Below are 57,671 nucleotides of genomic sequence, written 5' to 3'. Positions count from 1 at the left end.
GACCTCGGCAGGTATCGTGGTGTCGGGCGGCCGTGGCGTGGGCTCGGAAGCGGACTTCAAACTGATCGAAGCCCTGGCCGACAAGCTGGGTGCGGCGGTTGGCGCATCCCGCGCGGCGGTCGACTCGGGCTATGCGCCGAACGACTGGCAGGTGGGCCAGACCGGCAAGGTCGTCGCGCCGCAGCTTTACGTCGCGGTTGGCATCTCGGGCGCGATCCAGCACCTGGCCGGCATGAAGGACTCCAAGATCATCGTCGCCATCAACAAGGACGAAGAAGCGCCGATCTTCCAGGTTGCTGATTTCGGCCTCGTCGCTGACCTGTTCCAGGCCGTGCCGGAACTGACCGAAAAGCTCGGCTGAGGCCGGGGACAAGATTTTTCGACGAAAAATCTCGCAAGGCCCGCCCGTTGGCGGGCCTTTTACGTATCGATTTCCTGAAGCGCGCGATAGATGCGATCGGCTATGACCCGGTGCATGACCGGCCCGATGGTATGCTCTGCCGCCGGTTCCTGAAGCATGCCAAAGATCATGTCGTCCAATTCATCGGACTGCCCCGCCATCTGTACTGGCACCTCGACCGTCGAGCGGACCCGTGGCGCCAGGGCAGCAACCATATCGGGCGAGACCATCAGCGGCTCAGGGCCCAGAGCCTCGGCGGGATCGTCAGGCCGCTGGTGGAGATAGCGCAGCCAGAGCAGGACCACGCCGTCCCCCAACGCATCTATGGCGCTGCGCATCCGCGCTTGCCACGCTTGCTGAAGTTCGGCACGGACAACCCCGAACCGCTCCTCCGAGATCTCGTTAAGACGCCCCAGCATGTGCTTGTTGAAGTGGAATTCGGTAAAATCCACCTCGTCATACAGCGCAGTCAACATGGGCGAGGCTTCGAGAAACCGGTCGTTGCGACGAGGATGCACCCGGTAGAGGCGGTTTGACAGATTCTGCGCGCCGGGCACCTGCAGTATGCAGAACTCGGCCGCCCGGGCCAGACGCGCCAGCTCCGGGTCTAACAGGATCGCGTCGAGTCCGCTGTTGATGCTGCCGAGATTGACACAGGTTTCTCCCAGCCGCCGTTCCAGAAGCGCGGGATAGGGATCGGACACGAAACGTCCGAATGTTTCGGTGCTGCCGATACAGGCCACATAGGGTGCGTTCAGGTCCCGCTCGGGACCGCGAAAGCGCAGTTTCGACACGCCATAACGACAGGTTGCGGCATCGGACGCCCTCGCGCCCGGCAATTCATAACTCATGGCTCCCACCATTTTCGATTTTCACCCAATGGTCACTTTGCCGCCGCAACCGTTGCGATTCGCCTAATGCGCGGATTTGAAGCGAATTGTCCCGGTCAGCCCCTCTTGCCGCGCCCCCCGCCCTGCCGATAAGGTCGCGACAACCTCACATGAAGGGCAGATACGGTAATGGATATTCAGAAGGTCGGAGTGATCGGCGCAGGTCAGATGGGCAACGGGATCGCTCATGTGATGGCGCTGGCGGGGTATGACGTGCTGCTCACCGATATCAGCCAGCAGGCACTGGACGCCGCGCTCTCTACCGTGCGTGGCAACCTGGCCCGGCAGGCCGGGCGCGGCAAGATCAGCGAAGCCGATATGGAAGCGGCGATGGCGCGCATCTCGACCACGCTGACGCTGGGCGATCTGGGACAGACCGACCTGGTGATCGAAGCCGCGACCGAACGCGAGGCGGTGAAACAGGCGATCTTTGAGGATTTGCAGCCGCACCTGTTGCCGCACACGATCCTGACCTCGAACACCTCGTCGATTTCGATCACCCGCCTGGCCAGCCGCACCGACCGGCCCGAGCGTTTCATGGGGTTTCATTTCATGAACCCGGTGCCGGTGATGCAGCTGGTGGAACTGATCCGGGGTATCGCCACCGACGAGGAGACCTTTGCCGCCTGCAAGGCGGTGGTCGACAAACTGGGCAAGACCGCTGCAAGCGCCGAGGATTTCCCCGCCTTCATCGTGAACCGCATCCTGATGCCGATGATCAATGAGGCAGTCTATACCCTTTACGAAGGGGTGGGCAATGTCCGCTCCATCGACGAGTCGATGAAACTGGGCGCCAATCACCCGATGGGGCCTCTGGAACTGGCCGATTTCATCGGGCTGGACACCTGCCTGGCGATCATGAATGTGCTGCATGACGGGCTGGCCGACACCAAGTATCGCCCCTGCCCCTTGCTGACCAAATATGTCGAGGCCGGGTGGCTGGGCCGCAAGACCCAGCGCGGGTTCTACGACTATCGCGGCGAGATACCGGTTCCCACACGCTGAAGCGGGAAAGAGTCAAGGGGGCGCTGCACCCGCCGCCCGTTTCGGGCGACTCCCCCGGAGTATTTGAAACAAAGTGAAAGAAGGGCCGCGTGCTATCCCTTGAGCGATAGCGTGTGCTGGCGCAGCCAGGCCATGAAACCGCGCGGGTCACGGCCCAGCATCTCCATGTCCTGATCCGGGATTGGCGCGCCAATCACCGGCGCCTGCGGTTTCTTGCAGGAGCGGACGATTTCATGCAACAGGAGACCCTGCCGCAGGATCGGCGAGACCTGACAGGCAATCTGATAGGCGCGCGAGTTGCGACCTGGGAAATAGATCGGCACCACGCGCGCGCCGGATCGGCGGATCATCTGGGCGGTGAACACGTTCCATTCCCGCTCGACCGGCGGCCCCCACCAGCTGTCCGAGGACATCACCACGCCAGAGGGGAACAGGGCCACCACGCCTCCGGCCTTGAGATGTGCCATCGCATTGGCCCGCATCTCGACCATCTTGCGCTGGGCCTCGGGGTCATGGGGGAACGGCACCGGGATCATGAAGCTGGTTGCCGCCTCGTCGAGCCCGGTCAGGACCGAGCGGGTGAGGATGCGGTAATCCTGCCGGACCCGGCCGATCAGTTCGGCCAGGATCATGCCATCGACCATCCCGTGCGGATGGTTTGCGACCACCACGACCGGTCCCTCCCTGGGAATGCGGGCGATCTGTTCGGCAGGCGTCAGCAGATCGATGCCCATCGTCTTGAGCGCGCCGCCCCAGAACTTTTGGCCGCGATATTGTTCGTTGGTCTTTTCGAACCGGTTGACCATGCGCAGGATGGTCAGCTTGCCCGTCATCCACTCGATCGTCCGAATCCAGGTCGAGGTCCAGCGGTCATCAAAGGAATTGGCATAGGTCAGGGTGCGGCGGTCATAGACCTCGCCCGGCGGGGTGGACGGTTGCACCACCGATCCTGACTTGCTGTTCTGCGCGGTTTCCACCACTTGGTCTTGTTCCGTTCTTCAGGTCGCGCACGACTGGGTCAGAAACCCTCGCCGAACTTGTCGTTCACCAGTGCCTCGAGCGCATCCGCCAGGGCATCCGCGTCCGGGCCTGAGGTCTCGACGTCAATAGTGGTTCCGCGCGCGGCTGCCAACATCAAAAGCCCCATGATACTGTCCCCCGAGGCGGACAGACCGTCGCGCGACACTTCGGCGGTCGCGTCGAAGCCTTCGACCACCTCGACCAGCTTGGCCGATGCCCGGGCATGCAGGCCCTTTTCGTTGATGATCTTCAATGTACGTTGCGCCATTCAGTTCCGTCCAGGCTCAATCCAGTGTCACGTTCTGTGTGTTGATATACTTGCGCCCTGCCTCCATCGCCGCCCGTACTGCGTCCCCCACCGGCAAGTGCCGGCTTTTTGCAAGTTTGATCAGCATCGGCAGGTTGGCGCCATATAGAATACGCCGATCGGCGGGCGCGCAAGCGCGCAAGCTGAGATTGGAGGGCGAGCCGCCAAAAAGATCAGTCACGACCACGACGCCATCCCCGGCATCGACAGCATTTGCGGCTGCAAGAATTTCCTGCTGCTTCTCGTCCCGGTCATGATCTGCCTCGATCGCGATCGCGATCAGGCCTGGCTGATGCCCGACCACATGTTCGACGGCAGCCAGATATTCCCGGGCCAACCCCCCATGTGCAACGATCACTATTCCGATCAATCCGGCCTCACATCCGGCTTGCGCCGTTCCATTTCGCGATGCCTAATTGACACCTGCTCGCCCGCATCCGCAAGGGCCTTTGCCACTGCCTCGGCCAGTGCAACCGACCTGTGTTGCCCCCCGGTACACCCGAATCCGACGCTCAGATGCGTCTTTCCTTCGTGCCGAAAGGCGGGCAGCAGGGATCGCAGCAACTCGGTGACCCGTTCGAAAAACGGCAGATACTGAGGATCGGCATGTACGAAAGAGGCCACGGCCGGGTCGCGTCCATTCGACGCTCGCAACGTCGGTTGCCAATAGGGGTTGGCCAGAAACCGGCAGTCGAACACCATGTCCAAGCCCCGCGGCAGACCCCGCTTGAACGAAAAACTTTCGATCGAGATGGCCAGCATGCTGCCGTCCGACGGGGCGAACCACCGTTCGACCTCTCTGCGCAGCTGGTGGACATTCAGGGCTGTCGTGTCGATCAGCGTATCGGCCGCCTCACGAATGGGCCGCAACAGTTCCAGCTCACGCTCGACCCCTGCCAAAGGGCTGGAACCCGGGGACATCGGATGGCGGCGCCGCGTTTCCGAGAACCGGCGCAGCAGGACGTCGGCGCTGCAATCCAGATAGAGGGTGGTCACCTGAAAACCGTCAAGGCCGCTTAACCTCTTGGAAAGATCGAGAAATCCCTCGGTAGAGAAATCCCGGTTGCGCGCGTCGAGTCCCAGCGCCAGCGGACGACGCAATGCCGGCCCGTCGAGCAGGCGCATCAATAGGCCCATGGGCAGGTTATCGATCGCCTCAAAGCCGAGATCCTCTAGCACGTTGATCGCCGTGGAACGCCCCGCGCCGGACGGCCCTGTCACAAAAACGACCTGAGATGTCTCACTCATGGAAATAGCGCTTCGGGGGCTGCTCGCCCCGCCTTGAGAAGTTGGATCAACGATGCTGCTAAATGGGGGACATCCGGTCGAAAAAGCAAGGGAAGCGAATGCCTCAACAGGAATATTTCGCGAAATTCGGGCAATCTCTGCGGTTCAGGCCGGTCCAGATCCAGCACATGGGTAAGTCGGACCGGGCCGACCGTCTCGGCCCGCAAAAGGCCAAGTCCGCGCGCCTCGATCAAGCCCCGTATGGTATCGGGCGCATCGGCCAGTATCCCTTGTCGTGTGGCGCCGAGCGAGACCCGGTCATCCGAAACAAGGCACGCGCCCAGCGCCATCATCTCAAGCGCCAGCGCTGATTTTCCCGCACCCGAAGCGCCCGTGATCAGCAGCCCACACCCGGCGACCGCGACACAGCTGGCATGGATCACAGCCTGCTCACGATCCTTCAGGCCTAGGAGGGCAGCGGGTTCCACGGGCTCAGATCGGCAAACCCACGACAAAGCGGGCACCGAGCGGATCCGAGGTGACATCCGCCTCGGTCGGGCGGATGTTCTCGGCCCAGATCACGCCGCCATGCGCCTCGACAATCTGTTTCGAGATCGCAAGCCCAAGGCCGGAATTGTTGCCGAAATGCTCTTCGGGGCGCTGTGAATAGAACCGTTTGAATATCTTCGACAGCGCCTCGTCCGGGATGCCCGGGCCGGTATCCTCGACCACGATCAGCACGCGATTGGCGCGGTGTCGCGCCCAGACGCGGATCGCGTCCCCGTCCTCGCAAAAGGAAATCGCATTGGTGATCAGGTTGACGAAAACCTGCGCCAGCCGCGCCTCGAGCCCCTGGATCATGATCGGGTCGGGCGGCATGTCGGTGATATAGTCGATGCCTTTGGAACGCGCGTCCTCGCCCAGATACTGGTTGAGATTGTCGAGCATGTTCAGAAGGTTGAAAGATTGTTCCTCTTCCTTGACCAGTTCAGCGTCCAGCCGCGAGGCATTCGAGATGTCGCTGACCAGCCGGTCCAGCCGGCGCACGTCGTGTTCGATGACCGACAACAGCTTGTCGCGTTGATCCTCGCGCCGGATCATGCGCAGGGTTCCCACCGCCGATTGCAGGCTGGCAAGCGGGTTCTTGATCTCGTGCGCCACGTCGGCGGCGAACTGTTCATTGCCCTCGATCCGGTTATACAGCGCCGAGACCATGCCGCGCAGCGCCCGGCTGAGCCTGCCGATCTCGTCGGGGCGTGCCGACAGATCGGGGATGCGAATGCGACCGGGGTTCATCCGCCGAGAGTTGCGGTCGCGCCCCAGTTCGGCGGCCTCGGCCAGATCGGCCAGCGGGTTTGCAATCGTCGAGGCGAGAACAAGGCTCAACCCCACCGAGACCAGCAGCGCGACCACGAACATCTGCAGCACCCGCTCTCGGTCGCGACGGGCCAGCGCGTCGATCTCACCCGCCGGGCTCGCCATCGCGACGGCCCCGATGGGTGTTCCAGCCTGCAAGATCGGTGTCGCCGCCGCGATCACGGTTCCGCCTGCGGTGTTCAGAACCGTTTCGACACGGGTCTCTCCCTCAAGTGCGCCGGGCAGGAGCAGTGCAATCTGCGTCTCGAGCGACGGCGCCGTGCTGTTGGGTGCACCGGCAAAGACCGAGGACACCCCCCGCCACAAACCGCTGAGCGCGTCGGTTATAATGGTGCTGCCGGCCTTGTCTTCGAACAAGGCTTGCAGGCCGGGATTGACGTCGACACCCTTGCCTTGCCCGACCATGTTGCGCGCCGCGTCGAACACGAAGACCTCGGCGCCGCGGCGCAGGCTAAGACCCTCGAGCGTCGCGGCCACATCCACCCGTCCCCGGTAGCCAGGTTCACCGGGGCGCTTCCGGTTATCTGCGCCTCGAACACATCGGCGACGAGCTGCGTCTCGCCGACCAGCGCACCGGCGCGCTGCACCACCAGCCCGTCACGCGCATCATTGAGATAGAGAATTCCAGCAACCAGAATGATCAGTGCGATCAGGTTGAAGGTGATGATCTTGCGTGTCAGCGGCGAGCCACGCAGCGAAAACAAGCTGCGCCGGGCCCGCTTGACCCGCAACTCTCTGGACACGGTGCTTTGCGGGGCGACCCAGTCGTCGCCCAGCACAACGTCACCGCTGCGATCGCTTTCTGAGGTGCCGGTGTCGCGCACGCGCTCCCCCTCGAGGCGCCCGATCCCGGGCGGTTATTCTTCGTTATATCTGTAACCGATCCCGTACAGCGTCTCAATCGCTGCAAAATCCGGGTCGGCGCTGCGCATCTTCTTGCGCAGGCGTTTGATATGGCTGTCGATGGTCCGGTCGTCCACATAGACCTGATCGTCATAGGCCACGTCCATCAACTGGTCGCGGCTCTTGACGAAGCCGGGACGCTGGGCCAGCGCCTGCAGCAGCAGGAACTCGGTGACGGTCAGCGACACATCCACCCCTTTCCAACTGACCGCATGACGCAGCGGGTCCATCCGCAGATGGCCCCTTTCCATCACCTTGGTCTCGCTTGTGGTGGTGCCTGCGGCATCTCCCGCGACCGCTTCCTGCCGCCGCAACAGCGCGCGAATCCGCTCTACCAGCAGGCGCTGCGAGAACGGTTTCTTGACGTAGTCGTCTGCGCCCATGCGCAAGCCCAGAACCTCGTCGATCTCGTCATCCTTCGAGGTCAAGAAGATCACCGGCATCTGGGTTTTCTGGCGCAACCGCTGCAACAAATCCATCCCGTCCATGCGCGGCATCTTGATATCGAGCACGGCCATGTCCGGCAATTTCTTGTTGAACGCGTCAAGGGCGGCTTGACCATCGTTATAGGTTTCGACTTCGAATCCCTCGGCCTCGAGAGTCATCGAAACGGATGTCAGGATGTTCCTGTCATCATCAACCAAAGCAATCTTTGACATTATTGAGTGCCCCTATACTGCTCGCTTCTGCCTTATTTTTTCCTCATTCATCGCTCTTTTAGCTTTGCGAATCAATCTGAAACTGCGAATCGCCGGTTCGCTGTCCACAATTGGTGCAAAAAAATCCTAACGCGATCTGAATTATCGCCCCGAAAAATGGCGCGAATTTCATGGTTGCGCTAAACTAAGCCTTGGTTGCGCTAACTGCGCCAAAGCGTCCTGTTCATGTCCCAAAGCGTCATGTTAAGACCCCGCTCACCGGCCGATTTGCCGGGTCCAAGCCCCAAGGGCGTAAGCAGGCCCACGCGGTTCGCGCGCCGACACACGGAGAAAAACGCATGACATCTGGACGGGTTAACCCGCAATTCCGCCTCGAAGATCAGGGCATCGAGGGTCTGGGCAATGTCTATTACAACTTCATGGAACCGGCGCTGATCGAAGCGGCGCTGAAGCGGGGTGAGGGAACGCTGGGCAATGGCGGCGCCTTCCTTGTCACCACCGGCAAGTTCACCGGTCGCTCGCCCAAGGACAAGCACGTGGTCAAGACCGCCAGCGTTGCCGACAGCATCTGGTGGGAAAACAATGCCGAGATGACCCCCGAAGGGTTCGACGCGCTTTATGACGACATGCTGGCCCATATGAAGGGCAAGGACTATTTCGTTCAGGATCTGGTCGGCGGCGCCGACCCGGCCTATTCGATCAACGTGCGCATGGTCACCGAACTGGCCTGGCACAACCTGTTCATCCGCCATCTGCTGCGCCGTCCGGCGCGCGAGGATCTGAACGAGTTCGTGGCCGATTTCACCGTCATCAACTGCCCCAGCTTCCAGGCCGATCCGGCCAAGCATGGCTGCCGCAGCGAGACCGTGATCGCGATGAATTTCGACCGCAAGCTGATCCTGATCGGCGGCACCGAATATGCGGGCGAGAACAAGAAATCGGTGTTCACGCTGCTGAACTACATGCTGCCGGAAAAAGGCGTGATGCCGATGCACTGCTCGGCCAACCATGCGGTCGGCAACCCGGTCGACACCGCGGTGTTCTTTGGCCTCAGCGGCACCGGCAAGACCACGCTGTCGGCCGATCCGGCGCGCGTGCTGATCGGCGATGACGAGCACGGTTGGTCGGATCGCGGCACCTTCAACTTCGAAGGTGGCTGCTATGCCAAGACCATCAACCTCAACCCCGAGGCCGAGCCGGAAATCTACGCCACCACCACCAAGTTTGGCACCGTCATCGAGAACATGGTGTTCGATGAAGAGACCAAGGAACTGGATTTCGACGATGACAGCCTGACGGCCAACATGCGTTGCGCCTATCCGCTGGAATACATCTCGAACGCCTCGGCCTCGGCCCTGGGCGGGCATCCCAAGAACATCATCATGCTGACCTGCGACGCCTTTGGCGTGCTGCCGCCGATCGCGCGGCTGACCCCGGCGCAGGCGATGTATCACTTCCTGTCGGGCTTCACCTCGAAGGTTGCCGGAACCGAGCGGGGCGTGACCGAGCCGCAGCCGACGTTCTCGACCTGCTTTGGCGCGCCCTTCATGCCGCGCCGCCCCGAGGTCTATGGCAATCTGCTGCGTGACAAGATCGCCCGTCACGGCGCGACCTGCTGGCTGGTCAACACCGGCTGGACCGGCGGCGCCTATGGTGTTGGCAGCCGGATGCCGATCAAGGCCACCCGCGCCCTGCTGACCGCCGCGCTCAACGGCTCGCTCAACAATGCCGAATTCCGCAAGGACGCCAATTTCGGCTTTGACGTGCCGGTATCGGTGCCGGGCGTAGCCGAGGTTCTGCTGGACCCGCGCCGCACCTGGGACGATCAGGGCGCCTTTGACAAGCAGGCGGCCAAGCTGGTGCAGATGTTCGCCGACAATTTCGAACAGTATGTCCCCTATATCGACGAGGACGTGAAGGCCGTCGCCATCGGCTGATCGGTTCGAAACCAGATCAAGGGCCCCGCCACCCGGCGGGGCCTTTTTCGTTCAGTGGTGCCGCCCGCCCTGACGCTCCAGTTCCTTCTGGATCAGCAGCGGGTCGATTTCGTCCAGCGGGCGGTTCGATTTCACCGATAGCGCCGCCGCAATCCCCGCGCCCTGCCCGGTCACCGCGCAGCAGGCCATGTTGCGGGTGGCGGCGTGGCTGATCCGGTCGCCGCCGGTGATGCGGCCCGCGACCAGCAGGTTTTTCACCTTGCGGGGCAGCAGGTTGCGATAGGGCATCTGGAAATAGCGTCCGGTGGTGGGCAGGATCAGGATGCCGTAGCCGTCAATGAACTCGGGGAAGATGCCGATAGAATCCTCGAACCGACCCTGTTCGCGCACATCCGTCTCGGTCATGTTGTAGAGACAGTCGACCTTGCGGGTATCGCGGATACCGATCGACATGCCGAAATTGCGCAGGCGAATATTCTCGCATCCGGGCGTATAGCGGCGCAGCGCCTCGATGGCCAGCATGGTCTGGCGGCGGCCCTCGATCTCGTAGGTGGTCAGGCTGTCGGGATCTGTACCGTCGCAGCCATCTAGATGGATGAGGTTCATGTAGGTAAGTTCGCCGGTGTCATGCACCGCCCCCCATGTGCCCGAGATCGTGTTCAGATGTGGCGGGATCAACCCGTCCCGGATCGCCTGCTGGAACGGCTTCTTGAGGAATGGAGAGAACATGTCATCCTCTTTCCCAGAAGTCTCGATATTCCACTCGCCGCCGCCCCAGTCCTTGTAGGTCTGCGGATCGGCCTTGATCCCATCCATGAACCGCTGCTTGTCCACTCCGGCCAGATGAAACATGACAGAGGCAGCCATCATCTGTTCCGCAGGCGTCTTGTGAACGGGCGCTCCGGCGCGGGCCACTACATCGGCATCGCCCGTGGCATCAATCACTCGCTTGGCCAGGATCGCCTCGCGCCCCGACTTCGACTCGGTAACGATGCCGATGATGGTATCGCCCTCCATCAGGGGGGCCACAAAGAAGCGGTGCAGCATGGGGCGGATATTGGGCTCGTCCAGCACCATCCGGTCGGCGACCAGCTTGAACCCCTCGCTGTCGATCTCGTGGCTCAGCGACTGGCTTTCTGGTACGGCGGCACCCATTTCCTTGGCCTTCTCCTCGAACTCGCGGGCGATGCCATTCGATTCGATGGTCTGTTCGTGGCGATACCAGTGCATCCCCTCGACCCCGACCACGGTCAGGTTGCCTCCGAAACAGCCGAACCGTTCAACCAGCGTGACCTCGGCGCCAGCCCGCGCCGCAGCCAGGGCCGCGGGCAGGCCACCCGGCCCCGAGCCCACCACCAGCACATCGGTTTCATGTACGATGTCGATTTCGCGCGCCGGTTCGGAGATGCGTCTGGCCATATGTGCCCCTTGTCGAGAATCTGTTGAAAGCTCGCCGCAGCTTTCGCCCAACTGAGACAGGTTCTCGTCGCCCGCGCGACCGATTCTCTTCCATTTGCGACGTTTTCTGTACCCGGCCGGGCGAACTGCCTGAAAAAAACTTTCAGGGTTAACAGAAATAACACCCGTAAGTCATACGCCTGTTACACGTGTTTGTTTTTTGTGGATTAATGACGGCATTTGTGTGTTTCATTCCCCATGTCCGATGCAGACCCCAAACTCCCCCATCGGGGCCACGAACTTCTCGACGTTCTCGCCCGCCTTGGCGGGTCCGCGCGCAACGCCCAGATCGCGCAGGTGATGGACGTCTCAGAAGAGACGGTCCGCCGCCTGGTCAAAACCCTGGCCAAGCAGAGCAAGGTCGAACGGGTGCATGGCGGCACCTACCTACGTGGCTCGCAGGACGCACCGATGTATTCCGGGGCGCTGGAGCAACAGCCCAAGGAAAAGACCCGCATCGCCAAGGGTGTACTCGAGCTGATCCGAGACGGTATGACACTGTTCATCAATGTCGGCTCGACAACCACATATGTCGCCGAACAACTGCGCGAACGGCGCGACCTGACCGTGGTCACCAATTCGATCTCGACCGTCGCGTCGCTGGCAGAACACAATGGTAGCCGCGTGTTTCTTGCCGGGGGCGAGGTGTCGCGCTCGGAACGGGGGTGTTTTGGCCGCGCCACCGAGGAGTTTGCCCGCCAATTCGCCTTTGACGCTTTGGTGATCGGCGCCGATGCGCTATCGCCGGAACTGGGCGTGCTTGCCGCCAATCCGCGCGAGGCCGATCTGACCCGCGCGCTATTGGGCAATGCCAGCCGTGTGATCGTGGCCGCCGATTTCCGCAAGTTCACCGCCCTTGCCCCCTGTATCGCCGCACCGATAGAGGCCGTTACCGACCTGGTGACCGACGCCGCACCGCCGGATGCGCTGCAAGACGCTCTCGACCGTTGCGGGGTGGCTACGCACCTCGCAACAAAATCGGGCCGTATCACGACCCGGACACCGCCGCCCCGGGACAAGGGGCACTCAAACACAAACCACAAAACGCTAACCATTCCGACGGAGGTCTCATGAAACGCATACTTCTCTCCGGCGTCGCCGCCCTGGCCCTGCCCGGCGCCGCGCTTGCCGCCTGTCCCGCCGTGACCGTTGCCGACCCGATGGGGGTCGCCTCGGGCACCTTTCCGCAGCAATACGACCTGGCCGAGTTCCAGTCTGCTGCCGGCTGCACCATGGATTTTGCCGAAAACCCGGCGATTGGTGATCTGAACGCCCGCATCAAGGGCAACCCGGCCCTGCCGCCCCTGGCCGAGCGTCTACCGTCCGAACCGCTGGTCGTCGCCCCCTATGACGGGATCGGCCAGTATGGCGGCCAGTTCGACGCCCTGTCGAACGCCACCGAATCCGGCACCTCGGATTTCCTTTCGGTGCGTCACGTGAACCTGTTCCGCTATTCCGACGACCTGCAAACCGTGGTGCCGAATGTCGCCAAGTCCTGGGAATGGAACGAGGATTTCACCCAGCTGACGGTGCATCTGCGCGCGGGTCACAAATGGTCGGATGGCGCGCCCTTTACCGCCGCCGACGTGGTGTTCTGGTATGACAACCTGATGATGGACACCAATGTCATGGCCGAGCCCAAGGATTACGCCCTGGCCGGTGGCAAGCCTATGAAGGTCGAAGCCGTCGACGACACCACCGTCCGGTTCACGCTGGAAGCGCCCAAGCCGGGCCTGATCGAGACATTCTCGTTCACCTATGTGCAGCCGTTCCAGCCCAAGCATTTCTTTGACCAGTTCCATCCGGCGCTGGATTCCAACGCGGATGCAAATGCGCAAGCTCTGGGCTATGAAAACGGCTATGAGCTGATCAAGGCCTATTACGGCAACTCGGACTGGATGGACACGCCCTCGCCCATGCTGACCGCGGGCGACAAGCTGGCCGGGCTGCCCAAGGACACCATGCCGACGCTGGAAAGCCATATACTGGTGAAGGAAACCACCGAGGGCCGGCACTATGTCGCCAACCCCTATTTCTTCCAGGTGGACACCGCCGGCAACCAGCTGCCCTATATCTCGGAGATGGACGAGACCTATGTGGGTGATGAGGAAGTACGCACGCTGAAACTGTTGAACGGCGAGGTGGATTACAAGTCGCAGGCGGTCAACCTGACCCAGGCGCCGGTGCTGCTGGAAGGCCAGGAAAAGGGCAACTACACCGTCGACGTGAAACCGGGCATCGCCAGCGCGACGCTGACCTTCAACGTCACCTCCGAAGACATGGGCAAGCGCGCGATCTTCAACGATGTGCGGTTCCGTACCGCCATGTCGGTGGCCATCGACCGCGATCAGCTGAACGAAGTCGTGGCATTTGGCCTGGGCACGCCCAACCAGTATATCGGCTTCTCGCCGCGTCCCGATTTCATCGACGAGAAATGGTCGAACCACGAAATCGCGTTCGACCCCGACCGCGCCCGCGCCCTGCTGGACGAGATCGGCGTTGTCGACAAGGACGGAGACGGTGACCGCGATCTGCCCAATGGCGATCCGTTCGTCCTGGACTGGCAGTTCTCGACCCAAGCCAGCTCCTCGCAGTTGGTGGAACTGATCGCCCAGAACTGGACCGATGTGGGTGTCACCACCACCATCAAAGAGGTCACCTCGGACGAATACCGCTCGTCGCAATCGGCCAACACGCTGGACGTGATGATGTGGGGCAAGGGCCAGCCCGCCGGTTCGATCCTGGGCGATGGCGAGATCTGGGTGCCGCCCTTTGACGGCTATTTCGACGTACGCACCGGCATGCTCTGGGCCGAGTGGATCAGCTCGAACGGCTCTGCCGGGGTGGAACCGCCCGCTTGGGTCGCCGAACTGAAAGGCGCGCTGGACACCTACCAGTCGAGCGCTCCGGGCACCGAAACCTCGATTGCCGCCGCGCAGAAGATGGTCGAGATCATGACCGGCGAGCTTCTGTTCATCGGTACCATCAACGCCCCGGCGCCGGTCTATCACTCGAACAAGCTCAAGAACTTCCCCGAGTTCAAGACGCAGTCCTACGAGTTCTACCGGACCTATCCCTATCGCCCCGCCCAGTGGTGGCTGAGCGAATAAGGACATCCCGGAAACGGGCGGCGCGGCTGCCCGTTTCTCCTTCCCTTCAACGAGGTCTCGATGCTTCATTTCGCGCGATTTGCCGCCACGCGGGCGGTTATGGCATTGATCACGCTGGTGATCGTGTCGCTGATCGTCTTCTCGCTAATGGAGCTGGTTCCCGGCGACTGTGCCGAGCGCTATCTGGCCTACAAGAACACCCAAGGCTCCGCCATCACGCTGGCCGATATCGCGGCCGAGCGCGCCCGGCTGGGGCTGGATCAACCCTTCCTGACCCGCTGGACCAGTTGGCTGGCGGGCGCGTTCCAGGGCGATTTCGGCGATAGCTGCATCCTGCGTGTCGATATCGCGCAACTCTTGGGCGACAAGTTCTGGATTTCTCTCTGGATCTGTCTGGGCGCGCTGTTCGTGGCCTATATGATCGCCATTCCGGTCGGCATCATCTCGGCCGCCTCGCGCAATCCCTACCTGAACAACTCGCTGCGCGTGGTCAGCTATCTGGGGCTGGCGATGCCCAATTTCCTGCTGGCGCTGATGGTGATGCTGATCTCGACCGTCTATTTCGGCGAGACGCTGACGGGCCTGTTTTCGCCCGAATACAAGGAGGCGCCCTGGTCGGTCGACCGGGTGCTGGACCTGTTGAAACATGCCTGGCTGCCTGTGTTTATCCTGGGCTGGTCGGCCACTGCTTTTGCCCTGCAAACCGTGCGCGCGCTGATGTCGGACGAGATCGGCAAGCTATACGTCACCGCCGCCGCCGCGCGCGGGCTTTATGGCCGGCGCCTGCTGTGGCGCTATCCGGCGCGGCATGCGCTGGGGCCGATCGTCAATTCGCTGGGTTTCGACCTCAACCGTATCTTCAACGAACTGCCCATCGTGGCGCTGATCCTGACCCTGACCGAGGCCGGATCGCTGCTGCTCGAAGCCCTGGCGCGCTCGAACGACCAGCAACTGGCGGGCGCCATCATTTTCCTTCTGACCGCCTCGATCGTGACGTTGAACTTTGCCACCGACATCCTGCTGGCGGTTATCGACCCGCGCGTGCGCAAGAGCATCCTGAGGTGATCCGATGACAGCCCCAAGCCAGACCGCCAAGGAAGCCTATTTCACCGCCTCGCAGCGGCAGTTGATCTGGGCACGGTTCAAGAAACAGCGCGCCGCCATGGTGGCGGCCACCGTGCTCGTGGTGCTGATCCTGTCGGGCCTCTTTGCCCCCTTCCTGTCGCCCTATGACCCCACCGTCGCGGGGCGGGACAAGGATTACCTGAACGGCGCGCCGCAGATCCCTAAATTCTGCGACAAGAACGGCTGTTCCCTGCGCCCCTTCCTGCACACGGTCACCCGTGAACGCTCGCTTGCCACCAATTTTCGCTGGGTGGAAAAGGTGAACGAGGATGAACGGCGCTATGTGCAGTTCTTCGTTCAGGGCGACAGTTACAAGCTGTTCGGCTTCATCCCCGGCAACATCCACCTGTTCGGCATGGATCAGGGCTATGTCCACCTGTTCGGCACCGATAGTGCAGGCAAGGATATCTTCAGCCGCACCCTGCATGCGGTCTGGACCTCGCTGCAGGTCGGAACGCTTGGGGTTCTGATCTCTTTCGTGCTGGCGCTCGCCATCGGGGGGATCGCGGGCTATTATGGCGGCATGATCGACAGCGTGATCCAGATGGTGACGGACGCGGTGCGCACCATACCCTCGATCCCGCTTTTCATGGCCATCGCCGCCTTTATCCCGCCGGAATGGTCGGCCGAGACGCGGTTCTTTGTCATTACCCTGATCCTGGGGCTGGTCGGCTGGCCGACGCTGGCGCGCCGGGTGCGCACGCACCTGCTGACCGAGCGCAATCAGGAATACGTGCTGGCCGCGCAGCTATGCGGCGCCTCGCCCAGCCACATCATCCGCCGCCACCTGCTGCCCAGTTTCACCAGCTATATCATCGTCGATCTGGTGATCTCGTTTCCCTATGTCGTGCTCAGCGAAACCGCGCTCAGCTTTATCGGGCTTGGCCTCAAGGACCCGGTCAACAGCCTGGGCGTGATGTTGCAGAACGTGACCAAGGCCGACGTGCTGCTGAACTATCAGTGGTACTTCATCCCGGTCTTGTTCTTCATCGCGCTGGTCATGGCCTTTGTCTTTGTCGGCGATGGTCTGCGCGACGCGGCCGATCCCTATTCGGAGAGCCGCAAATGAGCCTGATCGACGTCGAGAACCTGACGCTGCAATTCCGCACCGACGAGGGGCTTATCACCGCGGTCGAGGATGTGTCGTTCTCGCTCGCCCCAGGCGAGGTGATGGGGCTGGTGGGCGAAAGCGGTTCGGGCAAGTCGGTGACCGCCAAGGCGCTGATGAAGCTGAACGCCGCCAATGCCGTTTACGACCCCGCTACCCGGATCACCCTGCACCTGGACGGCGGGCCGGTGGATGTGATGTCGCTGAAACGCCCGCGCGACATGGAGATCGTGCGTGGCGGCGCTGTCAGCATGATCTTTCAGGAGCCGATGGCCAGTTTCGCGCCAGCAATGACCATCGGCAGCCAGATGGTGGAACAGCTGCTGATCCACACCGATCTGAGCAAACGCGCCGCGCGCGACCTGTCTATCGAGATGCTCGACCGGGTCGGCATCTCTGATGCGGCCAGCCGGTTCAACCAATACGCGTTCGAACTGTCCGGCGGCATGCGCCAGCGCGCGATGATCGCCATGGCACTGTCGACGCGGCCCAAGCTCCTGATCGCCGACGAGCCGACCACGGCGCTGGATGTGACCATCCAGGCGCAGGTGATCGACCTGATGAAGGATCTGGTGGCCGAGTTCGGCATGGGCATCATCTTTATCACCCATGACCTGGGCGTGGTGGCACAGACCGCCGACAAGGTGGCGGTGATGTATCTGGGCCGCATGGTCGAGCAGGGTCCTGTACGCGAGGTGATACGAAACCCGCGTCACCCCTATACCCGTGGCCTGATCGACGCGCTGCCGCAGCTGGACGATCTGGACAAACCCTTGCAGCCGGTACCGGGCGACATCCCCTCGCCGCTGGAACGGCCCGACGGCTGCGTGTTCCACACCCGCTGTACCCGGATCATCGGCGATATCTGCCGTACAGCGGTGCCGGGCTGGGCCGATACCGGCCCGGATCACCGCACCGCCTGCCATCTCTGCCATCAGGACACCGCCGCATGACCGAGGAACTGCTGATCGAGACGCGCGACCTGACGGTGGGCTTTCCCGTGGGCGGGCGTCTCTTCAACAAGAAGACGCTCAAGGCGGTGGACGGGATTTCCATCGGTATCCCGCGCGGGTCGTTCTTTGGCGTGGTGGGCGAAAGCGGCTCGGGCAAGACCACGCTGGGCCGGGCGCTGCTCAACGCGGTGCCGATCACCGGCGGCCATGCAACCTATGACGATGGCGAGGTGCGTTACGACCTCGCCACCCTGTCCGGCGCCGAGTTGAAGGATTATCGCAAGCGCGCGCAACTGATCTTTCAGGATCCCTATGCCGCGCTCAGCCCGCGCATGACCGTGCGCGACATCATCGCCGAACCGCTCGAGGTGATGGGGCTGACCGCCTCGCGCGAGGAAACCGATGCCCGCGTGCGCGAGATCGCGGCGAAATGCCGGTTGAACCTGGAACATCTGCGCCGCTTTCCGCATGCCTTCTCGGGCGGACAGCGGCAGCGGATCTCGATCGCGCGCGCGCTGGTCTCGGGGCCGCGTTTCGTGGTGGCCGACGAATCCGTCGCCGCGCTGGATGTGTCGATCCAGGCCGATATCCTGAACCTGCTGAAGAACCTCCAGTCCGAGCTGGGCCTGACCTATATGTTCATCAGCCACGACCTGAGCGTGGTGGCCCATAGCTGTGACCATGTGGCGGTGATGTATCTGGGCCGGATCGTGGAAAGCGCGCCGACCCGCAAGCTGTTCGCAGCACCGCGCCACCCCTATACCAAGGCGCTGTTTTCAGCGATCCCGTCGCTCGACCCCGATGACCGGGACCGTGCGCAAAGGCTTGAGGGTGAGATCCCCTCTCCCACCAACCAGCCCCCTGGGTGCAAGTTCCACACCCGCTGCCCGCATGCGACGGACCTGTGCAAAACACGCGAACCCGTGTTGCAAACAGAGGGCGGCCACGCGGTTGCCTGCCACCGCTGGCAAGAGCTTCTTTAGACTGCGGTTTTTACGAGGGTTGCGCTGCAGGATCGCCTGAACGGGTCAGGCGCCTCCTTCACCTGTCCCAGAAAGCGATTGCTTTTTTGATTTGTTAGCGCTAACAAATTCTCAACTGAGCCAACCGGGCACATCGATGGAGGACGGCATGACACTGAAAGTGGCAATCAACGGCTTTGGCCGCATCGGTCGCGGGGTGCTGCGGGCGCTGGTCGAAAGCGGCGCCGAGGATATCGAGGTGGTGGCGATCAACGACCTTGCCAGCCCCGAGACCCTGGCGCATCTGCTGAAATACGACAGCGTGCATGGCCGTCTGCGGGCGCGGGTACTGGTCGAGGGCGACCGCATGATCGTGGGCCGCAACAGCATCCGCCTGACAGCGATCCGCAACCCCGAGGATCTGCCCTGGTCCGATGTGGATATCGCTTATGAATGCACCGGGCTGTTCACTGCGCGCGAACAGGCCGCGCGGCATCTGGAGAACGGGTCGAAACGGGTGCTGATCTCGGCCCCCGGCAAGGAAGCGGACCGTACCGTGGTCTTTGGCGTCAACGACAATACGCTGACCGCTGACGATCTGATCGTGTCCAATGCCTCGTGCACCACCAATTGCCTGGCACCGGTGGCGATGGTGCTGGACCGCGCCTTTGGCATCAAGACCGGCTACATGACCACGATCCACGCCTATACCGGCGACCAGCCGACCCATGACACCGCGCATCGCGATCTCTATCGCGCGCGGGCGGCCTCGGTCTCGATGATCCCCACCTCGACCGGCGCGGCGCGCGCCATTTCCGAGGTGCTGCCGCATCTCAAGGGCCGGCTCGAAGGCTCGGCGATCCGGGTGCCCACGCCCAATGTCTCGCTGGTCGATCTGAGTTTCGTGCCCGAGCGTCCGGCCACCCGCGAGGCGGTGAACGCCGCCATCCGCGCCGCCGCCGAGGGGCCGCTGGCCGGTATCCTCGCTTATGAAGAGGATCCGCTGGTCTCGGTCGATTTCAACCATGACAGCCATTCCTCGTGCTTTGCGGCCGCCCAGACCAGCGTCACCGCGGACGGGCTGGTGCGGGTGGTCAGCTGGTATGACAACGAATGGGGCTTTTCAAACCGGATGTTGGATACCGGGCGCCGGATCGGCGCGTTGCTGCTTGCCCCCCAGCGGTTGGCGGGTTGAGCCATCAGGCCGGGCCCTTTTCCCCTCCTCGGGGCCGGCCTCTCTTGCCCCCGCGCACATGACGCGCCAGACTCGGGCCATGTGCGACACACGCCCGCCCCCCGTCTACAAACTGCGCCTCGTTTTTGGCGAAACCGGCATGATTGGTCCGGGCAAGGCGGCGTTGCTGGACCATATCGCGCAAACCGGTTCGATCGCGGCGGCTGGGCGCGCGATGGGAATGAGTTACAAGCGGGCCTGGCAATTGGTCGAGACGATGAACGCCATGTTCCGTGACCCGGTGGTGACGCGTGCTCGAGGCGGTGCCCAAGGTGGCAGCGCCACCCTGACCCCGACCGGGCAAGAGGTTCTGGCCGCCTACCGCCGGTTCGAAACCGCCTGCCACAGCGCGGGCGCCCCACATGCGGAACATCTGCAATCCCTGCTACGAAAGGACGAGACCGGCAGTTAGCCCTTGCACCTGCCCGCGCCCATAGCGATATTTCCATCCAGACATATCGCTTGCCGGAGCCGTCGTTGACCCTTTCCCTGTTCCTTCGTGCGCTCACTTGCGCCCTGCTGCTGGCCGGACCTGCGCACGCGGAACAGATCACCGTCTTTGCCGCGGCCAGCCTGAAAACCGCGCTGGACGAGATCGCCACCGGGTTCGAGGCAGCGACAGGAAACAGCGTTGCTCTATCTTTTGCCGGATCCTCGGTTCTGGCGCGTCAGATCGGGCTGGGCGCACCAGCTCAGGTATTTGTCTCGGCCAATCCCGGCTGGATGGACTGGCTGGCTGATCAGGGCCGAATCGACCCTGCCAGCCGGCGCGACCTGGTGTCAAACCGGCTGGTTCTGATCGCCCCGGCGGGACACGCGCCTAACGGAACCCCGGCTGATCTGACCTCCAGCACCGGACGGATCGCCATGGCGCTCGTCGAAGCGGTGCCAGCGGGAATTTATGGCAAGGCAGCGCTGACTCATCTGAGCCTGTGGGACCAACTCGCACCGCGCGTGGTCCAGACCGACAATGCCCGCGCCGCGCTGGCGCTGGTGGCCACCGGCGCCGTGCCCTTTGGCATCGTCTATGCCACCGATGCGCGCGCCGACCCGCGCGTCACTCAGCTGATGACCTTTGCCACCGACAGCCATCCGCCGATCCTGTATCCAGCCGCATTGGTCGCGGGACAAGAGAATGCCGCGGCGCGTTCCTTCCTTGTGCATCTGTTTGGCACCGAGGCGCAGGCGGTCTTTGTCCGGCATGGTTTCCTGCCGGTGGAGGATTGACCCATGGCGTGGCTCGGCCCTGATGAATGGCAGGCGGTGGCCCTGTCGCTGAAGGTCTCGGCCTGGGCGACGGCGCTGTCGCTGCCGCTTGCGCTTCTCGTGGCGCATGCGCTGGCACGCGGGCGGTTTCCTGGCAAGACGCTGCTCAACGGGCTGGTGCACCTACCGCTGATCCTGCCCCCGGTGGTCACCGGCTATCTGCTGCTGCTCAGTTTCGGCCCCACCGGCACGCTGGGTCAGGCGCTGGCCTCGCTTGGTCTGACACTGGCCTTTCACTGGACCGGGGCGGCGCTGGCGGCTGCAGTGATGGGTTTTCCGCTGATGGTCCGCGCCATCCGCCTGTCTATCGAGGCGGTTGACCCGAAACTGGAACAGGCCGCCGCCACGCTGGGTGCCTCGCGCATCTGGGTATTTGCCACCGTCACCCTGCCCTTGATCCTGCCTGGCCTGATCGCCGGGGCGATCCTTGGCTTTGCCAAGGCGATGGGAGAGTTCGGGGCGACGATCACCTTTGTTTCGAACATACCCGGCCAGACGCAAACTGTGCCCTCGGCCATCTATGCCTTCTTGCAGGTGCCGGGCGGGGAGAGCGCCGCGGCGCGGCTGGTGTTGATCTCAGTCGTGCTGGCGCTGGGGGCGCTTCTGGCCTCAGAGGTACTGGCCCGGCGCGCTGCCAGACGGGTGGCGGGCATATGAAGCTTGAAGTTGAACTGCGCCATCCGATGCAGGGTTTCACACTGGACGTGGCCTTTGCAGCGCCGCCTGGTCTGACCGTACTGTTCGGGCGCTCGGGCAGCGGCAAGACCACGGTGATCAACGCGGTGGCCGGTCTCTTGCGCCCCGAACGGGGGCGTGTCGCGCTGGGGGACCAGTTTCTACAGGATAGCGCCAGTCGAATCTGGCTGCCGCCGCATCGTCGGCGCATGGGTTATGTGTTTCAGGACGCGCGCCTGTTCCCGCATCTGACCGTGCGGCAAAATCTGGGCTATGGTCGCTGGTTCTCAGGCCGGGCCGGCCCTACCTCGCCTGCACAGGTGATCGAGATGCTGGGGATAGGCTCTTTGCTAGACCGCCGCCCCGGTGCCCTGTCGGGAGGTGAGCGTCAGCGGGTCGCGATCGGCCGCGCGCTCCTGTCCAATCCGCGTACGATCCTGGCGGACGAACCGCTCGCCGCCCTGGACGAGGCGCGCAAGGCCGAGATCCTGCCCTATCTGGAAAGGCTGCGTGACGAGACCCGGATCCCGATCCTCTATGTCAGCCATTCCGCCGCCGAGGTCGCCCGGCTGGCCACGACCGTCATCGTGCTACAGGACGGTCGCGTGATCCGGCAGGGCAGCGCCGCCGAGGTGTTGGCCGACCCCGCCGTCACTCCGCTGGGCGCCCGCGCCGCGGGCGCGATCCTGACAGCGCGGGTGATTGCCCATCACACCGACGGCCTGACCGAACTTGAGGCCGGAGGCGAACGCCTGTTCCTGCCGCGCATAGCACAGCCCGAGGGCACGGCGCTGCGCCTGCGCATCCCCGCGCAAGAGGTGATCCTGTCACGCCAGCGCCCCGAGGGGCTTTCGGCGCTTAATATCCTGTCCGGTCATGTAGCGCAGATCCGCAGCGGTGACGGGCCGGGTGCCTTGGTCTCGGTATCCACCCGCGCGGGCACCGTGCTGGCCCGCATCACGCGCCGATCGGCCGCTGCTCTGGAACTGACCACGGGCGCGCCCTGCCACGCTGTCATCAAGTCGGTCGCCATCGCACCCGAGGATATCGGACGCTAACATCACGCGAACGACGAATGCCCCTTGCGCATGTTCCGCCGCTTGGCTAAACCCGCTCGGCACGGGTGATTAGCTCAGTTGGTAGAGCGCTTCGTTTACACCGAAGATGTCGGGAGTTCGAGTCTCTCATCACCCACCATCCCCGCATGAGACACACGCGTTCGCCGGCCTCGGAACGCCACATAGAATCAAAAAAAGCCCGATGCCTTGCGGCACCGGGCGTATGTCTTGAAAGAGCCTTTTGGCTGCCACCACTCACTCTAATCGCAGCCCTATTAGGCGCTCTACTCTAAAGAAATCCAGATTTGTGTCAATATGATACCCCTCGAAAACTTGGCAGCTAGCCTGTTGTGCTATAAAACTGTGCAAAAAGCCGCTCAGAAAAATCAGGACCACTTCCCCGAATGCAGACCCTCTCGAAGCTGGCGGAACTGCGCCGATTGTTGCACAGCATGGAACGTACACTTGGCCTGCAAGACCTGAGTCCGGTCGAGCGAGACATCTACTACGCGGCCAGCGAGTTGTCAGAAGATGACAGCCGGGTCCGTACCGTCGGGTTGATAGAACACGCACTTCTTGAAACGGTATCGCGGCCGACTTTCTTTCGGGCGCTGAAATCTCTGGTAAACAAGGGATACCTTACGCAATGCAGCACCATGAACCGGGGCTGCTATGTCGTCCGCTCTCCAGATAACTGAGCCCGCACATGGGCACTAAAGAGGGCAGTTTAGGCCAGCTGGGCGTCGAAACAGCCGTGGTTTCGGGCGCATATTTTGCCACGATCCTGATAACTTTCGAACTGGTACTCCCCCTCCAGAGCCTGATCTTTCCCGAGTATTCGAGCCGGGCCAGCCTGCTGTTCCTGCCGCATGGGGTCCGTGTCCTTTCCGCGTGGCTGCTGGGATGGCGCGCGATCCCGGCCCTGCTGCCCGGGGTAATTGCCACATTTCTCTATGTTGGCGGCATGGATATACTGCTGCCCAGCCGTCTGTTCGCCATAGCGATAGCAGTTGGCACGGTTCCGGCCTGTTTTCACCTGCTTCGGACCCTCGGATTTGACCTGTTCCCGAACCGCTTGCGCCCGCCCTGCTGGCTGTGCGTGATGGGTGTGGGCATCGTGACCTCTCTGATTATCGCCAGCTTGACCAATCTCGCCTTTGGCAGCGATCCGGTCGAGGCGGTCGCGTATCTGATCGGCGATGTGTCGGGCTTGTTCTTCGGCATGCTGGCACTACTCTATGCGCTTCGCGCCTTTGGTCGGCGTCTCTGATCCTGCGCTGCATGCGCGAAATCATCACGTAATTTTCGGTCCATTTCTTCGCATTCCTCGCATTTTTGTTGCGCTGCATGTGCAAAATGATATGACCGGACGGACCAAGAGAGGATGTGATTCATGGCCCATGACGGACAGGACCCGATGACGATGACCACGCAAACCGTTCTTTTGCCCGACCTTCTCAGCCTGACCGGCGCGGCGCTTGCCCCGGTGGATGCACTGTTCGAGCGCGCCCGCGAAACCGTGCGCGAGATGGTGAGCGAAGGCGGTCGCGTGTCGGGGGCCCTGCTCGACGCCAACCAGACCGCCGCACATGGCCTGTCCTGGCTCGCCACCTACCAACAGTCTCTGCACCAGATGCAGCGCTGGGCCGAAGCATTGCAGGCCGATGGCAAATTCGGCGAGATCGAACAGCTGATTCACCAGATCGCCTTTGGTGAGTACCTGCACCAGCTGGCCGGCGGTATCCCGATGAACCAGGGCGAGGTCGTGCGGCTTCAGGATCTGGGTCTGGGCTGGGACGCCCTGTCGGGCTTCCAGGCCACCGAAGTACAGACCCTGATGGCGAAGGCAAACACCCAGACCGCGCGCACTCGTCTGGTCGAGCTGATGCAGGAGCAGGCCGGCGCCACCATGTTCGGCGCCTCGGGTCTGGACGAAGAGCTGGAGATGATCCGCGACCAGTTCCGCCGCTATGCGGTGGAAAAGGTTGAACCCTTTGCCCATGACTGGCACCTCAAGGACGAGCTGATCCCGATGGAGGTGATCGAGGAACTGGCCGAGATGGGCGTGTTCGGCCTGACCATCCCCGAGGAATTCGGCGGCTTTGGCCTCAGCAAGGCGTCGATGGTTGTCGTTTCCGAGGAACTCAGCCGTGGTTATATCGGCGTCGGCTCGCTGGGCACCCGGTCCGAGATTGCCGCCGAACTGATCATCGCGGGCGGCACCGACGAACAAAAGGCCAGCTGGCTGCCCCGCATCGCCAGCGCCGAGATCCTGCCCACTGCTGTCTTTACCGAGCCGAACACCGGTTCCGACCTTGGCAGCCTGCGCACGCGCGCGGTCAAGGACGAGAACGGCGATTACAAGGTGACCGGCAACAAAACCTGGATCACCCATGCCGCGCGCACTCATGTGATGACGCTGCTGGCGCGCACCGATCCCAACACCACCGACTATCGCGGCCTTTCCATGTTCCTGGCCGAAAAGACGCCGGGTACCGATGCCGAGCCCTTCCCCACCCCCGGCATGACCGGCGGCGAGATCGAGGTTCTGGGCTATCGCGGCATGAAGGAATACGAGCTGGGCTTTGACGGGTTCCACGTCAAGGGCGAGAACCTGCTTGGCGGAGAAGAGGGCAAGGGCTTCAAACAGCTGATGGAGACCTTTGAAAGCGCCCGTATCCAGACCGCCGCCCGCGCCATCGGCGTGGCGCAATCGGCGCTGGATATCGCCATGCAATATGCGCAGGACCGCAAACAGTTCGGCCGCGCCTTGATCGCCTTTCCCCGCGTCTCCAGCAAGCTGGCGATGATGGCGGTCGAGATCATGATCGCCCGCCAGCTGACCTATTTCAGCGCCTGGGAAAAGGATCACGGCCACCGCTGCGATCTCGAGGCCGGGATGGCCAAGCTGCTGGGCGCCCGCGTGGCCTGGGCCGCGGCCGACAACGGCTTGCAGATCCATGGCGGTAACGGCTTTGCGCTGGAATACAAGATCAGCCGCGTGCTCTGCGATGCGCGCATCCTGAACATCTTTGAAGGGGCCGCCGAAATTCAGGCCCAGGTGATCGCCCGCCGCCTGCTGGGCTGATCCATCTTCAACGGTTTGAAAAGCCCGGCCTTGTGCCGGGCTTCTTCGTTGCCTCAGGTCACCCGCAGGAACCCGGTCAACCCGGTTTTCTGATGCTCGATCACATGGCAATGGAACGCCCAGTCGCCCGGATTGTCGGCCACCAGCGCGATGTCGATCACCTCGTCCTTCAACAGCAGCATCGTATCGGTCCAGAGCGGCGGCAGGCTGCGCCGGTTCGACGCGATCGGCACAAAGGCCAGACCGTGCAGGTGGATCGGATGAATGTTGGGCGATTCGTTGCGCAGGCGTAAAACATAGCTCTTGCCGCGTTCCAGCACCGCCAGTGGCGCCGTGCCCGTCGCCCCATCACCAGCCCAGGGCGTGCGGTTGATCGACCAGAACGTATAGCCCAGCGTGCCGCAAAACCCGTCATTGGGCGCATTCCCCTCTGGCGTCCAGCCAAAGACAAACTCGTGCAGTTCGGCGCGGTCGAGGTCGGGCTGGGCCAGCGGGTTCCGTGCCAGCGGTTTCAACTCGGCCAGATCGCGCGCGGGACCAGAGCCGACAGCGCGCAGCCCGGCCATCAGCCGGGGCGGCTGGCCGGGCAGATCGGCCATCAGGCCGACCTGCCGCCCCTCCTCCACCGGCATAGCCAGCGCCAGATCGACCCGTTGACCGGGCGCCAGCAACAGCGGCGCACCCGCGCGCGGCACCGGCATCGCGATGCTGACCGGGTGCCCATCCCAGGCGATGATCCTCGCCATACCGCCATCGAGATAGAGCTTGTAGATCCGCGTCGTGTCGGTATTGACCACCCGCAGCCGCACCAAAGACCCGGCGCTGTGATCATAGACAGGCCCCTGCCGCCAGTTGGCGGTCTGCAAATTGCCCATGGTACCGCCCCGCGCTGCGCCCCGCGCGGTAAAGGCCGGCAGGAAGGCATCCGCCGCGTCCAGCCGGAAATCGCGCAGATTTATGACCTCTTCACTGTCAAACCCCGGGTCCTCGGCCTCGGCGATGACCATCACCCCGGTCAGGCCATGGGCCATCTGCTCCATCGTCATGCAATGAGGGTGATACCAATAGGTGCCCGCATCGGGCGGGGTGAAGGCATAGGCGAACCTCTCGTCCGGGCCGATCGGCATCTGGGTCAGATAGGGTACCCCGTCCATCGCGTTGGCGATCCTCAGCCCGTGCCAATGCATCGCGGTGTACTCATCCAGCGTGTTGCGGACAGTGAACCGCATCTCTTGCCCCTGCCGCCCGTACAGAACCGGCGGCGGCGCGTCGGGCGACAGGCTGACCATGCCCAACGTGTCCTGCGCGCGCAGCCGATAGGCGGCGCGCTGGATCACCAGATCCTGCGCCTCGGGCGGCGCGGCGGCCGAACCCAGACGGGCCAGCCCGGCCGCCCCCAACAGGGCGGCCCCACCAAACAACAGATCGCGACGAAACATGCGACACCTCTTTGCGATGATCAGGAAAGAGGCCGGGCTGATTGCTTGGCTGGACCTGAGACACAGGCTGCCATGAGGTCTTGCTAGCCACAATGCGCCCTCTGGTCGCTGCCCGGCAATTGCCCTCTGGCGAGCGCGCGCAAAACCCTGTAGAGGGTGCGACTTGCAACCAGGACCAGCCCATGACCACACGCGCCGGATTTGTCGCCCTGATCGGAGAGCCCAACGCGGGCAAATCGACCCTGTTGAACCGCATGGTCGGGGCCAAGGTGTCGATCGTCACCCACAAGGTTCAGACCACGCGCACGCGCATTCGCGGCGTCGCGATGGAAGGCGAGGCGCAGATCGTCTTTGTCGACACGCCGGGCCTGTTCCAGCCGCGCAGGCGGCTTGACCGCGCCATGGTCGCCGCCGCCTGGGGCGGCGCGGCGGATGCCGATATCGTGGTGCTGATGGTCGAGGCGCATCGCGGCATCACCGAAGGGGTGGAGCGCATCCTCGAAGGGCTGGCCGAGATTGCCAAGGGCCGCACCGTGGCGCTGGCCATCAACAAGATCGACCGGGTGCCCGCGGAAAAGCTGCTGGGCCTGTCCGAGGCGCTGAACGCGCGGTTCGAGTTTGCCCGCACCTTCATGATTTCGGCCGAGCGGGGCCACGGGGTCGACGACCTGCGCAAATGGCTGGCGGCGGAACTGCCCGAGAGCCCCTGGCTCTATCCCGAAGACCAGATCGCCGATCTGCCGATGCGGATGATCGCCGCCGAGATCACCCGCGAGAAACTGACCCTGCGCCTGCACCAGGAACTGCCCTATCAGCTGACCGTCGAGACCGAGAACTGGGAAGAGCGCAAGGACGGCTCGGCCCGGATCGACCAGGTGATCTATGTCATGCGCGACGGGCACAAGGGCATTGTGCTGGGCAAGCGCGGTGAAACCGTCAAGGCTGTGGGACAGGCGGCGCGGGCCGAGCTGGAAGAGTTCCTGGACCGCAAGATCCACCTCTTCCTTCAGGTCAAGGTGCGCCCCAACTGGCTGGAAGAGGCCGAGCGCTATTCCGAGATGGGCCTCGATTTCAAGGACGGCAACTGAGGCGCGCAGGCCGAGATTTTTCGACGAAAAATCTCTCGCGCCGCCGAAAGGAAAGTGCATGGCGAGACTGACGGCGGATTTCTGGGTACATGCCTATCTGGCACGCCTGCGCCTGATGAATATCCCCGCCTATGTCATGTCGCATGGCGACGACACAGCCGGCGCAGTTCTGGTGAAGCTCAACACGCTTGACGGGCAGGCGGTGGCCTATCACCGCGAATACGATCTGATGAGCGGCGCGCAATCCTGGGCAGTTCTGACCAGCGGGCCGGAATTCGAGGTGGATGCAGCGATCACCCGTCAGCGTGGCTTCGACCCCGATCTTTGGGTGATCGAGGTCGAAGACCGCGAGGGGCGCCATCTGCTGGATCAGGACGGGCTCTGACCCGTTTTCAAGGCGCCGAACGGGGTGACCGTGTCACCGAACCGGGGTCAGCCCGGGCGGGATATCCTGATAACAGACGGGCCGCAGCCAGCGCCGGATCGACAGCGTTCCGACAGATGTATGTCCGAAATTTGTCGAGGCCGGGAAAGGTCCGCCGTGAACCATCGCATCGGCGACCTCGACACCAGTCGGAAATCCGTTCCAGATCAGTCGCCCGGCCTTGCGCTCCAGGATGCTAAACAGCGCATGCGCCTCGGCCTGGTCTTCCGGATCGCCATGAACCGTTGCCGTCAGCTGGCCCGAGAGGGACCGGGCCAGAGCCACCGCTTCCTCCGGATCGGCAACGGTGATTGCAAGCCCACCCGGCCCAAACGCCTCTTCGGCCATCTCCGCATCGGCCAAAAAGGCATCGGCCGTCGTTCGCAGCAATACCGGCCCCATGTCCCGCCCTTCTTTGGCAACCGTGTTATGGCCTGTGACAACGCCCGATTTCTCTTCCAGCCGGGCAATGCTGACGCGGAAGCCCTGTGCGATCGTATCGCTCAGCATGCACTGCGACGGTGTCTCAGCCAGCGCCTCGACGGCGACTTGCAGGAACCGTTCGGCAATCTCGCCTGCCGGCAAGATCACGAGACCAGGCTTGGTGCAGAACTGGCCTGCACCTTGCGTCAGGGAGGCGGCCCAAGCGCGCGCGATCTCGGCACCACGTCGCAGCCCCGCCCCGCGCAGCACGAACAGCGGGTTGACCGATCCCAATTCACCGTAGAACGGGATGGGCTCCGGGCGCGCCGCACAAAGATCGAACAACGCTCGTCCCCCAGCGGTCGAACCGGTAAAGCCCACGGCCCGCACCAAAGGATGCGTGACGAGCGCCGTGCCGGTCATACGCGTCGCGCTTTGCAACAGGGCAAAGGTACCCGGCGGCAGTCGCTCGGCCTTGCGGGCGGTGTCGACCGCGTCGGCGACAATTTCCGATGTCGCCGGATGGGCCTGGTGGGCCTTGACGATCACCGGGCACCCGACGGCCAGAGCACTGGCCGTATCCCCGCCCGCGACCGAAAAGGCCAGCGGAAAATTCGACGCCGCGAATACCGCGACCGGGCCCACCGGGCGCTGGATCAAGCGCAGGTCGGGTCGGGGCGGGGTGCGCGTGGGCAAGCCCGGATCGTGGCGCTCATCGAGCCAGCCACGGGTCAGAACATGCTGCGCAAACAGGCGCAGTTGGCCGATGGTGCGTACGAACTCGGCCTTGATCCGGGCCTCGGGCAGGCCCGTTTCCGCGCATGCGATCACGGTGATCCGCTCTTCTCGCGCCCTCATCTCGGCGGCGATCCGGTCAAGAAACCGCGCGCGGTGCTGCGCGGTCGTGGCGGCGAACGCGGCAAATGCGTCTTCTGCCGCCCGCGCCGCACCGTCCACCTCTGCGGTGGTCGCAGAAGTGAATCGACGCGCTGCGCCGCTGGCCGGTTCAGACAGGAACTTCTCGCCCTGTCCGGCAAGCCAGCCGCTGCCGATCAGCTGGCCACCGATCTGGTCATCGCGCAGGGCCACGGTTTAGACCGGGAACCAGTTGCGTTTGGGCAGGCTCGAAACCACCGGACCCGGGACCTGCATGTCCAGCCGCCCGGCGATCTGTTTGTCGACGACCTTGGCTGGCTTGTCATGTACCATCAGCAGGAAATCCGAACTGTTCAGCAGCTTCTTGATCGCCGCCTTCTCGGCCCGCTTGCTCCCGGCATGGTTGCCTGTCACCTGCGGTTCGTGATCCTGCGTCTGGCGGTAGGGTTCGACGATCTGGGTGTTGATGTCATAGATCACGTCACCGCAGATCGTGGCACGACCTTCGGCGGTCTGCACATGCACATTCATCGACCCTTCGGTATGGGCATTCGCCGCCTCAAGCGTCACGCCAGGGATCAGTTCGATCTCGCCGGTCAGTTCCAGGTCCTCGAAACGCAACGCACCGGGGGTGTGAATACGTTCCACGAGGTGCTGAATGTCCGGCATCGGGTATTGCGGGTGCATCAACCCCGAGACCGAACATTCCATCTCGCGCCGGTTCACCACGACCGTCGTGTTCATCGGGAACTTGTCGTCCTTGCCTGCGTGATCGATATGCAGATGGGTGTGGCAGATATAGCGAATATCGCCGGGTTTCAGACCATGCTTGGCCAGCTGGTTCTCGATCATGTTCTCGTGAAACTGCAAGCCGCGCATGCCCAGCGACTCCATGATCGCATTGTCGCGATAGCCGGTATCAACCAGCACCGGGTGGCTGCCGCCCAGGATCAGGAAGCCGTAGACCGGTACCCGCTTGACCCGGCCACACTCGTGACCAAGCACCAGGAAGCTCGATTCAAGCTCGATATCGCCATAGTCCAGAACCTTGATTTCCAACGCCATTGGTAGTCCTCCTTGATGGATCGTTCGTATGTCAGTTGATCGGTTTGTCGTGTTGAACCGAGAGATGGGCGGCCAGACCATGCAGTCCGGCGGGAATGTATCCATCGCCGAACCAGACCCGGATCCGGTCCGTCCAGTCGGGCGCCCCGTCCGCCCGAAGCTCCCAGCGCAGAACCGCGCCGTCGGTCGCCGTCACTCCGAAGACCGTCAAAGCCTGCCACATCAGCGACAGCGGGACCGGGGCAGTCCGGGTCAGTATTTCCAGGCGACGATCACGCTCCGCGAAAGCGATCAGTTCTTCTTCCATGCTCAGCCCGTCACGCGTCGCGACATGGCGGACGGCACCCACGCGGGCGCGCGGCGCTTCCACTGAGCGGCTGGACTGGACAGCGGGATGCCAAAGCGCCAGATCGCCCAGAGAACACAACGTTTGCCAGACCTGATCGGCCGGAGCCGGATAGGCAGCGGAACGGATCACCCGGATCATGTTGTCAGCCCCCGCTCCAATGCGGTCAGACCCGGCCGGAACACTTCGTCAACCATGAACCGGCTTGTCTTGTCCTGGCTGGTCGTTGGACAGTTAAACTCTGCCGACCAGCCGACGAAGCTTCCGCCACCCTCGGTCACGGGGATCACCCTCATCTCGGCAAGGTGATCCGTCAGCGCGAAAGGCGCTTCGAGGATCGTGTAGGCCAGCGTAAGATCGTAATCCGACAGCGCGACAAGCTGTTCACGAAACGCGCCACCATCGCGGACGATCAGTTGCCGGACCGCACCGACCTGATCGCCCCGGCAGCCATCCTCGACCGCGCATTGGACGACGCCGGGCAGCCACCGATGCAATCCGCCAAAGTCGCGCAAGACCTGCCAGATACGGTCCGATGGCGCCTTGAGGATCGCCGAATAAAAGACCCGTGGCATGATTATTCCTTGCCCTTCCGGACATCACCCACGTCTTTGTTCGTCTTCGCGTCCCGACGTTCGTCCTGCACGATGCGGTTCAGGTCCGAGGCCTCGCGCAGAAGCCCGCCCTGACGTGCGATATTGGCGCCGTCGATGCCGATGTCGGCCAGCAGGCTGTCGACCAGCGGCGCCTGCACCCGATAGCGCAGAGCCGAATTGATCACTTCATCGGTCGGGCTGCCGCTCTTGCCGGTGCCGGCGCCGTTCGCCCCGATGCCATCCAGCTGCATAATCCTGATATCATTGATCTTTTCCATGGGCTTGACCGAGGCAGCGACGATACCCTCGACATGTTCAAGCAGCTTGCGACGGAACAGGGACATCCGCGCCGGATCGGTCAGGACATTCTCGGCCTCGTTCATCAGGCGTTGAGCTTCGGCCTCGACTGCGCTGCGGATCTTGGCCGCTTCGGCTGCCAGCCTAGCCTCCTGAGCGGCCTTTTCCGCCATGAGAACGTCGATGCTGCTCTTACGGCGGGCGGCTTCGGTTTCCCGGGCGGTCAGGACCTGTTCGGATGCCTCGACGGCACGGGCCTTGGCCAGTTCTGCCTCGGCGCGGGCGGCGGATTCCTCAAGCGATTTCTGGAACAGGATGATGGCCTTTTCCATATTGGCCGCTTCGACGGCCTTCTCGCGACCGATTTCCAGTTGCCGGCGTTCGGTCTCGTGACCAATGCGTGCCTCGTCCAGCCCGCGTTCCGACGCGATGCGCGCGCGCTCGATCTCTTCGTGGCTTGCAATCTCGGCTTCGCGCAACGATTGATGACGAGCGATCTCCAGCTGCTCCAGCGCCCGCCGCCGTTCCAGCCGTGCGGCCTCCAATGTCTTTTCGCGTTCAACCTCAGCCGATTCCACGACAGAGCGGGCCGAGACCTCGGCACGGCGCCATTTTGCATCGGCTTCGGCCTTGGCGCTGCGCTTGGCCGACAGTTCCACCTCGCGGGCAATCTCGGCGGTCTCGACCTCTTCGCGGCTGCGGATGTTGGTGATCTCGCGCTCCTGTTGGCTGGCGATGCGTTCCTGCTCCAGTGCCAGCTCGGTGGTGATGCGCTTGCGCTCAACCGCCTCGCGCTGCGCGATGACCGCGGCGTCCAGAGCCTCGTCGCGGGCGATTTCGCGGGTGCGGGTCGCCTCTTCGGTGGCAATGCGGCGGGCGGCCAGTTCGGCGGCTTGCGCGATGCGCGCCGCCTCGACTGCCTCCTCGGCGGCAACGCGGGCCTCGTCGATCGCCCGGTTACGCTCGATTTCCATCTGGTCGGTTTCAGCCGTTGCCGAGATCCGTTCGGCCTTCACGGCCTTTTCGACCGCGATCCGTTCGGCCTCGACAGCCTTGCGCATCATCAACGCGGCCTGTTCATTGGCCTGCTCACGCTCGATCTCGCGGGTGCGCAACTCTTCTTCGACCGCAATCCGCTTGGCTTCGACCGCCTTGCGTTGTGCGATACGGGCCGCGTCCAGCGCCTCGTCAGCGGCAATGCGCGCCTCATCCACCGCGCGGTTGCGCGCGATCTCGTTGCTGCGGGTTTCGCTTTCGGCTTCGATCCGGGCCGCATCTATCGCCTTGCGCTGCGCGATGCGTTCCGCCTCGACGGCCTGATTTGCAGCGATCTCGGCCTCCTCGACCAGGCGATTGCGCTCGATTTCCAGCGCGCGCACGCGCTGGTCCTCGCTGATGCGCATTTCGCTGATCTTGGCCTGCTGGGCGATGCGTTGCCTTTCGGTCGCTTCCTGCGCGGCGATTTCAGCGGCTTCAAGCGCCTCGCTGCGCGCGATTTCCAGTGCCTTGATCTCCTGCTCGTGGGCGATCCGCGACGCTGTCAGGCTACGGTCCTGTGCAAGTCGCGCCTGTTCGGTCGCTTCGCGCGCCTCGATTTCGGCCGCGTCGATCTGCCGGTTCCTGTCGATCTCTTGGCTGCGGATGGCGCGTTCGGTCGCGATCCGGGCCGTCTCGGTCGCCTCTCGCGCGGCAATCCGGGCATTCTCCGCCTCGGTTTCGCGCTCTGCGCGCTCACGGGCAATCTCGGCTTGTTGCTGGGCGCGGCGCAACTCTATCTCGCGCTCCTGTTCCAGCCGCGCGTGCTCGCTTTCGCGGTCGATATTCAAGGCCTCGCGTTCAGCCGCCAGGTTGCGGTTGCGGATCTGGATCATCGCGCTTTGCTCGATATCGTTGCGCAACCGGCGCTTTTCCTCGATATCGCGGATCAGCGCGGTCATCCCCTCGGCATCGAACCGGTTGGAGGGATTAAAGAACTCGAGCCCTGCTTGGTCGATGTCCAGGATAGCCACCGTTTCCAGCTCAAGCCCGTTGAACCGCAAGTCCTCTTGCACGGTTTCCTTGATCCGTTTGACGACGGTGTGGCGCTGTTCCTGCAAAGTCACCAGATCAAGCTCGGCCACGACAGACCGCAGCGCACTTTCGAACTTGCCCTCCAGAAGCCCCTGAACCTCTTCGCGGTTCAGCGTTCTGCGGCCCAGCCGGCTTGCCGCGATGGATACCGACTCGCGATCCGGCGCAACACGGACAAAGAAGTCCGCCTCGACATCGACCCGGACATGATCATGCGAGATCACCGCCGCTTCCCGGGTGCGGCTGATGCGCAGCGCCAGCGTGTTCATATTGACGGGCGTGATGTCGTGGATGATCGGCCAGACGAAGGCACCACCATCCACGACCACCTTTTCACCCAGGAAACCCGTGCGCACAAAGGCGGTTTCCTTGGTCGAGCGGCGATAGAGCCAGTGCATGACCCAATAGATGATGGCGATCACGATGACCGCAACGATCAGCCACAGGATTAGCTGAGCGATGATTTGTCCGGCTTCCATTTCATATCCTCCCTAGAGGTGCGGGCGGAGTTGCCGCCCCGGCTTTGTCTTGTTTTGTGGTGATGATCGGGCTCATGGCGCGCTTGCCCCATAGACGGAGGCGACCGCGGACCGGCGGCCCGGCGCGCCACCCTTCAGGCTCTCGTCAAGGGCGCGGGCCAGATACTGCATGGTCTCGCCGCTCGACGCGGCGCCGGGTGAACGCACAAGCTTGCGCTGCCCGCTTTCCTCGAAAACCGAGACAAACGCGTCGCCTGTCCAGAATGCGGGGCTGCCTTGCGGGGCTGTCGGTACAATCACCGTAATCCTGCCGTTGCCCGTGTTCAAAGCACCGGCATAGCTCCGTCCGACGGCTTCGGCTTCGGCCCGGACCGTCTTGCGGATAGATATGCCCGGCCCATCCGGCCGATGCGCATAGATCAGGTCGCCGCCGCCGAGGACCGAAATATAGGGGCAACCTGCGGTGCAGTGTTCCTTGATCCGGTCAGGAACCGTGTCGATCACGCCGCCGAGCATCTGCGCTGCGATATCGGACTGATCCAGATCGATAACGGCTTTTACAACCCCGGACGCGATGGCAAGTTTGAGTTCGTCCACCCCCGCCCGTGTCGGCGCGTAGGTGACACAGCGATGATTATGCCCCAGCATCGCCGTAACGGACGCGGCCCGCGATCCGCCCGCCAAGCCCGAAATCAGCGCGACGTGACCAGCCACGCGCGCCCCGGTGTCCCCTGCGGTGACGGGGGCGAGCAGTCCCGCTATGGCCTGGGCTCCGGCGCGAACCGCGCGTGTGAGACCCGCGTCGCCATCGGCCGGAAACACCAGCAACCGACCGCCGGTTACTATGGTCAAAAGATCGCTCGACGCCGCCGGTGCGACCACCAGAACCGGCACCTGTCCAAGCGTCGCGATGATCCGGGGCACGATGATCGCCGCCTCGCCAAGGTCGAGAATGGCAAGAACACCTTCGACGCCGGGCCGGGCTGTCAGGAAACGCTCCAGCGCCTCGGCGACGCCAAGTCGTGGGTCGGGTGTCACCCCGTCATGGATGCCGGCGGCACCCCTTGGATGCCAGGCCGCAAGCTGATGGGCGGGGACATCCGCCAATGACGCCGGGTCGGCCGCTGTAGAGATGTCGACCGTGGTGACCTTGTGTCCCGCCTCCCGCAACAGCGCGCGGGTCGTTCGTATTTCGGTGGCGGTCCGGCTCAGCGCCCCCAGCACGAGAATGCCCGGCTGGTCGGCTTCGGTGCCACGGACGATGGGCTTGTTGCCCGCACCCGCGATCGAGGACCACCGTGTGATCTGCGGGATCGGATAGCTTGCTGCCTGGTACTGCTGGATCAGCGAGCCGGCCTGCATATCGCTTTGGGTCGGTTCGGCATCCGCATCCTCGTCATGGGCATGTTGGCCGACGCCCAGAAGTCGTTGCTGCAGGTCGCGATCGGCCGCCAGATCGCGCGAAGGGACGATCCGGCTGACCCGCCCATTGACCATGACTGCCACGGTCTCGGCCACGCTGGTGGCTACGCCGATGTTCTGCTCGATTACCAAAACGTCGATATCACCCTCGGCGGCGAGCTTCAGCAGCATGTCCTCGACATGCGAGACAATGACCGGCGCCAGCCCCTCGGTCGGCTCGTCCATGACCAGAAGCCTTGGGTTGAGCAACAACGCCCGCCCGATTGCCAGCATCTGCTGTTCCCCGCCCGAAAGCTGTGCGCCGCCATTCGACTTGCGCTCGGCGAGGCGCGGGAAACTGTCGTAGATCCGTTCGATGGTCCAGGCGCCACCGCTTCGCGCCACGAGGCGCAAATGCTCGTCCACCGTCAGTGACCGCCACAGCCTACGCCCTTGCGGCACATAACCGACCCCCATGCGCGCGATTTCCGCCGGTGACTTGCCATTGAGGACCTGCCCGCCGAAACTGATCGTACCCGAACTGGCGGGTTCCAGACCCATGATCGCCTTGCAAAGGGTCGTCTTGCCCATGCCGTTTCGCCCGACAACGGACAGCACTCCGCCATTCAGGCCCAGGTCCACGCCCTGCAAGGCGTGGCTGGCGCCATAATATACGTTGAGTCCCTTGATCTCGAGAGCGGGCGCCGATGCTTTGCGTCCGTCACTCATGGCCACCTCCAAGATAGAGCGCCTGTACCTCGGGATCGTTCTCGATCTCTTCGGGCAACCCTTCCTTGAAGATGCGCCCGTTGTGCATCATCGTGACCCGCTCGGCGACGCGCAGCGCCACGTCCATGTCATGCTCGATGATGACATAGCCGATATGCCTCGGCAGACCGGTCAGGATCTCGACCAGTTCGCGCCGTTCGGTCGGGGACAGGCCGGCCGCCGGCTCATCGAACAGGATCAGCCGCGGCGCACCTGCAAGGGCCAGCGCGATCTCCAGTTGACGCTGCTGGCCATAGGCCAGGACAGCGACCGGCGTGTCGATCAGATCACTCAAATGCACCGCGGCAATCAGGTCCTCGGTGGCTTGCATCAGGCTGTCATCGGCCCTTGGCCGCAAAAACGAATACCGCCCCCGCGATATGCCCCGGCACGCAAGATAAACATTGTCCCTAACGGTCAACCCGTTGAAGAGAAGCGATATCTGATAGGTTCTCCGCAATCCCCGGCGGATACGCTCCTGCGCCGGAAACTGGGTGACATCCTCGCCGAACATGCGGATCCGGCCACTGCTCGGCAGGAAATCTCCGGTGATGCAGTTGAACAGCGTGGTCTTGCCCGCCCCGTTCGACCCCAGAACGGCCCGGCGTTCCCCGGGCTTTATCGCCAGGTCGATCTCACTAAGAGCGGCCAGCGCACCGAAGAGTTTGGACACTCCACTCAACTCAAGCGCATGAGACGAAGCTGAGTTGCTGACCGCGACCGCAGCTTTTTCCAATCCGGTTTCACTCATTGTTCCGCCCCCCTTGGCCGCGTATCATGTCGTCGCGGGCCATCCGCGCTCTCCACCGCTCCCAAAGGCCCAGAATTCCATCCGGCGAGGCAAACACCACGATCAGGAAGATCGCGCCGATCAGCATCTTGTAGCGTTCGCCCGAGGCGCCGATGGCGCGCAGCAGATCGGGCGCAAAAGTCGCCAGAAGCACGAACAGAAACGCCCCCAGGAATGGACCGCTGGGCCGGCTGAGCCCGCCGATCACGGCGATGATCAGGATGTCGAAGGTTGCATGGATCCCTGCCGTGCCCGGCGCGATCTGGGCATTCTGCCAGACCAGCAGAATGCCTCCGATCGAGGCCAGAACTGACGCGAACGCATAGGCCGCCACCCGATGCGCGGTGACATTGAAGCCCAGCGCCGCCATGCGACGGGGGTTGTCACGGACCCCTTGGAGGGCCAGCCCGAACGGTGCGCGGGAGACATATGCCACCAGCAGGTAGCAGAGCCCGGCGATGCCAAGGGTAAGATAGTAGAAGGCGACAGGTTGACGCCAATCCACCCCGAACAGCGCTGGCGGCAGAACCAGGTTGAAACCGGTATACCCGTTGAAGATCGTATAGTTCTGGCGGGTGAAATAGTAGAAGGCCGAGGCCATCGCGAGCGTGATCATGATGGTGTAGATGCCCTCGGTCCGAACCGCCAGCAGACCCACCAGCGCGCCGAACAGCGTCGCGATTGCGATCGCCACCGGGAGCACGAACCACCATGGCAGGCCGAGGCTGATTGCGGTGCCGCTTTCGCCGAACAACGCCACCATGTAGCCCGCAAGCCCGGCCACCGACATCTGGATCAGGCTGACCATGCCGCCATAGCCCGCAAGGAACATCAGCGAAAGCGCCACGATGCCCAGGATGAAACTCCAGCCAAATATCTGGAACAGGAAGAAATCATTGGCGACCAGTGGCATCACCAGCAGGATCAGCAGCACCGCCCAGGACCGGCCAGGAACGGTCGCGACGCGGTCGACAATCCACAGCCACCAACGCGGCGCTTGCGGATTGGCCAGGGTATCCGGACGAAGGTTCGATGACATCGCTCAGCCCCTCCGCCCCATCAGGCCCTGCGGGCGGAAAGCCAGTACAGCCGCCATGATCAGGAAGGTCAGCACCACCGCATAGGTCGGCATGTAGACCGAGCCCAATTGTTCGGCCAAGCCGATCAGCAACGCGCCGATGGCCGCCCCCTGCACCGACCCCATGCCGCCCACGATCACCACGACCAGCGAGGCCATGAGAAAGCGCGTGTCCTCCCCGGGCGCGATGGATTGAAAGGTACCACCGACGATCCCCGCCATCCCGGCAAGCCCGGCGCCAAACGCGAAGACCCCCAGAAAGACCGGCCCGATCGGCACGCCCATCGCGCCCAGGATGTCGCGATCATCAACGCCCGCGCGGATCACCATGCCCACACGGGTGCGGTTCAGGGCCAGCCAGATGCCGACGCCGATAGCAATCGCAGCCACCAGGATCGCCAGTCGAACCTTGGGGTATTTAAGATAGACCAGCGCGCCCTCGCGGTTGTATCCGGTGACGAGCGGCAGTTGCATCGGCCCACTCAACCAGTCCGGCGACAGCACCTGATAGGATTGCCCGCCCCAGATCCAGAGCATGATATCAGCCGCAACAACCGAAATTCCGATGGTCACCAGCGTCTGGCGCAGGTCCTGCCCTTCGAGCCGGCGGAATACCAGATACTGCATGGCAATGCCGACACAGCCGACGACAACAAACACCACGACGAAGGACAACAACCACAGCCCCGTCCATTCCGCGAACTCGTAGCCGACGTAGCCCCCGAGCAGGTACAGCGAGCCATGCGCGAGATTGACGTTGCGCATCAATCCGAATATCAGCGTGAACCCCGATGCGACCAGGAAGTACAAGGCGCCCAGCGTGATGCCGCTGAACAAGGCGTTCAGGAATACTTTCTTTCGGCCAAATATGTCCTCGAACCCTTCGGGCCAGGGCGCAAAGATTGCCCATACCGCAAAAAGCACGACCAGAACGGCCAGGCCCGTCCAGACCGGTTGTTTCCGAGCAAACTCGCTCATGACATCCTCCCCGATGCGCGGGTTCAGATGTGCCCGCGCGTGTTGTCAGGAAGGATAGGAAACGTACCTGCTTGTGGGCATACCCGGCAGTCTCACGACTGCGCACGGGGTCGCAAAAAGCACCTCAGGCGATCTCACAGACCACAGCGCGACGGTACTCGCTGGGCGGCAGGACCCCGTTGGACGTGAAAAAGCGGGTAAAACTGGCCTGGCTGGAGAAGCCCAAGTCATGTCCGATCTCGGCCACGGTGTCAGAGGACAGCAGCAACCGGTCGATGGCTTTCTCCATCCGCAGCGCGTTCAGGTAGACATTTGGTGTAACGCCGATCTGATCGCGGAACATGCGATAGAAATGCGCACGCGACAGCCCGACTGTCCGGGCAACATCGTCCAGAGAGGTTTCCTCGAACGGCACCTCGGCAAGCAGCCGGATCGATTTCCGGATTCGGAAATCGATCATCCTGGACTGTTCCCCCGGAGCCCCGTCAGCCTCTGGCGTCCATTGCCAGCTCTGCTCGTAGCTGCCGAAAGCGAGCTGCCGGAAGATATCCTCCAGCACGGCGGCTTCGGTATTGGGGTCCATCATCCCTCGAACCATGCTGTGTTTTGCGGTGCGCAGGAAATCGTCCACCTCGATCTCGGAACGACCATAACGCAGCGATGGTGACAAGGGACCGCTGGCCTGAAGAAACCATTTCTGATCGATATACAGAACAAGGACCATGGTTTCCTCGCCCGGAATGCAGGGGCGAAAGAAATGTGGCTGCCACGGATTGACGGCAACCCCGTTGCCGCATTTCAGGTCATAGGCGCGATCCTCTACGATCATCTCGGCAGGTGCGCCGTCGATGTGAAAAAGAAGATGCCCCTCGCGATGGGCATGCACGACGAGCTCCCGGTCGAGCTGAAACAGAAACACCCGACCATAGTCGCCCCTAAAAGCAGCCAAAGCCTTGCTCATCCCTTCTCCTCCCTGCTAGGCGACGCCCCCTCGTCAGTCCGGCAACCGCGAAACCATACCAGAAATACGTGGTTCTGATAAAAAACTTCTCATTCGCTCCCGCACAGAATGGCCTTGTAGTCAGCCTTGCGCACGCGCCTTGGATTGGTGGTGTTGGCCACATCGCCGGAAACGGCACTGGCGATCCGTGCCCGGGCGGCACGATCCAGACCCAACTCGTCCAGCGCGACCGGCAGCCCCAGCTTTGCGGCCAGTTCCGACACCGTTGCGACGATCCCAGCTGCACCGCCTGAACACTCCATCGCGTCCTCGATATCCGGCATGATCCTGTCCATCGCCGGCGCGTTGAAGGCCATTACCGGTTTAAAAACCGCTGCATGGAAATATCCATGCGGGTGTGGCGCGCTCTGATCCTCTTCGATGGCCAGCGCCAGCGCATGGATGGCGCCCAGGCCGCCATCCTCGGCCAAGGCGCCATTCACCGCTGCCGAAAACACCGCCTCTCCCGAGGAGGAGGGGTTAGCCCCCGCAGCCCGCCGCTTCAGAAGTCGCCAGGCCCGTCGCAAACCGTCGATCGCCATGCTTTTGGCCGGAGGGCTCAACCGGGATCTGGCCAGCGTTTCAATGCAATGCACGACCACGTCGAATTCCGCGCAGATCGCATCGGTGACGTCAAGATCGCTGTAGGACCTGGAATCGCAGATCAGCGCCGAAGGGACAAAGGCTTCATCTCGGCAGCTTTGGAAATGCCCGTTGAAATCACCGATCCGCACCGCGGGTCGCAAACCGGCGCCGTCCGCTGGTGTGGTGGGAACGACGATCAGCGGAATCGACGGACCATCTTCGAGCCGGCGACGCAGCTCTGGGCGCACGCGCGCAAAGTCCCGCGCGGCGTATTTGCAGCTGTCGATCGCGTCACGTCCGCCAAATGCGACAATTCCATCGCGTCCTTCGGTAAACAACCGGCGGGCGATGGCGCGCGTATCGCCCATGTTGGCCCGCGCCTCGATGCGGTGGACGGCCAGCCTTGCCTTTTCGGGATCAGCGCTCGCCGCGCTTGCGCCCTCAAGGCATTCCTCGAAAAGACGCGGGTCGCTGGCTGTCACATCCGTGACGATCAACGGTCGAAAGACACGCAAGAACTCCAGCTCGGCCTGAAGTACCTCATCGAGACCTGAGTCAAGAAAGTGTATTCTCGGTCGGATCGGCGGCATTTGCATCCCGGACAAGCCTTGCAACAGGGTCGACACGGGCGGTATGCGCCGCCCGTGTATGATTTCACGATGGCTTAGTTCCCGCGCAGCGCGTCGCAATCGGGCGTGTCGCGGGACGGCAATCCCACCTTCGTCATGAACTCCTCGGTCGAGAGGCCAAAGGTGGCGTTCACGTTGTCGGTGCGCGAGACCATCCGCGATGTCAGGCCAGTGCCGTCCTCGTTTTCAACGACCTCAGAGATATAGACCGAGCCGATCGCCTGCCGGTTTTCATCCAGCTTGATATGGCCCAGCGGAGAGTCGAGCTCGACCGCCGCCAGAGCCTCGCGGAAAGCCTGCTGGCCGCCACCCAGATCCCCCTCGACCTGGTCGAGTGCGGTCAACGTGGCCACCGTCGCGTTGTAATAGAGCGAGGCGAATAGCGACGGAGACGGGAAGCGCTCGTTCTCCGGCCAAGCTCCCTGATAAGCGGCAACGAACGCCTGCCACTCGGGAAGATCGGAATCGGCGGCCTGCCATCCAGCCGCCGGTGTGCCGATCAGCGCCTCCTTGGCACTGCCCTTGGCGGTCAGCACGCTCTGGTCGGCAATGATCGACGATCCGATCAGGTTGGTTTCTGCGCCGGCCTGTTCGTACTGGTTCAGAAAGTTGATCGCATCGGTCCCACCGACGCCCAGATAGATCGCGTCGATATCGTCAGGCATGGCCGCAATGACCGACCCGAAATCCGAACTGCCCAGCGGCACCCAGAACCGTTCGGCGATTTCACCACCGGCCCGGCAGAAATCGGCCGCGAAGCCAAGAAAGTTGGTGTAGCCAAAGGAATAGTCCGCCGCCACCGTGGCAACCCGTGTCCAGCCCTTTTCATTGACCACATAACTTCCCAGACCGTACCCCGCCTGCGCGCCCTGGATGTTGAAGCGGAAGAAGTTCGGGGCGGGATCGACAAAGGTCGTCTCCATAGCCGAGGACACGCCGTTGATGATGGTGATGTCCGGCACGGTCTTGGCATAGTCGCGCATCGCGATCCCCTCCGAGCCCGAAAGCGGCCCGATGATCAGATCGACACCATCGCTTTCGACCAGTTTTCGGGCAGCGCGCAGTGCGGTGTCTGGCTTGCCATCGGTCGGCCCAAGCACCCATTCGATTGCCCGCCCGCCGGCCATGGAATCCGCCTGACGCAGGGCCAGTTCGAATCCGCGAATGCCATCGGAGCCAGCTTTGGCAAACGTCCCTTCCTGTGTGACCAGCAACCCGATCCTGATCGGGTCCTGATCGGCCACAACCACCTGCCCATACAAGGCACCGGCAGCGAGGATCGCGGAGGCCACCGCGGATGTCTTCGTTGTCATGTCGTCCTCCCAGTTGTCTGTCGACCGGCCCTGCCGGCATCGCCAAAGCCTGCGAAAGACACCCCGCCGACACCATACCGGGAGATCACGCGCCGTACCCCACAGTCTCAAATTATCCCGGATTGCCCGCCGAAAGACGGCGACCCCGAGCCTCGGATATCAAGAGTTGATGCTGAAACGAGCAGAGACGGCGCCCTGCCCCGGTCAGAAAGCCGGTGGCGGCCTAACGGGTTCGGACCGCAACTGGTAGCGTTGTTACACAAGGCATCATCGGAAAAAATGCGACCGCGCCGCGTCAGCGGCTCCTGACTTTGACAGCATCCCGGCCTTCAGGTGTCGCGCGTGATCGTCACGTGCGGCGTGCGGTGCTGGTTGGCCACATCCAGCTGCTTGAACCGCGCTCAGTTTCCGCGTCGCAGGCGCAAGCTGTCCTCGATGATCGACGCGATTGCTGCTGCGCAGACGAGAACGCCCGAGATCGGCACGATTGCGACGGCATATTTCTTGGGCATGTAATTGGGTTTGAAGACGATGCCGCCGTCCTCCCAGGCGAAGTACCACATTTCCCAATATTTTCCGCCCATTGTCTGTACTGCCTCGATGCCCCAGACGATCATGACAAGCCCAAGGCAGAAGATGATCGCGCTCCAGAATTGCCGGATCGCAAATGCGACCTTGCCGGGCAACCAGTCGTAGATCAGGTCAAGCGCGATGTGATCCTTGTCACGCACGGTCAGCGCAAGCGCAAAGAAGACCAGCCAGATATTGCTGAGAACCGTCAGCAGGTCCCCCCAGATCGGTGGGTCCTTGAAGACATAGCGCATGACGACCGAGTAGACGGTAAAGGCCACCATGGCCAAAAGCAAAACTGCGCAAAAGGCTGTCAAAATCTTTCTGACGATGCTGTCGACGAAACGGATGGCGGCGATCATCGGCTCTCCCTTTCTCAACCCGCAAAACCCAGGGCGCGCGGCAAATACATGGTAAAGCCCGGCACCACGATCAACACGAACAGCAGCGCGAACAGCGCAGCCAGATAGGGCAGCATTGCGATGGCAACCTTTTCCAGCCGGACCTCTGCGATGGCCCCGGCGGTAAAGAAGGCAACACCCACCGGCGGGGTGACGGACCCGATCAGGAACCCGACCACCACGACAAGCGCCGCCTGCACATCGGGATACCCAGCCTGGACCATGACATCGACCAGAACCGGCCCCACGACGATGATGTTGGCGGCAGAATCCATCACCATGCCCAGTAGGCAGATGAACAGAACCAGAACCAGCGCAAAGACCAGCGGATTATAGGTATAGCCCAGCAACCACTGTTCCAACTGGCCGATGGCGCCCAGTGACGTGAGCAGCCAGCTGAACGGGCCAGAAGCGGCGATGATGATGAACACCATGGCCGAATTGCGAAAGGCACGCACAAAGGCGCTCTTGCAGTTGCTCCAGGTGATGGTGCGATAGATGAAAAGTCCCACGAACAGCGCGATGGTGGCCGTCAAAGCACCCGCCTCGACAACACCGGCGATGCCGAACACGACAGAACCGACCAGCACCAGCGGGATCAATAGTGCGAACGAGGATTTGTAGCCGGCGATGGCGATGCCCTTCAGGCTGAACGGCTCATCACTGCGTTCGAAATTATTTCGTCGCGCGATGACGTAGTTGATCGCCATCAGCAGCCCGCCGATCATCAGCCCCGGAACGATCCCGCCCGCGAACAGCGCGCCCACCGAGATACCACCGGCATTGGCCAGCACGATCATCATGATCGAGGGCGGGATGATACCGCCGATGGTCGAACTGACGGCGGTGATGGCGGCGGCGAATTCGGGCGGGTATCCCGCCTTCTTCATCCCCGGCACCAGAAGCGAACCGACCGTCGCCGTGTCGGCCACGACCGAACCGTTCATTCCGGCAAAGAACATGCTGACCAGCACATTGGCCTGGGCCATGCTGCCGCGCATTCGCCCAATGATCCGCTGACTCAAATCCACGAGCCGGTCGGTGATGGTGGCCGAGGTCATCAACTCGCCCGTCAGCATGAAGAAGGGGATCGCTGTCAGGGGAACCGAGTCGATGGCGCTGAACATCTGGCTGGGGATCAGGATCATCGGCGCGGCATCGGTGATCAGGATATAGACCACCGGGATCAGGATCATGGTAAAGCCGACCGGCGCCCCCAGCATGATCAGCACAACCAAAATGATCAGAAGCAATACGCTTTGCATCCAGTTTTCCTACCCACCCCTAGACATTGATGGCGCGAAGGGTCTCCGCGCCATCTTTGCCTGTTTGTCCTGCCGGTTCGCCTAGAGTGCGCCGGCTTCCTCGAGTTGCGCGATAAAGCCGGTCATGCCCTGCTCTTCCAGAACGCGGCGGGCGGTGGCGGGATCATATGTACCCTTGGCGTTCAGCCAGGCGTCGATGGCCCCGGCGCGCCACTGGGTCAGTTCCTCTTCCGTCGGGACATACCATTCCTTGGCGGTTTTCTTGATTTCGGTCTCGCCCGCCTCGACCCAGGCACGGTCGAGTTCCTGCACCTTCTGGCCAAAGGCTTTCGCTGCGGTATGCAGCCACGCCTTCTCTTCGTCAGTCAGCGCGTCATACTGGCGCTTGTCGATGGAGAGCTGATTGCCCGACCATGACCCACCGATCTCGGTGAAATAGGGCGCGACCTCGTGCAGCTTGGCGACGTGCTGCCAGGGTGTAGCGACATACTGACCCGAGACGACGCCGGTTTGCAGCCCCTGGTACAGCTGCGCCCAATCATAGGGCACCGGGACCGCCCCCCAGTTCTTGACCAGCGTGTATTCGATCGGACTCTTGGTGACGCGCCATTTGATGCCTTCCATGTCACCGGGCACATGAACCGGGCCATGGGCATTCCCGAGCTGCCGGAAACCGCCAGAGGAATAGACGGTCAAGCAGACATGCCCCGCCTCGTCGGCCGCAATCTGGCATTGCTGTTCGGCCAGCCATTCCGACGAGATACGGTCGGCATCCTCGATGCTCTTGAAGATATACGGCAGGTCGAAGATGGCCAGGGCGGTGCCAAAGTTGCCGAAATTCGCTGTCGAACTGGTCCACAGCGCCAACAGGCCCTGATTGGCCTGCTCGCCACAGCTCTGCTCGCTGCAAAGCGACTTGCGGTAATGCGGTTCGATCTTCAGCTTGCCACCCGAAACCTCTGCCAGTGTCGGGATCAGTGCTTGATCGATGGCGTCACCGATTGGCATGCCGATAAAGCCGACGGTTCCCAGTTTCAGAACCTTCTCGGCACTGGCCCCACCGGCCGACAGCGCCATGGCACTGGCCAGGCAGAATACCTTTCCTAGGGTCTTCAGTCTCATCATTGTCGCTCCCGTCGAAAGTTTTTGTTGTTGGGCTCATCTTTCACGGCGGTTCGACCCAAAGAAAGTGACAGATCGTCTGAAAGAAAGGGACAGATCGGATAGAACCTGACAGGCTGTCCCGGCAGGCTCTATGGTTCGAACCGATCAAGGAGACAGGACGAAAGGACAGCGATTGGCATCAGCGACACCAAAATTCCTGAAGCTGCCCGAAAAATCACCCCTGAGCCTGCGGGACCAGATTTGCGAGATGATCAGCGCCGCGATCACGTCTGAATCCCTTGCCCATGACCGCCCTCTGCCCTCTTGCCGGGACCTGGCCGAACAACTTGGCGTTTCACGCAACACGGTGTTCGCCGCCTATAACCGGCTGGTCGACCTCGAACTCCTGGTGTCGCGCGACCGCTCCGGGTATTTCGTGGCTCCACAGACGGCGGCCCTGCAAAAGGCTCAGTCCAGGGAATACCAGAACGACTGTCAGCCGGTGTCTTGTCCGGTGACGTTCCAACCCGGCAACCTGATGCCCGTGGTCAATCCGCTGGACTGGCACAAATATCCCTACCCCTTCATCTACAACCAGATCGACCCGGACCTGTTCCCGGTCGATGGCTGGCGGGAATGCACGCGTCAGGCGCTTGGCCGCAAGCAGATGCCGATCTGGGCCAGCGATTCCGTCGAAAGCGACAGCCCAAGGCTGATCCAGCAGTTGCGCCAGCGGTTGCTGAACACACGCGGCATTTATGCGGATGACGACGAGATCCTGATCACCTTGGGGTCGCAAAACGCGCTCTACATCCTGGGCACCATCTTTGCCCGGTCCGGCAAGCCGATAGCCCTCGAAGACCCCGGGTTCTTCGGTGCCCGCAATGCCTTTCGGCTAGCGGGAAGCGAATTGATCGGTGTGGAGGTCGATGATGACGGCATCGTCCCAGATGCCATCCCCGCAGGCTGCCAGTTGGTCTTTACCACGCCAAGCCACCAGTTTCCCACCATGGTCACAATGAGCCAGAAACGACGCGAGGCGCTATTGGAAGCAGCGGTAGCCAAGGACTTTCTGATCATCGAGGACGATTACGAGGCGGAAATGAACTATGTCGCCGCGTCCTCACCGTCCATGCGGGCCATGGATCGGACCGGGCGCGTGATCTATGTGGGTAGTCTGTCCAAGACCGTTTCGCCGGGCATTCGTCTTGGCTTCATAGTGGCGCATCGGGACATCATCCGTGAAGCCCGCATCGCGCGCGGCGTTATGATGCGCCATCCGCCGACCATCGTGCAGGAGATCGTCGCGCTGTTCTTTCAGCTTGGCCATTACGATTCCCATCTGCGCAATATCGAGCGGCGCTATAACAAGCGCTGGCACGCCATGAACCGGGCGATCACCCGGCATCTGGACATGTTGCGCCGCACCGATTCCAAGGGTGGAACCTCGTTCTGGTTGACGGGGCCACAAGGGTTCGACGCCTCCGAGCTTGCCCTGCGATTACGCTCCAGGGGCGTGCTGGTCGACCGCGGACAGGACTACTATCTCAGCATGAATGACCGCTGCAGTTTCCGGCTCGGCTTTGCCTATGTTCCGGTGTCGAAACTGGACGCCGGTGTCGAGATCATCGCGGCCGAAGTGAAAGAGCTGTTGTAGGCCGACCGCGATCTGTCCCTTCGAATTTCGTCACCTGTCTCTCGCCGTAGCGCGACCAAGTCAGTTAACTGGCGAGGGATTGGCTCATGGCCAGGAAGATCGGGGACCCCGTTTTGAAAGATCGTTCGGACACTGAGAAGTCGGTTTGCAGCTTTGAATGCCATGTTCCTGATGAGGTGCTGGCGCAGATACGATCTCGCGTCGCGCAATACCCTTGGCACGAAATGCCCGATGACGGCGGTTGGGATTACGGCACCAACCTCGACTACATGAAACAGCTTTGCGACTATTGGATCGAGGAGTTCGACTGGCGCGAGCAGGAGGCCCGGCTGAACGCCTTTCCTCAGTTCAAGACCAAGGTCGACGGGATCGACCTGCATTTCATTCATGAGATCGGAAGCGGCCAAAACCCGATGCCCCTGATGATCAGCCATGGTTGGCCTGGCTCGGTCGCCGAGTTCCTGAGCCTGATCGAACCGCTGGCGCATCCGGAACGCTTTGGAGGCTGTGTTGATGACGCGTTTACCGTGATCGCCCCGTCGTTGCCGGGCTTCGGCTTTTCCGGGCGCCCGCCACGCCCCTTCGGTCCACGCAGGATGGCCAGCGTTCTCAACCGACTGATGACCGAAAGGCTTGGCTTTGACAGCTATCTTGCTCAGGGAGGAGACTGGGGCGGTGCAATCTGTTCCTGGCTTGGATATGAACATGCCCCCGCCTGCCAGGCGATCCACATCAATGTTCTGACCATGCGCCACCCCGATGGCCCCCGGACACCCGAGGAAACCGCCTGGGCCCGACAATTCGATGCCGATCAGATCATGCAGAACGGCTACCGTACGCAACAGGCAACGCGCCCCCAGACGCTCAGCTATGCGATGATGGACAGCCCAGTGGGCATCGCGGCCTGGTTGATCGAGAAATTTCACGACTGGTCCGACGTGCCCGTGGGCCGCATCGAGGACGCCCACAGCAAGGACGAACTGCTCACCAACATCATGATCTATATCGTGACACGGTCGTTCAACACCGCCTCGTGGATCTATTACGGACGGCGCGAGGAAGGCGGGCGGATCCTGTCGCCCGAGGGCAAGCGGGTCGAGGTGCCGACCGCCTGCGCCGTTTTTCCGGCCGAGATGTTGCGCTGGCCGCCCCGGTCCTATGCCGAGCGCATCTACAACATCACCCAATGGACCGAGATGCCGCGCGGCGGCCATTTCGCCGCAATGGAAGAGCCCGAGATGCTGCTGAACGACATTCGCACTTTTGCGCGCAGCCTGCGTACCTAATCCGAAGGAGACCCAGATGACGCTTTCGCATGCCGAATTTCAGGCAATCGCCAGCAAACTGACACCAAACGGGCGGGCCTTCATCGATGGCACCTTCTGTGACGCGGCAGATGGTGGAAAATTCGAAACCACCAACCCGGCGACCGGTCAGGTTCTGGCGGAGGTGGCGCATTGCAAGGCCGCCGATGTCGACCGCGCGGTGGTGGCGGCGCGGCGTGTTTTCGACGCGGGCACATGGTCGCGCGCGGAGCCCGAAGAACGCAAACAGGTTCTGCTGAAGGTCGCGCAACTGGTTCGCGAACACGTCCACGAACTGGCGGTTCTGGAAAGCCTTGATACGGGCAAGACCATCAACGACTGTATGGAGGAAATCGGTGGCGAGGTGCCGAAGTTCTTCCAGTGGTACGCCGAACTGGCCGACAAGACATTTGGCAAGATTGCTCCGACCGGACCGGGAGCCATGGCTCTGATCACTCGTGAACCCGCTGGTGTCGCGGGGGCGGTGCTGCCGTGGAACTTCCCGCTTGTGATGGCAGCCTGGAAGATCGCGCCCGCGCTGGCGGTCGGCTGCTCGGCCGTGATCAAGCCCGCCGAACAAACGCCACTGACGGCAATCCGCCTTGCGGAACTGATGCAGCAGGCGGGGGTGCCGGAAGGCGTCATCAACATCGTGCCGGGTTTTGGCGAAACCGCAGGGGCAGCAATCGGCCTGCACAACGACATCGACACGGTTTCCTTTACCGGCTCGACCGAGGTGGGACGCATGTTCATGCGGTATTCCGGCGACAGCAACCTCAAGGGCGTGGGGCTCGAGATGGGCGGCAAAAGCCCCTTCATCGTGCTCGCAGATGCAGCAATCGACGACGAGTTGATCGAACACGCGGCAATGTCGGCCTTCTGGAACGGCGGCCAGAACTGTTCGGCAAACATGCGCCAGTTGATCGCGGCCCCGCTGGTAGAAGAGTTCACGACCCGCATGGTGGAGCGCGTTCGGTCCTTCACCCTTGGGGATCCGCTGGACCCTGCGACGGATATCGGCTCGATGATCACGAAGGATCACAAGGAAACGGTACTGTCCTTTATCCAGAGCGGTGTGGACGAGGGCGCGGACAAAATCATGGGCGGCAACAGTGAGCTGCCCGGCTATTTCATCGAACCGACGGTGTTCCGGAACGTGTCACCCGGCATGAAGATCGCACGCGACGAGATCTTCGGTCCGGTTCTGGGCATCATGCCTGTCGCAACGCCGGAAGAGGCGTTGGCGATTGCACGGGATACCGACTACGGATTGCATGCCACCGTTTTTACCAAGGACATCGACCGCGCGATAAATTTCGCCCGGTCGCTTCCATGCGGTACGGTATCGGTCAATGGTTTCTCCGAAGGAGACATCAAGACGCCGTTCGGCGGATATAAGCAGTCAGGGTCGATGGCGCGGGACAACGGCACCGAGGCACTTGAACAATACCTTCAGACAAAGACGATATGGATTCAGACAAAGCCCGGATCAGGCTAAGCCGGGGTCATCGCGCTGAAAGGCCACTGACCGGATGGAGGGGACAATCAGGCGGCACGGTTCATGCCGGGTCTGTTGGCGCGCAATGCCCGGCGCCTGACCGCAAATTGCCCCGGCCCCGACATGTTGTCGCGGACATTGCGACAAAGATCAGGCGAAGATGCCTGGATCGAGCCTGTCGACCGGTGTGATAACATCTGCTGGAATGCTCAACCTTTCCGCCGCTTTGCGTAGGCTCTCCTCGTCCGGAGCCTCGTAAAGACAATAGGTTTTCCGCTTATCTGCGCTCAGAAACGAAAAGATCCACTCGACGCCTTCCTCGTCGTTGATCGACTTGATGTGCTTCTTTGCTTCGTCGTCGACCTCCAGCTTTTCGGCAAAGTTCCTCTCAATAATAAATCTTGGCATCAAATCCTCCCAAAACGGGCATTTCGGTCTTAGATCGCCGAGGTTTCAAGCTTGCCCCTTAGGGAAACCATACCCATTTTTTGTGCTGTTGCCAACGCTTCCGCCTCTAGTTGCAAGGCCCGCTTCATGTCCTCTTTTCGTCCGCGACGCCGCAGTGCCGCCGAATAGGCGGCCTTGCTGTGCGCAATCCACGGGGGGGCCTTCATCCGGGTATCGATATCTATGGCGGTTTCGAACATGTGGTCGGAAGCATTCCAGTCGCCCATCAACGCGGCAAGATTGCCCAGCCGTCGCGCGGCGGCCCCGGCGCAAACCGTCGCCGCACCCGCTGTTATCGTCAGCTGTTCATAGGGCAAAAGCTTGTCATAGACGGTCTGGGCATGCTCCTCCTGCCCGACCGCCACGCAAATATCCGCAAGATACGCAAGAGTCGTCGAATACATCGCATCATGCGGCAGTTCAAACCCGGTTTGGGCGAGGTCATTCAGAATGCGCTCAGCCGCATCTTTGAAGCCCAATTCAGCAGCGATGACCCCAAAGCCGGGTTGCCATGTCGTGTCTTCCGGTCTTTCCGACATCAGGCGCTTCATGACTGGCGCCACTTCGTGAAGCCTGCTTTGTTCGCGGCGAATGGTGAACATCTGCACGCCAAAGACGCCTTCGACATGCTCGCCGTGGGTATGGCGACCGATCTTCACCGCCTCGTTCGCATATCGCTCCGCCAACTCGAAATCACCGTCCAGGATCGAAACCATCGCGCGGGCATGAACCTGCACCCAATAGAGTTGGAGGTGATTTTCCTTCTCCGAGATCTCGGTCAACAATTCCAGAGAATGATCCAGCAATTGCCGGTCCACCATCTCGGCGCCGACAAACAAACTCAGTGTTCGGTCGCGCCCTTGATCAATGTTCCCCAGCTTTTCAGCGACGCGGCGCATGGCATTGAGGTTGTCGCGCCAATGTTTCTTTTCGATCTTGCTGCGAGCGACAAAAGGTGAACCATAGCGCGCCATCATCACCGAAAACTGAGCCTTGTGGTCACCAAGTTGGGCGGCAAGTTCCATGGCTTCGCGTCCGAATGTGCCGCTTTTCTCGAAATCTCCAGTGAACATATAGGCACGGGCAAGTTGGCTCAGCAGCCCGACACGGCGTCTTTCGTCCTGTTCTGGCAGGTCCTTAAGCGCCTGATTGCAGAAAAGGATCGCCTTGTCATGCTTGTCGCTGGCCATCATCGCCGTATCGGCAAAATGGTTCGCGGCGTCGGCGGCAAGCTCGGGATGCCGGATCGCCCGCGACGTGTTCCAGGCCTCTTCAAGAACCGCGATGCAATCGGGCAGATGACCGGCGCTGTCATAGCTGCGCCCGATGAGGATCTTTGCCCGAATGACTTCTTCGGTGTCGTCACCGCCGAGGTGCCGCGCCGCTTTCAGGGTTTCTTTGGCGTTCGACATCGCCTCGCGACTTGCCGAACGGGCCAATGCCAGTTCGGTCGCGGATCGCCACCGTTCAAAGGCAGACGGCCAGTCTTCCGCTTCGGTGAAATGGCGGGCGACCAGTTCCGGCTGGCGCTCGATCTCTGCATATCGCAATCGCGACAATGCCTTGGCCACCCGCGCATGCTGTTGCCGGCGGGTCGCGGCAAGCATCGACTGATAAGCGGTATCGCGGATCAGGGCATGTCGGAACACGTAGTTCCCGCGACTGTGGCCGCTCTCGAAGATCAACCCGGATCTGCGCAATTCCTGAAGACAAGCAGGTATGTCGATCTGCGCGTCGTCGATCGATGCGGTCAGCAGCGCAGGTTCGAATTCGCGACCGATCACCGACCCGGCCAAGGCGACCTGTTTTGCGTCCTGTGAAACCGCATCCAGCCGCGCCATCAGCGCCCCCTTCAGCGACGACGGGACAGACAGATTGCCGGTGCTGCCAGAGGCCCCGATCGCGCGGGTCAGTTCCTCGACAAAAAGCGGCACGCCATCGGTCTTTTCGATGATCATTTCGATCAGTTCCCGGTCGGGTTCCCGCCCCGAGACGTTCCGAACCAGTTCCGCGACCTGATCCGCTTCGAACCGGCGCAACTGGAGCGTCTGGACATGCGCGTCGCCCTCGGTCCGATCAAGGGACCATTCCGGCCGATGCGTGATCAGGATCATCATGGGCAGGTCAAAGCAAATCTCCTTGAAACGATCAAGAAGCGCGTTGGTCGAGGCATCGATCCAATGTGCATCCTCGACAAACAGGATGACCGGTCGCACATTGGACCGGACCTTCACCGTGTTGATCAGCGTCTGAATGGTGAGGTCCCGTTGCTCTTGCGGCGACATCGCCAGCACATCCCGCGCGACCTTGCTGCGTGGTGCCACCAACGCCGCGAACACCGGCAGCACCTTTTGCCAATCCAGTCCCGGTCTTGCCTCCAGCATCACTCTTACATGCTCTAGTATCCGGTCATCGTCGAAGTCGGGGGCGATACCCGCGTCCCGTGAAATGCGTTCGGTAACTGGATGGAACGGACTGCCGGTCAGGTAAGGAGAACAGTTCAGCCGGATGATATCGGCCTGTTCGAGGATAGCGCTGTCCGACAGGAAATCTTCGGTGATCCGCGACTTGCCGATCCCGGCTTCGCCCGAGAGCAGGACGACTTCGCCCTTGCCACCCTTTGCGTGCTGCCATGCTTGTTTGAGTATCCCGGTTTCAAGCGTGCGCCCTACGAGAATGCTGGACAGGTCTTCGCCATGGGCTGCGCGAAACCGGCTCTCTGCATTGCGCTCGGCCTTGACCTGCAAGAGAGCACGCGGTGAAGAGAAACCCTTCAGATGCTTTTCGCCAAGCCGCTCGAACTCGAAAATATGATGAAGCGACGCCTCCGTGCCCTCTTCGGGCAAGACGATGGTATTGGGCGGGGCGTGTTCCTGTATGCGCGCGGCAAGGTTCAGGGTCGGCCCTGTCATCGCGCCTTCCTCATAGGTGTTCTCGCCTATGGTATCGCCGACTACGACTTCGCCGCTGGCAACGCCAATACGAATGGACAAGAGCTGCCCGTCCGGGGTGTGCTGTTCGCTCACCCGCTGAACCGCATCCAAACCGGCCTTGATCGCACGTACCGCATGGTCTTCGTAGGCACGCGGCCATCCGAAGAAGATCAGCAACCCGTCGCCCAGATACTTGGCAACATATCCGCCATATCGACTGGCCGCTCCCGCGACCGCGTCCTGGTATCGTTGAAGCAGGGCGCGCATGTCTTCGGGGTCGAGGCGATTGGTCAGTTCGGTCGAGCCGACGAGGTCGGTAAAGAGTACCGTCAGATGCCTGCGCTCGGCAGCCGCCACGCTGGCCGGCTTGTCGGTGGCGCCGGCACCGCTGCCTGAGACCCCGGTTTCGCTCGCGCCTGTATCACCTCCCGCCTCAGCAGAAGGGGTCTTGGGGGTCGCGGATGCGCTCGACAGTCCCTGGATCGCGGCAAGGATCAGTTTTCGGTGCCCCAGGCTGACGCCCAGCTCCTTCAGATCATCGTTGGTCAGAAGCGGCACGATCCTACTGTCGACATCGTTCTCGCGAAACGCATCAATGTACTGGCTCAAGCCCAGACCGTTCAGCCATTTGTCGATCTCAAGATCCATGCCAGATACCATGCTGATTTACTGATCCCCGATCAAGACGACAGGTTTCCTCCGCAACAGCACCCGACACGCCAGGACAAAAATTACGGCCCGCCGGAGAGAGGCCCCGGCAGATCGCACCCGTCTTCGGCATCCGGGGTGGGCCAAAGAGGCGCCGACCCGTGGGTCGACGCCAAATCCCGGAAAGCCGGAACCATCGGTTTCCGGAGTTTGCGGGCCTGAAAGAGGTCAGGCTATTCCGCCGCGGCAACGTTTTCCGAAGGACGAATATTATGATTGCAGCGAAAGAAATTATCGGGGTCGTATTTCGCCTTGACCTCGGACAAGCGTTTCATGTTGGCGCCATAGACGTTGTCGACACGGTCGACCTCGTCCTCTGGCATGAAGTTCACATAGGCGCTGCCCGTCGAATAGGGTCGCATGTCTTCGAACAGCTTGCGCGCCCAGCCGATGCAGAAATCGTCCTTGTCCGCCGTACTCCAACGGGTATGCACGTTCATGATGAAATGCGCCGAGCGTTCCGGGTAGGCCGTCTCACTTGGTGCAACACGTGCCATCGCTCCGCCGACATGCGCGATGAACACTTCGGATTGCGGGTCCGGCAGATCGCCAATAGCAGCGACCAGTACCTCGATCGCCTCGGGTGACAAACTTGCGAAATCGTGACTTTTCCAATAGTTCCGCTCGCCCGGGGTCAGCAACGGATCAAACGCGGCCTGCCAGCCGACAAAGGGATGCGGACCGATGACATCGACGATCGGATTGCCCAGAGAACGCAGGCCCGCCATCGCCTTTTCTCCTTCGGCCATATCGCCCGCATAACAGGCGGCGAAAATCAGAACCTCCTTGCCATGCCACTCTTCGGGGAGGAAGGGCAGCGGGGGCGCCTTGCGCATCACCGTCCATATGGTCAGCCCATCATCTGCGGTATCCGTGATCGAGGGCAGTTCATTCAGGAGCGAGACCGCGTCTTCGATCGGGTGTACGATCAACCCCGACATCACTTCGGGTCCGAGCGCGTGCAGTCTGAAATGAAAGGCGGTCACGACGCCGAAATTGCCGCCGCCCCCCCGCAACGCCCAGAAGAGATCCGCGTTATGGCTGTTGCTACAGGTGATGATGTCGCCATCTGCCGTGACAACTTCGGCCGACAACAGGTTGTCGATGGTCATGCCGAACTTGCGCGTCGTCCAGCCAAAGCCGCCGCCCAAGGTCAAACCGGCAATTCCCGTTGTCGAGTTGATCCCCACCGGAAGGATCAGGCCATAGGCCTGACTCTCCTTGTCGACGTCGCTCAGCAGGGCACCGGGTTCGACGCGCGCAGTCTTGGCAAGGGGATCGACACCGACCGATGTCATCCCGGAAAGATCAAGCAGCAAGGCACCATCGACAACCGCATGACCAGCGATCTGGTGACCGCCGGACCTTATGGACATCACGAGGTTGTTCTTGCGGGCGAACCTCACGGCATGCTGCACATCGCTCGCCCCTCGCGCGTGGATGACCAGCCCCGGATTGCGGTCGACCATCGCGTTCCAGATGGTCCGGGCGCTCTCATAGCCAGGGGTCCCGGGCCTCGAAACGTCACCCCGCAATGACGCCTCCAAGTCTGCGATCAGTGCCTCATCAACTGACACGCAACCGTTGTCCATTGTGTTGATCTTGGTCATCTTGCTTTCCTCCACCCTCGAGGTGACGGCAGGCCACCTCTGACGTAGCGTAACACAGTTCTCTCCCCTGCTTCTGTCAGCTTGATCACACTCGACGCGTCGCGATCCGAGATCGGTGAACCGGTGTGCCCCACGGCCCGCAAGGCCTATTAGAATAAGGTTTTCCATGTGATCCACGTACAGCGGTCCAGTGCGATCTTCGCAACCGAGACGACCGTCGAGCAGGGATTCGATACCTACAACCCTTTGCTTGTTGACGCGGTCAGGGGCTGCGCTTCGGTGGATTCGCGATATGGCATCCCACCGCGCAAACACCCAAGGCTCGACATACTGCGCCGGATTTCGAGTGAATGCTTTGGAAAAGATCAGTGGGTTTACTGCAGCGGCTCATGAAGCACTGCGTAGGCAGGCGGACCTGATGTTTGAGGTGTCGCTAGGGGCACCTCAAGGCTTCATAACCAATAGATGACGGTCGCCGCGAGGGGAAGGCCGATCGGAACGCCTCGGGGCAGCGGTCATAGCGGGTCGCCACACGCCGCCAATCCTTGAGCCTGCCGAACATGATCTCGATCACTGCCCGGCAGTGCATTGCGCAGCAATGTCACGAGAGGGGCGATTTCTCCGCTTGTAGCGACGCTTGTCGTACTTGATCGGCGTCTTGCGTTGCTTCCGGCCGGGGATGCAGGCGCGTATGCCTTTGTCTTTCAACGCTTCCCTGAACCAGTCGGCGTCATAGCCGCGATCTCCGAGCAGCCATTTGACGTTTG

Annotated in this window: 49 protein-coding genes, 1 tRNA gene and 2 pseudogenes (1 of these 52 running past the window's edge); 23 read left to right on the top strand and 29 right to left on the bottom strand. The window is 62.2% G+C overall.

Annotated elements, in window-relative coordinates; translation table 11 throughout:
* Positions 1–361 carry the final stretch of an electron transfer flavoprotein subunit alpha/FixB family protein gene (locus AC2FL1_RS13900; RefSeq protein WP_496829442.1) on the top strand. The gene continues 569 nt to the left of window position 1, outside the view, so 361 of the gene's 930 nt are visible here — the last part of the coding sequence; its start codon lies off the left edge, out of view; its stop codon occupies positions 359–361.
* A gap of 59 nt (positions 362–420) precedes the next feature.
* Here AC2FL1_RS13900 and AC2FL1_RS13895 read toward each other — a convergent pair whose 3' ends face one another.
* The gene (locus AC2FL1_RS13895) at positions 421–1,251 is read right to left on the bottom strand and encodes a DUF6473 family protein (RefSeq protein ID WP_496877331.1); all 831 of its coding nucleotides are present in this window, start codon (positions 1,249–1,251) and stop codon (positions 421–423) included.
* A gap of 168 nt (positions 1,252–1,419) precedes the next feature.
* Here AC2FL1_RS13895 and AC2FL1_RS13890 point away from each other — a divergent pair, with 168 nt between their 5' ends.
* Positions 1,420–2,295 (top strand): 3-hydroxybutyryl-CoA dehydrogenase, encoded by an 876-nt coding sequence (locus tag AC2FL1_RS13890; protein ID WP_234140777.1) that lies wholly within the window; start codon positions 1,420–1,422, stop codon positions 2,293–2,295.
* Between the two features lie 92 nt (positions 2,296–2,387).
* Here the strand turns inward: AC2FL1_RS13890 and AC2FL1_RS13885 are convergent, their stop codons facing one another.
* The 7 genes and pseudogenes from AC2FL1_RS13885 to AC2FL1_RS13855 all read right to left on the bottom strand — a co-directional run bounded on the left by AC2FL1_RS13885 (position 2,388) and on the right by AC2FL1_RS13855 (position 7,788).
* The gene (locus tag AC2FL1_RS13885) at positions 2,388–3,275 is read right to left on the bottom strand and encodes a lysophospholipid acyltransferase family protein (protein WP_496829436.1); all 888 of its coding nucleotides are present in this window, start codon (positions 3,273–3,275) and stop codon (positions 2,388–2,390) included.
* A 38-nt stretch (positions 3,276–3,313) separates the two neighbouring features.
* Positions 3,314–3,583 (bottom strand): HPr family phosphocarrier protein, encoded by a 270-nt coding sequence (locus tag AC2FL1_RS13880; protein ID WP_011046465.1) that lies wholly within the window; start codon positions 3,581–3,583, stop codon positions 3,314–3,316.
* Between the two features lie 16 nt (positions 3,584–3,599).
* A complete protein-coding gene (locus tag AC2FL1_RS13875; RefSeq protein ID WP_234140772.1) occupies positions 3,600–3,992 on the bottom strand; it encodes a PTS sugar transporter subunit IIA in 393 nt (130 codons plus the stop codon).
* Complete coding sequence (rapZ, locus tag AC2FL1_RS13870; protein WP_496829434.1) at positions 3,989–4,870, bottom strand: RNase adapter RapZ; 882 nt, start codon at positions 4,868–4,870, stop codon at positions 3,989–3,991. The genes AC2FL1_RS13875 and rapZ overlap by 4 nt, the downstream gene beginning before the upstream one ends.
* The gene (locus tag AC2FL1_RS13865) at positions 4,867–5,292 is read right to left on the bottom strand and encodes an HPr kinase/phosphorylase (protein ID WP_496829432.1); all 426 of its coding nucleotides are present in this window, start codon (positions 5,290–5,292) and stop codon (positions 4,867–4,869) included. The genes rapZ and AC2FL1_RS13865 overlap by 4 nt, the downstream gene beginning before the upstream one ends.
* Before the next feature lie 49 nt (positions 5,293–5,341).
* Positions 5,342–7,050, bottom strand: a pseudogene (locus AC2FL1_RS13860) (sensor N-terminal transmembrane domain-containing protein).
* A gap of 33 nt (positions 7,051–7,083) precedes the next feature.
* Complete coding sequence (locus tag AC2FL1_RS13855) at positions 7,084–7,788, bottom strand: response regulator transcription factor (RefSeq protein WP_234221903.1); 705 nt, start codon at positions 7,786–7,788, stop codon at positions 7,084–7,086.
* A gap of 338 nt (positions 7,789–8,126) precedes the next feature.
* Between AC2FL1_RS13855 and AC2FL1_RS13850 the strand changes: the two genes are divergently transcribed.
* Positions 8,127–9,725, top strand: coding sequence for a phosphoenolpyruvate carboxykinase (locus tag AC2FL1_RS13850; RefSeq protein ID WP_234167344.1), 1,599 nt, complete (start codon positions 8,127–8,129; stop codon positions 9,723–9,725).
* Between the two features lie 51 nt (positions 9,726–9,776).
* On the opposite strand, the gene AC2FL1_RS13845 is transcribed toward AC2FL1_RS13850, so the two are convergent.
* The gene (locus AC2FL1_RS13845) at positions 9,777–11,144 is read right to left on the bottom strand and encodes an FAD-dependent oxidoreductase (RefSeq protein ID WP_496829425.1); all 1,368 of its coding nucleotides are present in this window, start codon (positions 11,142–11,144) and stop codon (positions 9,777–9,779) included.
* A 237-nt stretch (positions 11,145–11,381) separates the two neighbouring features.
* On the opposite strand from AC2FL1_RS13845, the gene AC2FL1_RS13840 reads away from it, so the two are divergent.
* The 15 genes from AC2FL1_RS13840 (at position 11,382) to AC2FL1_RS13770 (ending at position 25,762) form a co-directional block, all read left to right on the top strand.
* On the top strand, positions 11,382–12,257 hold the full coding sequence (locus AC2FL1_RS13840) for a DeoR/GlpR family DNA-binding transcription regulator (protein WP_496829423.1): 876 nt from the start codon (positions 11,382–11,384) through the stop codon (positions 12,255–12,257).
* On the top strand, positions 12,254–14,293 hold the full coding sequence (locus tag AC2FL1_RS13835; RefSeq protein ID WP_496877330.1) for an ABC transporter substrate-binding protein: 2,040 nt from the start codon (positions 12,254–12,256) through the stop codon (positions 14,291–14,293). Before AC2FL1_RS13840 ends, AC2FL1_RS13835 begins: the two co-directional genes overlap by 4 nt.
* A 60-nt stretch (positions 14,294–14,353) precedes the next feature.
* On the top strand, positions 14,354–15,358 hold the full coding sequence (locus AC2FL1_RS13830; RefSeq protein WP_496877329.1) for an ABC transporter permease: 1,005 nt from the start codon (positions 14,354–14,356) through the stop codon (positions 15,356–15,358).
* A gap of 4 nt (positions 15,359–15,362) precedes the next feature.
* Positions 15,363–16,487: an ABC transporter permease gene (locus tag AC2FL1_RS13825; protein ID WP_496829419.1), complete on the top strand. Its 1,125-nt coding sequence runs from the start codon at positions 15,363–15,365 to the stop codon at positions 16,485–16,487.
* Positions 16,484–17,479: an ABC transporter ATP-binding protein gene (locus tag AC2FL1_RS13820; RefSeq protein ID WP_496877328.1), complete on the top strand. Its 996-nt coding sequence runs from the start codon at positions 16,484–16,486 to the stop codon at positions 17,477–17,479. The genes AC2FL1_RS13825 and AC2FL1_RS13820 overlap by 4 nt, the downstream gene beginning before the upstream one ends.
* Positions 17,476–18,462, top strand: coding sequence for an ABC transporter ATP-binding protein (locus AC2FL1_RS13815; RefSeq protein ID WP_496877327.1), 987 nt, complete (start codon positions 17,476–17,478; stop codon positions 18,460–18,462). The genes AC2FL1_RS13820 and AC2FL1_RS13815 overlap by 4 nt, the downstream gene beginning before the upstream one ends.
* Before the next feature lie 148 nt (positions 18,463–18,610).
* Complete coding sequence (gene gap / locus AC2FL1_RS13810; protein WP_496877326.1) at positions 18,611–19,636, top strand: type I glyceraldehyde-3-phosphate dehydrogenase; 1,026 nt, start codon at positions 18,611–18,613, stop codon at positions 19,634–19,636.
* A gap of 79 nt (positions 19,637–19,715) precedes the next feature.
* Positions 19,716–20,087 (top strand): winged helix-turn-helix domain-containing protein, encoded by a 372-nt coding sequence (locus tag AC2FL1_RS13805; protein WP_496877325.1) that lies wholly within the window; start codon positions 19,716–19,718, stop codon positions 20,085–20,087.
* Between the two features lie 65 nt (positions 20,088–20,152).
* Positions 20,153–20,902 carry a molybdate ABC transporter substrate-binding protein gene (gene modA / locus AC2FL1_RS13800; RefSeq protein ID WP_496829409.1) on the top strand — a complete coding sequence of 250 codons (750 nt, stop codon included), beginning with the start codon at positions 20,153–20,155 and terminating at the stop codon, positions 20,900–20,902.
* Positions 20,903–20,905: 3 nt separating this feature from the next.
* The gene (gene modB, locus AC2FL1_RS13795) at positions 20,906–21,598 is read left to right on the top strand and encodes a molybdate ABC transporter permease subunit (protein WP_496829407.1); all 693 of its coding nucleotides are present in this window, start codon (positions 20,906–20,908) and stop codon (positions 21,596–21,598) included.
* The gene (gene modC, locus AC2FL1_RS13790; RefSeq protein WP_496829405.1) at positions 21,595–22,674 is read left to right on the top strand and encodes a molybdenum ABC transporter ATP-binding protein; all 1,080 of its coding nucleotides are present in this window, start codon (positions 21,595–21,597) and stop codon (positions 22,672–22,674) included. The genes modB and modC overlap by 4 nt, the downstream gene beginning before the upstream one ends.
* 63 nt (positions 22,675–22,737) lie before the next feature.
* Positions 22,738–22,813: transfer RNA gene (locus AC2FL1_RS13785), tRNA-Val, on the top strand.
* A gap of 265 nt (positions 22,814–23,078) precedes the next feature.
* Entirely contained in the window at positions 23,079–23,372 is a 294-nt protein-coding gene (locus tag AC2FL1_RS13780; RefSeq protein ID WP_496877324.1) for a helix-turn-helix domain-containing protein, read from the top strand.
* An 8-nt stretch (positions 23,373–23,380) separates the two neighbouring features.
* Positions 23,381–23,944, top strand: coding sequence for a hypothetical protein (locus AC2FL1_RS13775; RefSeq protein WP_496829381.1), 564 nt, complete (start codon positions 23,381–23,383; stop codon positions 23,942–23,944).
* A 123-nt stretch (positions 23,945–24,067) separates the two neighbouring features.
* The gene (locus tag AC2FL1_RS13770) at positions 24,068–25,762 is read left to right on the top strand and encodes an acyl-CoA dehydrogenase family protein (RefSeq protein WP_496877323.1); all 1,695 of its coding nucleotides are present in this window, start codon (positions 24,068–24,070) and stop codon (positions 25,760–25,762) included.
* 53 nt (positions 25,763–25,815) lie between these two features.
* Here AC2FL1_RS13770 and AC2FL1_RS13765 read toward each other — a convergent pair whose 3' ends face one another.
* Positions 25,816–27,201: a multicopper oxidase family protein gene (locus AC2FL1_RS13765; RefSeq protein WP_496877322.1), complete on the bottom strand. Its 1,386-nt coding sequence runs from the start codon at positions 27,199–27,201 to the stop codon at positions 25,816–25,818.
* A 182-nt stretch (positions 27,202–27,383) separates the two neighbouring features.
* On the opposite strand from AC2FL1_RS13765, the gene era reads away from it, so the two are divergent.
* Positions 27,384–28,289, top strand: coding sequence for a GTPase Era (era, locus tag AC2FL1_RS13760; protein ID WP_496829375.1), 906 nt, complete (start codon positions 27,384–27,386; stop codon positions 28,287–28,289).
* A gap of 58 nt (positions 28,290–28,347) precedes the next feature.
* On the top strand, positions 28,348–28,674 hold the full coding sequence (locus AC2FL1_RS13755) for a DUF1491 family protein (RefSeq protein WP_496829373.1): 327 nt from the start codon (positions 28,348–28,350) through the stop codon (positions 28,672–28,674).
* A gap of 33 nt (positions 28,675–28,707) precedes the next feature.
* Here AC2FL1_RS13755 and AC2FL1_RS13750 read toward each other — a convergent pair whose 3' ends face one another.
* From AC2FL1_RS13750 to AC2FL1_RS13680, 15 genes are all read right to left on the bottom strand, one after another.
* Positions 28,708–30,225, bottom strand: coding sequence for an aldehyde dehydrogenase (NADP(+)) (locus AC2FL1_RS13750; RefSeq protein WP_496877321.1), 1,518 nt, complete (start codon positions 30,223–30,225; stop codon positions 28,708–28,710).
* A gap of 3 nt (positions 30,226–30,228) precedes the next feature.
* On the bottom strand, positions 30,229–31,077 hold the full coding sequence (locus AC2FL1_RS13745; RefSeq protein WP_234182801.1) for an N-acyl homoserine lactonase family protein: 849 nt from the start codon (positions 31,075–31,077) through the stop codon (positions 30,229–30,231).
* Between the two features lie 31 nt (positions 31,078–31,108).
* Positions 31,109–31,564: an SRPBCC family protein gene (locus AC2FL1_RS13740; RefSeq protein ID WP_496877320.1), complete on the bottom strand. Its 456-nt coding sequence runs from the start codon at positions 31,562–31,564 to the stop codon at positions 31,109–31,111.
* On the bottom strand, positions 31,561–31,998 hold the full coding sequence (locus AC2FL1_RS13735) for an SRPBCC family protein (RefSeq protein ID WP_496829367.1): 438 nt from the start codon (positions 31,996–31,998) through the stop codon (positions 31,561–31,563). Before AC2FL1_RS13735 ends, AC2FL1_RS13740 begins: the two co-directional genes overlap by 4 nt.
* A gap of 2 nt (positions 31,999–32,000) precedes the next feature.
* Positions 32,001–34,865: a flotillin family protein gene (locus AC2FL1_RS13730; protein WP_496877319.1), complete on the bottom strand. Its 2,865-nt coding sequence runs from the start codon at positions 34,863–34,865 to the stop codon at positions 32,001–32,003.
* A gap of 72 nt (positions 34,866–34,937) precedes the next feature.
* The gene (locus AC2FL1_RS13725) at positions 34,938–36,995 is read right to left on the bottom strand and encodes an ATP-binding cassette domain-containing protein (protein WP_496877318.1); all 2,058 of its coding nucleotides are present in this window, start codon (positions 36,993–36,995) and stop codon (positions 34,938–34,940) included.
* Positions 36,988–37,785, bottom strand: a complete 798-nt coding sequence (locus AC2FL1_RS13720; RefSeq protein ID WP_496877317.1) for an ABC transporter ATP-binding protein — start codon at positions 37,783–37,785, stop codon at positions 36,988–36,990. Before AC2FL1_RS13720 ends, AC2FL1_RS13725 begins: the two co-directional genes overlap by 8 nt.
* Entirely contained in the window at positions 37,778–38,863 is a 1,086-nt protein-coding gene (locus AC2FL1_RS13715; protein WP_496877316.1) for a branched-chain amino acid ABC transporter permease, read from the bottom strand. Before AC2FL1_RS13715 ends, AC2FL1_RS13720 begins: the two co-directional genes overlap by 8 nt.
* Before the next feature lie 3 nt (positions 38,864–38,866).
* The gene (locus AC2FL1_RS13710; RefSeq protein ID WP_496829357.1) at positions 38,867–39,880 is read right to left on the bottom strand and encodes a branched-chain amino acid ABC transporter permease; all 1,014 of its coding nucleotides are present in this window, start codon (positions 39,878–39,880) and stop codon (positions 38,867–38,869) included.
* Between the two features lie 124 nt (positions 39,881–40,004).
* A complete protein-coding gene (locus tag AC2FL1_RS13705) occupies positions 40,005–40,841 on the bottom strand; it encodes a helix-turn-helix transcriptional regulator (protein WP_496829355.1) in 837 nt (278 codons plus the stop codon).
* Positions 40,842–40,930: 89 nt separating this feature from the next.
* On the bottom strand, positions 40,931–42,055 hold the full coding sequence (locus tag AC2FL1_RS13700) for an iron-containing alcohol dehydrogenase (RefSeq protein WP_496877315.1): 1,125 nt from the start codon (positions 42,053–42,055) through the stop codon (positions 40,931–40,933).
* A gap of 74 nt (positions 42,056–42,129) precedes the next feature.
* Positions 42,130–43,407, bottom strand: a complete 1,278-nt coding sequence (locus AC2FL1_RS13695) for an ABC transporter substrate-binding protein (protein WP_234145658.1) — start codon at positions 43,405–43,407, stop codon at positions 42,130–42,132.
* 401 nt (positions 43,408–43,808) lie between these two features.
* Complete coding sequence (locus tag AC2FL1_RS13690; RefSeq protein WP_496877314.1) at positions 43,809–44,339, bottom strand: TRAP transporter small permease; 531 nt, start codon at positions 44,337–44,339, stop codon at positions 43,809–43,811.
* A gap of 14 nt (positions 44,340–44,353) precedes the next feature.
* The gene (locus tag AC2FL1_RS13685) at positions 44,354–45,643 is read right to left on the bottom strand and encodes a TRAP transporter large permease (protein WP_496877313.1); all 1,290 of its coding nucleotides are present in this window, start codon (positions 45,641–45,643) and stop codon (positions 44,354–44,356) included.
* 81 nt (positions 45,644–45,724) lie between these two features.
* The gene (locus AC2FL1_RS13680) at positions 45,725–46,765 is read right to left on the bottom strand and encodes a TRAP transporter substrate-binding protein (RefSeq protein ID WP_234145661.1); all 1,041 of its coding nucleotides are present in this window, start codon (positions 46,763–46,765) and stop codon (positions 45,725–45,727) included.
* Positions 46,766–46,940: 175 nt separating this feature from the next.
* Between AC2FL1_RS13680 and pdxR the strand changes: the two genes are divergently transcribed.
* The 3 genes from pdxR (at position 46,941) to AC2FL1_RS13665 (ending at position 51,206) form a co-directional block, all read left to right on the top strand.
* Positions 46,941–48,404 carry a MocR-like pyridoxine biosynthesis transcription factor PdxR gene (gene pdxR / locus AC2FL1_RS13675; protein ID WP_496877312.1) on the top strand — a complete coding sequence of 488 codons (1,464 nt, stop codon included), beginning with the start codon at positions 46,941–46,943 and terminating at the stop codon, positions 48,402–48,404.
* 113 nt (positions 48,405–48,517) lie between these two features.
* Entirely contained in the window at positions 48,518–49,690 is a 1,173-nt protein-coding gene (locus AC2FL1_RS13670; RefSeq protein ID WP_496877311.1) for an epoxide hydrolase family protein, read from the top strand.
* A 16-nt stretch (positions 49,691–49,706) separates the two neighbouring features.
* Entirely contained in the window at positions 49,707–51,206 is a 1,500-nt protein-coding gene (locus tag AC2FL1_RS13665) for an aldehyde dehydrogenase (protein ID WP_496877310.1), read from the top strand.
* A gap of 150 nt (positions 51,207–51,356) precedes the next feature.
* Here AC2FL1_RS13665 and AC2FL1_RS13660 read toward each other — a convergent pair whose 3' ends face one another.
* From AC2FL1_RS13660 to AC2FL1_RS13645, 4 genes and pseudogenes are all read right to left on the bottom strand, one after another.
* Positions 51,357–51,614 (bottom strand): DUF4242 domain-containing protein, encoded by a 258-nt coding sequence (locus AC2FL1_RS13660; RefSeq protein ID WP_234145665.1) that lies wholly within the window; start codon positions 51,612–51,614, stop codon positions 51,357–51,359.
* 29 nt (positions 51,615–51,643) lie between these two features.
* The gene (locus tag AC2FL1_RS13655) at positions 51,644–55,234 is read right to left on the bottom strand and encodes an adenylate/guanylate cyclase domain-containing protein (RefSeq protein ID WP_496877309.1); all 3,591 of its coding nucleotides are present in this window, start codon (positions 55,232–55,234) and stop codon (positions 51,644–51,646) included.
* A gap of 233 nt (positions 55,235–55,467) precedes the next feature.
* Positions 55,468–56,904 (bottom strand): FAD-binding oxidoreductase, encoded by a 1,437-nt coding sequence (locus AC2FL1_RS13650; RefSeq protein WP_496877308.1) that lies wholly within the window; start codon positions 56,902–56,904, stop codon positions 55,468–55,470.
* 452 nt (positions 56,905–57,356) lie between these two features.
* Positions 57,357–57,671, bottom strand: a pseudogene (locus AC2FL1_RS13645) (transposase); the annotation flags it as partial.

The organism is Ruegeria sp. YKSF070 (genome assembly GCF_059612725.1).
Note: the sequence above shows the minus strand (reverse complement) of the source record. Positions and strands in the feature narration are given on the sequence as shown.

Excerpts from the sequence above, each read along its gene's own strand:
- AC2FL1_RS13895 (WP_496877331.1), bottom strand. The coding sequence starts at position 1,251 with ATGAGTTATGAATTGCCGGGCGCGAGGGCGTCCGATGCCGCAACCTGT.
- AC2FL1_RS13890 (WP_234140777.1), top strand. The coding sequence starts at position 1,420 with ATGGATATTCAGAAGGTCGGAGTGATCGGCGCAGGTCAGATGGGCAAC.
- AC2FL1_RS13880 (WP_011046465.1), bottom strand. The coding sequence starts at position 3,583 with ATGGCGCAACGTACATTGAAGATCATCAACGAAAAGGGCCTGCATGCC.
- rapZ (WP_496829434.1), bottom strand. The coding sequence starts at position 4,870 with ATGAGTGAGACATCTCAGGTCGTTTTTGTGACAGGGCCGTCCGGCGCG.
- AC2FL1_RS13855 (WP_234221903.1), bottom strand. The coding sequence starts at position 7,788 with ATGTCAAAGATTGCTTTGGTTGATGATGACAGGAACATCCTGACATCC.
- AC2FL1_RS13850 (WP_234167344.1), top strand. The coding sequence starts at position 8,127 with ATGACATCTGGACGGGTTAACCCGCAATTCCGCCTCGAAGATCAGGGC.
- AC2FL1_RS13845 (WP_496829425.1), bottom strand. The coding sequence starts at position 11,144 with ATGGCCAGACGCATCTCCGAACCGGCGCGCGAAATCGACATCGTACAT.
- AC2FL1_RS13840 (WP_496829423.1), top strand. The coding sequence starts at position 11,382 with ATGTCCGATGCAGACCCCAAACTCCCCCATCGGGGCCACGAACTTCTC.
- AC2FL1_RS13835 (WP_496877330.1), top strand. The coding sequence starts at position 12,254 with ATGAAACGCATACTTCTCTCCGGCGTCGCCGCCCTGGCCCTGCCCGGC.
- AC2FL1_RS13830 (WP_496877329.1), top strand. The coding sequence starts at position 14,354 with ATGCTTCATTTCGCGCGATTTGCCGCCACGCGGGCGGTTATGGCATTG.
- AC2FL1_RS13825 (WP_496829419.1), top strand. The coding sequence starts at position 15,363 with ATGACAGCCCCAAGCCAGACCGCCAAGGAAGCCTATTTCACCGCCTCG.
- AC2FL1_RS13820 (WP_496877328.1), top strand. The coding sequence starts at position 16,484 with ATGAGCCTGATCGACGTCGAGAACCTGACGCTGCAATTCCGCACCGAC.
- AC2FL1_RS13815 (WP_496877327.1), top strand. The coding sequence starts at position 17,476 with ATGACCGAGGAACTGCTGATCGAGACGCGCGACCTGACGGTGGGCTTT.
- gap (WP_496877326.1), top strand. The coding sequence starts at position 18,611 with ATGACACTGAAAGTGGCAATCAACGGCTTTGGCCGCATCGGTCGCGGG.
- AC2FL1_RS13805 (WP_496877325.1), top strand. The coding sequence starts at position 19,716 with ATGTGCGACACACGCCCGCCCCCCGTCTACAAACTGCGCCTCGTTTTT.
- modB (WP_496829407.1), top strand. The coding sequence starts at position 20,906 with ATGGCGTGGCTCGGCCCTGATGAATGGCAGGCGGTGGCCCTGTCGCTG.
- modC (WP_496829405.1), top strand. The coding sequence starts at position 21,595 with ATGAAGCTTGAAGTTGAACTGCGCCATCCGATGCAGGGTTTCACACTG.
- AC2FL1_RS13780 (WP_496877324.1), top strand. The coding sequence starts at position 23,079 with ATGCAGACCCTCTCGAAGCTGGCGGAACTGCGCCGATTGTTGCACAGC.
- AC2FL1_RS13775 (WP_496829381.1), top strand. The coding sequence starts at position 23,381 with ATGGGCACTAAAGAGGGCAGTTTAGGCCAGCTGGGCGTCGAAACAGCC.
- AC2FL1_RS13770 (WP_496877323.1), top strand. The coding sequence starts at position 24,068 with ATGGCCCATGACGGACAGGACCCGATGACGATGACCACGCAAACCGTT.
- AC2FL1_RS13765 (WP_496877322.1), bottom strand. The coding sequence starts at position 27,201 with ATGTTTCGTCGCGATCTGTTGTTTGGTGGGGCCGCCCTGTTGGGGGCG.
- era (WP_496829375.1), top strand. The coding sequence starts at position 27,384 with ATGACCACACGCGCCGGATTTGTCGCCCTGATCGGAGAGCCCAACGCG.
- AC2FL1_RS13755 (WP_496829373.1), top strand. The coding sequence starts at position 28,348 with ATGGCGAGACTGACGGCGGATTTCTGGGTACATGCCTATCTGGCACGC.
- AC2FL1_RS13745 (WP_234182801.1), bottom strand. The coding sequence starts at position 31,077 with ATGGCGTTGGAAATCAAGGTTCTGGACTATGGCGATATCGAGCTTGAA.
- AC2FL1_RS13740 (WP_496877320.1), bottom strand. The coding sequence starts at position 31,564 with ATGATCCGGGTGATCCGTTCCGCTGCCTATCCGGCTCCGGCCGATCAG.
- AC2FL1_RS13735 (WP_496829367.1), bottom strand. The coding sequence starts at position 31,998 with ATGCCACGGGTCTTTTATTCGGCGATCCTCAAGGCGCCATCGGACCGT.
- AC2FL1_RS13730 (WP_496877319.1), bottom strand. The coding sequence starts at position 34,865 with ATGGAAGCCGGACAAATCATCGCTCAGCTAATCCTGTGGCTGATCGTT.
- AC2FL1_RS13725 (WP_496877318.1), bottom strand. The coding sequence starts at position 36,995 with ATGAGTGACGGACGCAAAGCATCGGCGCCCGCTCTCGAGATCAAGGGA.
- AC2FL1_RS13720 (WP_496877317.1), bottom strand. The coding sequence starts at position 37,785 with ATGAGTGAAACCGGATTGGAAAAAGCTGCGGTCGCGGTCAGCAACTCA.
- AC2FL1_RS13715 (WP_496877316.1), bottom strand. The coding sequence starts at position 38,863 with ATGTCATCGAACCTTCGTCCGGATACCCTGGCCAATCCGCAAGCGCCG.
- AC2FL1_RS13710 (WP_496829357.1), bottom strand. The coding sequence starts at position 39,880 with ATGAGCGAGTTTGCTCGGAAACAACCGGTCTGGACGGGCCTGGCCGTT.
- AC2FL1_RS13705 (WP_496829355.1), bottom strand. The coding sequence starts at position 40,841 with ATGAGCAAGGCTTTGGCTGCTTTTAGGGGCGACTATGGTCGGGTGTTT.
- AC2FL1_RS13700 (WP_496877315.1), bottom strand. The coding sequence starts at position 42,055 with ATGCCGCCGATCCGACCGAGAATACACTTTCTTGACTCAGGTCTCGAT.
- AC2FL1_RS13695 (WP_234145658.1), bottom strand. The coding sequence starts at position 43,407 with ATGACAACGAAGACATCCGCGGTGGCCTCCGCGATCCTCGCTGCCGGT.
- AC2FL1_RS13690 (WP_496877314.1), bottom strand. The coding sequence starts at position 44,339 with ATGATCGCCGCCATCCGTTTCGTCGACAGCATCGTCAGAAAGATTTTG.
- AC2FL1_RS13685 (WP_496877313.1), bottom strand. The coding sequence starts at position 45,643 with ATGCAAAGCGTATTGCTTCTGATCATTTTGGTTGTGCTGATCATGCTG.
- AC2FL1_RS13680 (WP_234145661.1), bottom strand. The coding sequence starts at position 46,765 with ATGAGACTGAAGACCCTAGGAAAGGTATTCTGCCTGGCCAGTGCCATG.
- AC2FL1_RS13665 (WP_496877310.1), top strand. The coding sequence starts at position 49,707 with ATGACGCTTTCGCATGCCGAATTTCAGGCAATCGCCAGCAAACTGACA.
- AC2FL1_RS13660 (WP_234145665.1), bottom strand. The coding sequence starts at position 51,614 with ATGCCAAGATTTATTATTGAGAGGAACTTTGCCGAAAAGCTGGAGGTC.
- AC2FL1_RS13655 (WP_496877309.1), bottom strand. The coding sequence starts at position 55,234 with ATGGATCTTGAGATCGACAAATGGCTGAACGGTCTGGGCTTGAGCCAG.
- AC2FL1_RS13650 (WP_496877308.1), bottom strand. The coding sequence starts at position 56,904 with ATGACCAAGATCAACACAATGGACAACGGTTGCGTGTCAGTTGATGAG.